Source organism: Streptomyces sp. NPDC000941 (genome assembly GCF_053599555.1).
Window position 1 is genome coordinate 1 of record NZ_JBSFMM010000053.1, and the last position, 55,525, is coordinate 55,525.

Below are 55,525 nucleotides of genomic sequence, written 5' to 3' on the forward strand. Positions count from 1 at the left end.
ACCTCACCCGCGAGCTCTACCACACCCTCACCACCCGACACACCACACAAAACAACCTCACCCAAACAGCTTGACACCAATAGAAGCATCGGCATTCCCGGTCGCCGGGTGCGCGCGCCTTTGGCGCAAAGCGGCGGGCTACGGGTGAGGAGGGGGGCGGCTCCGGTGCGTTGCCGGGTGGCGCGCCGCGGGTGGCGGGCGGTCTGGAGCCCGGACACCCCTGGTGTTTTGAAAGTGCTTGATCTCGAGCAAGTACTCCATCAAGCAGTTTTTTTACCGGGGGTGAGGAAGAGCCGTCCCGGTCCATGGGGTGGGCCGGGACAGCCCGCGTCAGGCCGCGCCGCAGCGCACTGCCGCCGCCCCCCAATCCGCATGGTCGTGGGCGTTCCCGTCGCCTCCGTCGGTGACCCGCAGGCGTAGCACCTGGGCGCCCTCGACCTTGGCCTCGATCGGCACGGCGGCGTCCGCGCCGGTGACGACGTCGCCGCGGTGGACCCGCTCGCCGTCGGCGTAGACCTCGAACGCGACGCTGCCGTCGCCCGCCACCTCGTCGTCCACCCCCGCCTCGGCGGTGAACGTCGAGCAGTTGCCGCCCAGGAAGACCTCCACTGTCGAGTCGGCGTGCACGCCGAGGCCGTGCTCGTAGGTTTTGCCGCCGATGGTGAGCGCCTTGCCGTCGCCGGGGGCGGACTCGCCGTTGCTGCGGTTCCGTTCGATGGGGCCCCAGCCGTTGTCCGCGGTGATGAAGTCGAGCGTGGACACGGAGACCTCGCCGCGCGGCGGGGGAGGGGTGCCGTCGAGGTCGACCGACGCCGAGGCGCTCACGCGCGCCCCGCCGGCCGAGGTCGCGCGGAGCGCGGCGACGGCGGGCCGCAGCCCGTCGGGGGTGTTCTCGCCGCGGGTGATCTTGGCTTGTACGGTCGCGGTCCTGCCCGGAGCGAGGTCGTCGAGCTCGGCGGAACCGGGCTCGGCCGTCCAGCCGTCGGCCGGGTCGAAGGCCGCGGTGACATCGTGCAGCGGGGTGTCGCAGGGGTTGGTGACGGTCAGTTCGGCCGAGGTGGAGCCGCCGGCCGGCACGGTCGTGTCGGTGGCGGTGAGCTCGGCCTCGGGGGCGCAGACGACTGGTCCGCGCGGAGATCCGGTGCCGGCCTCGGCGCGGGTCAGCGGGCGCAGCCGGAGTGTGTAGGCGTACTCCCGTGCCGGCCGCACCTGGTACTGGGGCAGCACGGTGTGGAAGGTCTCGCTCACGCCGCTCACCGCGTGATCCAGGTGCAGGGTGTTGCCGCCGGGGTCCTTCTGGAGGGCGAACGGGTATGCGGCGCGGTCGATGCCGGTGTACGGCGTGACCCCGGCCGAGAAGCCCCCGGAGCCCGAGCCCGAGCCGGAAACCAGCAGACCGCTCTTGCCGTCGGACAGCGACGCCCAGCGGACGTCCTCGTGGTTCCCGTAGTCCTGCGGCCTGGTGTACCCCGCGAACTGCTCGTCCACGTCCGTCGAGTACACCCCCACCGGGGCGCCGTCCTCGCGGTCGTTGTAGTTCTCCTGCGGCCCGCGCCCGTACCAGGTGAACGTGTCGTACCGCTCGGGCAGCCGCAGCGAGAGCCCGATGCGGGGCAGGTAGGGCACCGTGCGCGCCTTGCCCCGCGCCTCGACGCGGTGGTCCAGGCGCAGCTCCCCGGTGCCGCTGACCGTGTACCGGAGGGTCTGCGCGAAGGAGGAGTCCTCGGTGCCGGGCGCTGCGGCCGAGGAAGGCACGGTGACGGTGACCTCGCCGCCCCGCTCGGCGACCGTGACCTTGCCCGGCTCGGTCCGGAGCCGGTCCAGGCCCGCCTCGCGCCACGGTCCTTCCTCGGAGCCGATCTCATTGCTGACCGGGGCGCGCCAGGCGTCGAGTTCGGGGCCGGAGGTGAGCAGTTCCCGGCCGTCGGCCCGCATCGAGACCAGCTCACCGCTCGCGTGGTCGAACCCGTACGAGAAGTCCTTCCCGGTGACGGTGATCCGGCCGTCGGCCGTGCTGGTGGTCAGTCTGCCGGGCACCGTGGCGGGTGTGGTGCCCGCGAGCTGCGCGCCGCCGATGTCGAACTGCTCGACCGCGACGCGGTGCCCGGCCTTCGCCCAGGCGGTGTCCTCGGCCAGCACCGCCTCCACGGTGAGCTGCCGGTCGGCGTCCTTGGGGTTGGCGGGCGGCTTCGGGAGCCGGATGCGCTGTCGCTCGGCGGGGTCGAGGTCGATGGAGCGGGTCCCGTGGGCCAGGGTCCTGGCCCCCTCGGTGATTCGCCAGCGCAGCCGCAGGTCGTCGGTGCCGGTGAAGGAGCGCTCGTTCAGCACGTCGATCCGCCCCGCGGCGGCCTCGGGGCCGGAGATCCGGACCGGGGCGTGGACCGCGGCCATGGTGCGGGCCTCGGGCTGTACGGTGCGGTCGGAGGAGACCACGCCGTCGACCCCGCCGGTTCCGGATCCGTAGGACAGGAACTCCCCCTTGTGGTCGAGCCGGTCGAAGTCGAGCGCGAGCACTGCTTCCGAGCTGGGGTCGGCGGCGAGCCGGTCGGGGCTCAGCGCCTTGTGGTAGACGCGGACCTGGTCGACCGTGCCGTGTGCCATGCGGCTGCGGATGTTCTCCTGGTCGGTCTCCGGGTTGCGGCCGATGTTCACCGGCTGGGCGGAGTAGGTGACCTTTCCGCTCCAGTCGGCGGCGGCGGCCCGTTCGCCGTCGATGTAGAGCGTCAGCGCCGAGCCGTCGAAGGTGCCGGATACGCGGTGCCAGGAGCCGTACCAGTCCTCGGGGACATCGGCCGCGACGGTGTGCCACTCCCCGTCCCCGTAGACGAAGAACTCCAGGGTGTCCTTGTCGCGCATCTTGAGGGCGTAGCTGTGGTCGCCCTTCGCGATCACGGTGAAGGCACCGGTCCAGCCGGCGGGTTTCACCCGGGCGTCCAGGGTGAGCCCGTCCGACACCGCGTCCAGCTTCGGATCGCGGTAGACCTCGACGAAGTCGTCGAGCCCGGACAGCTTCAGCGCCTTGCCCCGGTACCCCGCCACCAGGTCCGGCTTTCCGGAGACGTAGGACAGGATGTCGTTGCCGGAGGAGTCGGGGGTGGTGAGCAGCGGCTGGGCGATGTTCTGTTCCGCCCAGTCCCAGATGTAGCCGCCCTGGACCTGGGGGTATTTGCGGACGACGTCCCAGAACTCCCGGAAGTTGCCGAGCGAGTTGCCCATGGCGTGGGCGTACTCGCCCATGATGATGGGCTTGGTGGTGGCCTTGGCCTTCTCCTCCAGACCCGCGGGGGAGGGGTAGCGCGGCCCCCAGACATCGGCGAACGGGGCGTCGCCGTCAGGGTTGTTGGGCTGGTGGTAGACCGGGCGGGCGGGGTCCTCACGGTCCAGGAACTCGGCCATCGCGTAGTGGGCCTTGCCCAGGCCCGCCTCGTTGCCGGTGTCCCACATCAGGACGCTGGGGTGGTTCTTGTCCCGCTCGTACATCGCGGTCAGCCGGTCCAGGAACGCCTTCTGCCACTCGGGCCGGTCGGCCAGGCAGTCGTCGGGGCAGCCGTCGTGGTGGTGGGTCTCGATGTCGACCTCGTCGTCGATCCACAGTCCGCGCGCGTCGGCCAGCTCGTACAGATACGGATCGGACGGGTAGTGCGAGGTGCGGATGGAGTTGATGTTGAGCTGTTTCATCAGGGAGACGTCGGAGGCGGTGCGCTCCCTGGTGGCGTGACGGCCGGTCTTCGGATCGGTCTCGGCGCGGTTGACGCCCTTGATGAGGATGCGTTGGCCGTTGACGAGAAGCTGCTTGTCCTTGATCTCTGTCTCGCGGAAGCCGACCGGCTGGGCGGTGGTGTGGGTGACCCGGCCGTCGGCGCCGTGGAGTTGGACGACGAGGGTGTAGAGGTTCGGCGTCTCGTCGGTCCACTTGTCCGGGTCGGACACCTGGGCGCTGAGGGTTGCTGATGCGGTGCCGCCGCCGGGATCGACCGTTCCCGACATCGTTGTCACCTTGCGTCCGAGTCGGTCGTACAGCGTCCCGGTGACCTTCTGCTCACCCACGCCGTCCGCTTGGCCGTCCGCGCTCTTGGCGGCGACGTCGACCCGGGCGGTCAGCCGGGCGTCTCGGTAGGCGGCGTCCAGGTCGGTCTTGATGGTGACGTCACGCAGATGGGTCGCCGGGGTGGAGTACAAGCCGACCGAGCGGAAGATGCCGGCGAAGCGCCACTGGTCGTAGTCCTCCATATGGGCTCCCGAGCCCCAGCGGTGCACCTGCACCGCGACCGTGTTCCGGCCCGGGTGAAGCCGCTCGCTGATGTCGAACTCGGCAGGTGTGTAGCCGCCCTGGTCGTACCCGGCGTACGAGCCGTTGACCCAGACCAGATAGCCGCTGGTGACGCCCTCGAACCGGAGGAATGTGCGCCGTTTCTCCCAGCTCTTGGGCAGCTCGAAGGTCTTGACGTAGGCGCCGGTGGGGTTGACGTCGTGCGGCACCTTCGGAGGGTCGTCCGGGTACATCTCGGTGGGGATGTTGCGGAACACGGGGTGGTCCAGGCCGTCCGTCTGCCAGGTGTGCGGCACGCTCACGCTGCGCCAGCCCGCCCCCGAGGTGTCGTGGCCCTCGGCGAAGAAGTCCTTCGGGACATCTTCGGGGCGATCGGACATATGGATCTTCCAGGAGCCGTCGAGCGACTTGGTCCAGGGGGTGTCCTGGTCGCCCTTGAGTGCGCCCGCGGTGTTGTCGTACGGCGTCAGCGGCGCGTGGGCCGGCTCCTGCCCGACCGCGGTGACCTCGGGGTCCTCAAGGAGCTTGTACACGTCCGCGGGCGGCGCCGAGGGGCTTGCCGTCGCGGCGGGGGCGGGGGCCACCAGCGTTCCGGCCAGGGCCAGCGGGATCAGTCGGGAGAGAAGGCGGAAGCTGCGTAGGAATCTGGGCAGGGGCATCGGCGGCCCACCCTTCTTTGATGCCGATGTTCAGCCGGTATACGGGGCTTGCCGAACCAATCCGAAATCAACAGGGCCGAACATTAGCCAACGCGCCCTTTCGCGCCAAGACTCCGGACAGCATTCACTGCCCGCGGTGCGCGGCTACGGTAAGGAGAGGGAGGCACCGGTGGGCATGGGCAGCGCGAAGAGCGCCAGGAATCTGCCTCGGCTGCAGCTCGACGAGTTGCTGGACGAGCTGCAGCTGCGCATCGACGCGGTGCGGGGGACACCGGACCGGGTGCACAGCCTGCTGGAGGCCGTGCTCTCGGTCGGCCGGGAGCTGGATCTGCCGCACGTGCTGCGGCGGATCGTCGAGGCGGCCGTGGTGCTGGTGGACGCCGAGTTCGGCGCCCTGGGCGTGATTGGCGAGGACCGGCGGCTCGCGGAGTTTCTGACCGTGGGCGTCGACGAGGAGCAGACCGCGGCGATCGGGGCGCTGCCGTGCGGCCACGGCATTCTGGGCGAGCTCATCCGCCACCCCGAGCCGCTGCGGCTGGCCGAGCTGTCCGAGCACCCGGCCTCGTACGGCTTTCCGGCGGGGCATCCGCCCATGCACTCGTTCCTGGGGGTGCCCATCCGGGTGCGGGACGAGGTCTTCGGCAATCTGTATCTGACGGAGAAGCGCAGCGGTGCGGAGTTCGACGGCGAGGACGAGACGGTGCTTTCCACCCTCGCCGTGGCGGCCGGCGTGGCCATCGAGAACGCCCGGCTGTACGAGGAGGCCAGGCACCGTCAGCGCTGGCTGGAGGCGAACGCGGAGGTCATGCAGGGCCTGCTGTCCGGGGTGGACGAGACCCGGGTGCTCGGGCTGATCGTCGGACATGCCCGGCACCTCCTCGCGGCCGACCTGGGGGTGCTCGCGCTGCCGGTCGAGGGGACCGCCGACCTCCAGATGGCGCTCGCGGACGGCACCGACGCCGAGGCGCACCGCGGTCTGGTGCTGCCCTGCCGTGGCTCGTTCGCCGGCGCCGCCTTCCTCGCGTCCGAGGCCGTCACCAGCGTCGATGTCGAGAACGACCCACGGATCACGCTGGGCCCCACGCGCTGGACGGGCCTCGGCCCGGCGGTGGCGGTCCCGATGCGGACCGGCGAGGGGGTCCAGGGGGTGCTGTCGCTGGCCCGGGCGGCGGGCAGTGCGCCCTTCACCCCGGTGGAGACGGATATGCTGCTCGGCTTCGCCGGTCAGGCGGCGATCGCCATGAAGCTGGCCGAGCGGCGGCGCGACGCCGAGCAGTTGGCGCTGTTGGAGGACCGCGACCGGATCGCCCGCGATCTGCACGACCTGGCCATCCAGCGGCTGTTCGCCGCGGGGATGTCGCTGCAGTCCACCATGCGCTTCGTGCACCACCCGGAGGGCTCCGAGCGGCTGTTGCGGGTGGTGGACGACCTGGACGACACCATCAAGATCATTCGATCGACGATCTTCGGTCTCCGCTCGCACGAGGCGGGCCCGGCCGCCCAGGGGCTTCGGGTGCGTACGGCCAGGACGGTCGAGGAGGCCGTGCCCGCGCTGGGGTTCACGCCCTCGCTGCGTACGGAGGGGCTGGTCGACACCGATGTGCCGTACGAGATCGCGGACGACGTGGTCGCGGTCCTGGCCGAGGCGCTGTCCAATATCGCCCGCCATGCGCGCGCCGATGGCGCGGAGATCTCCCTGGTCGTCGGGTCCGGCCGGCTGAGCCTCACGATCACCGACGACGGGGTGGGCATTCCGGCGGGCGGGCGGCGGAGCGGGCTGCGGAACCTCGGCGAGCGCGCCGCACAGCGCGGCGGTGAACTGGCGCTTGAGGTGCCGCGGGGCGGCGGCACGCGGCTGGTGTGGAGCGTTCCGCTGCGGCAGGAAGCCTGACGGCGTTCAGAGGGCGGCTGCGGACGGCGTCAGGGGGCGGAGTCCGGCCGGGGGGAGTGGCCGCCGGGGTGCCGCGGTTCCGCATGGGTGGCGATCACCGCCGCCTGGACGCGGCGTTCGACGCCGAGCTTGGACAACAGACGGGAGATGTGGTTCTTCACCGTCTTCTCGGACAGATAGAGCCGCTTGCCGATCTCCCGGTTCGTCATCCCCTCGCCGATCAGGGTCAGGATCTCCCGCTCCCGGGTGGAGAGCCCGGCCAGCGACTCGTCACGCGGCTGCGGCCCGGCGCTCTCCCCGCGCAGGGCGCTCATCAGCCGGGTGGTGGTCGCCGGGTCGAGCATCGACTGGCCGGACGCGACCGTGCGTACGGCGGAGACCAGGTCGGAGCCCTTGATCTGCTTGAGGACATACCCCGCGGCCCCCGCCATGATCGCGTCCAGCAGCGCATCGTCGTCGTCGAACGACGTCAGCATCAGACAGGCCAGCTCGGGCATGGTGGACCGCAGTTCGCGGCAGACGGCGACCCCGTTCCCGTCCGGCAGCCGCACGTCCAGGATCGCGACATCGGGCCGCAGCGCGGGGCCCCGGGCGAGCGCCTGGGCGACGGTTCCGGCGTCGCCGACCACCTCGATGTCCGGCTCGGCGTCGAGGAGGTCGTGCAGCCCGCGCCGTACGACCTCGTGGTCGTCCAGCAGGAACACCCTGATCGGGCTGCTTGCGCTGCTCGGGGTGGTGGCGCTGCTCGGACTGCTCGGAGTCGACGGGGTGTGGTGTGGTGAGTCGGTCATGGCGGCCTTCCGTCCGCACGGCTGTCGTGGCCCGGCCCTCTGATACCGATCATGGCGCGCCCCGGGAGTCCGCGCCAGGGCCGAACGGGTCCCGCGGTCCCCGCGGTCGGGCGGCGGGGCCGATGGTCCCCACCGCCGGGTCTGCCCGGCCCTCGCCCTTGCGGCCCGCGCGTGGCAAGGTCGACACAGGGAGCCCTTGCGCTGCCGGGCGGGTTTCCGCCGAGCAGCACGCGACAGCACCGACAGGGGGTGCGGCGATGAGCGCGAAGGCGCGGGGGCGGCTGTGGTGGAGATGGCGGCGCAACCCGCTCAAGCGGCGTTCGGACGTCGTGGAGGCGTGGGTCGCGCTGGTGGCCGGCCTGGTGATGGCGGTCGGCGGCACGACAGCCGGTGTGGTCACCGCCGCCGCCGTGGAGCAGCCCCTGCAGGCGCAGCGCGCCGAGCGGCACAGCGTCCCGGCGCGGCTGCTGGAGGACGCCCCCGCCGCGACGCCCCGCGCCGACGGCAGCAGGGCCGACCGCGTCCCCGCCAAGGTGCGCTGGAAGGCGCCCGACGGCACGGTCCACACCGGTGTCGCTCAGGTACGCGAGGGGCGCGCGGCGGGCGCGTCGACCGTGGTGTGGATCGACGCGCGCGGCCGACTGGTCCACGAGCCGCTGACCCAGCAGGAGGCCGAGAGCCGGGCGGCGCTGACCGGCGCCACGGCGGCCACCGGCGTATGCCTGGTGACCCTGGCCGGCCGGCGCGTCGTACGGTGGCGGCTGGACCGCGGCCGTGCCGCGCAGTGGGAGCGGGCCTGGGCCGAGGTCGAGCCGCGCTGGAGCAGCCGCGGCGGCTGAGCCGCCGCGGCCACCGGCTACCGGCGGGCAGGCCACGACGGTACGTCGGCGGCCGGGGCCGTGGCGGTCACGACGGCCGGGTGACGTGGTGGACGGCGGTCAGCCGGTTGTCGAAGTCGACCACGCCCTCGACCGAGCGGATCAGCCGCGCCGCCGCGGGGATCAGGGCGGCGTCTCTGACCTGGCCGGTGAGGGTGACCACGCCCTCCCGCACGCTCACCAGCACCGGCTGCCCCGCCGAGGCCGGGAAGAGATACGACACGACCTCGCGCCGCACTTCCTCCTCGATGTCCTCGTCCGCGCGCAGAAACACCTTCAGCAGATCGGCACGGCTGACGATGCCCTCCAGCCGACCCTCGTCGTCGACCACGGGCAGCCGCTTGACGCGCCGGTGGGTCATGATCCGGGCGGTCTCGGCCAAGGTCGCGTTCGCGTGCACCGTAATGGCGGGTGCGGTCATCAGCTCCTCGGCGGTCACCGCGCCCGCCTTCACGATGTCCGGCAGGTCGCGCAGTTGGCCGAGCCGGGTCGGATCGCTGTCCCGGAACTCCTCCTTGGGCAGCAGATCGGCCTCCGAGACCACACCGATCACCCGCCCCTCGCCCTCCAGGACCGGCAGGGCGCTCACCTTCCACTGCTCCAGCGTCTTCACGATCTCCTTGAACGGGGCCTCGCGGCCGACGGCGACGACGGTATGAGTCATCACATCACTCACGATGTGCGAGGTCCGATGCACCGGGACCTCCTTCCTTGCCTCGGCGGCGGGCTGCGCCGCAATGGCAGGCGGCGGCTCCGCCGCGGTGTCCAGCCCCGTGCTCAGCGCACGCGGATCCGGCGCCCCGTGACGCGGGTGGGGTCGATGCGCAGCCACAGGTCGCGGCTGCCACCCGGCCAGGGTTTGCCGTACGCGCGGCCGGCCAGGTGCTGTACCGCCTTCAGGTCGGTGACCCGCCGCGCCCGCCCCACCACGAGCACGCTCCAGCCCTCCCTGAGCGCCTCGTCGATATGGTCCACCTCGAAGGCGACCTCGGACCCCGCGGCGGCGGCCGGGGAGGCTTCCGGAGCGGTGCGGAAGATCACCGCGTCGTCCACGACGCTGTAGTTGACCGGGAGGATGGTCGGCCCCCGGGAGGTGGACACCGAGATCCTGCCCACGCCATGGGCCGAGAGCCGGTCGTAGCACTCCCGGGGGCTCAGCTCCACCAGGTCCGGGTGCTCGGGTTCCCGGCCGGGGCCCGGGCCGGGCGGCCCGGCCGCACCTCGGCCCTGGAGTTCGACAGCGGTGGTGTCCAGGGCCGCGGCCAGCCGCAGCAGGAAGCCCGGGTCGGGGGTGGTGGGAGATTCCTCCAGATGCTTCACATAGTCCGGCGCCGTGCCCGCCCGCGCGGCCACCTCCTCCCGGCTCAACCCCAGCCGCTCGCGCCGCTGGGCCACGCGCCGTCCGACGTCACCGCCGCTGCCGCCGCCGACGGCCGGCCGTGAGGTGGCCGGGTCCCGTCCTGCTGGTTCGGACATGTCCGATCACTTCTCTCCGTTCGTCCCGGTGGGCACCAGCGGCCTGGTGGGCACCCCGAGCGCGACCTTGAGCGCACCGGTGTCGGCCGCCCGCGAGAAGACGTCGTACGCCTCCTCCATCTGGTCGAGTTCGAAGGTGTGGGTGATGAGCGACGCCGCGGCGGGCAGCCGTCCGGTGGTCAGCATGGACAGCAGCGTGGGCGTGGTGCGGGTGTCGACGAGACCGGTGGTGATCGTCAGATTCCGCATCCACAGGTCCTCCAGATGCAGTGTCACGGGCCGTCCGTGCACGCCGATGTTGGCGATCCGCCCGCCGGGCCGCGCCATGCGCGTGCACGCCTCGAAGCTCTCGGGGGTGCCCACCGCCTCGATCACCACATCGGCGCCGAGGCCTCCGGTGAGGTCGTCGACCAGCGGCTCGGGTCCCTCCGTGGTCTGCACCACCGCATCGGCGCCCAGCCGCTTGGCCGCCTCGAGCCGGCTGGACAGCAGATCGACGGCGATGATCCGGGCGGGGGAGAAGAGCTCCGCGGTGGCGATCGCGGCGAGCCCGACCGGCCCGGTGCCGACGACCGCGACCGTGTCCCCGGGCCGCACCCCCGCGTTCAACACCCCCACCTCGTAGGCGGTGGGGAAGACATCGGCCAGCAGCACGGCTTCGAGGGTGTCGGCCGCGCCGGTCAGCGGGTGCAGGGACAGATCGGCGAAGGGCACCCGGACGTACTCGGCCTGGGCGCCGTCGATCAGCCGCCCCAGGACCCAGCCCCCGCCGCCGTGGCACTGACCGTATGCCTGCTCCCGGCAGAACCGGCAGCGGCCGCACGGCGAGATGCAGGAGACCAGCACCCGGTCCCCGGGGCGTACGGTGCGTACGTCGTCGCCGGTCTCGACGACCTCGCCGACGGCCTCGTGGCCGAGGACCGTACCGGGCCGGACGTCCGGCACATTGCCGCTGAGAATATGCAGATCGGTGCCGCAGATGGTGGTGGTGTCGACACGGACGATCGCGTCGGCGGGCTCCTGGAGGCCGGGGTCGGGAACGTCCTCCCAGGAGGGACGCCCGGGTCCGTGGAAGACGAGTGCTTTCATAACCGCTTCCCCTCGGATATGCCCCCTAAGTCTTGATATACCCAATTGTCCCCGCTGGGCACGTACCGTGCATGGGCTCTCCCGCCCCGGTCGGCCTCACTCGGGCCGGTCGATCGGGACGAGCACCACCGGGCAGTGGGAGTGGTGCAGCACCGCATGGGTGACCGGGCCGAGCTGCATGCCAAGACGGGCCGGGCGGCGGTGGACGGGCAGGACCACGACGTCCGCCGCGCGCGAGGCCTCCACCAGGGCGGGCGCCGGGGCGCCGTGGGTCGTGTGCTCCCGCACCCGCACCTGCTCGAACTCCTCGCCCAGCGCCGCGACCACCTGGTGCGCGCCCGTCTGCTCCCGCTCGGCCCGCGCCGCCGGATCCTCCTGCGAGGGCAGCGGATGATCGCCGCCGAACAGCTGCGAGCGCGCCCCCGCGTACAGCACACGCAGCCGCGCGCTGCGGCGCACCGCCTCCTCGAACGCGTACCGCGCCGCGGCCTCGTCGGTGTCCGTCTCGACCCCGACCAGGACCTTGCCGTGGCCCTCGGGCCCGTACGCGGCCGGGATGTCGCCCCGCACCACCAGCAGCGGGCGCGAGGTGTGCGCGGCCAGCCGCAGCCCGACCGAGCCGAGCAACAGCCCGGTGAAGCCCCCCAGGCCGCGGGTGCCGATGACGGTCAGCGCCGCGTCCTTGCCGATGCGCAGCAGCTCCGGCACCGCGTCCTGTGCCGTGAGGGTGGGCACCACCCGCAGCTCCGGGGCCTGCTCGGCGACCCGCGCCACCGCCAGCCGCAGCACCGTTCTGGCGATCTCCACCGGGGTCTGCGCCTCGGAGACCACGCCGAAGGCGACCGGGTCGGTCTGCGCCCACGGCCAGGCGTGCACGATCTCCAGCGTCGACTGGCGGCGCCGGGCCTCGCCGATCGCTCGGTCCAGCGCGACCCACGCGCTGTCGGAGCCGTCCAAGCCCACGACGACCCGGCCGTTGAGCGGTGAGGTGCCGGAACGCATCATGGGTCGCGACCTCCCGTCCTCACCCGGGCCCGGCCTGGGGCGGCGGGGTCCGCCCGCGCAGAACGGCCAGCCGGGTCCGGTACTCGTCCTCGTCGATCTCGCCGCGGGCGAACCGCTCGGAGAGCACCCGTTCCGCCGGGGACCAGGGGATGCGCAGACCGTGCAGGCCGTGCTCCGCCTGCCGGAACAGGGCCACCGCCACCAGGGCCACCAGGGCCCACAGCGCGAGCGTGATCAGGGCCAGCAGGGTGTAGCCCCAGCCGCTCGCCGCGTGGTCGTACCACCAGTACATGCCGGACCTCCTTCACCTGCTCGAGCCCGGCCCGCCGTTCCGCCCCCGCCCCCGGTCCGTCGCCTGGCTCTGGTCCGCCGCGGGTGCGCCGCTGAGCGGTGCCGCGTCGTCGACGCGGTAGGTGAGGCGGTCGACGACGGCCACCACCCCGTCCACCTGGCCGGTCATCCGCACCGCGATGGGCACCTCGCTGTGCCGCTCCAGCTGCCCCTCCAGCCGCACCACCCCGTCGGTCACCGTGACGTCGACGGCGTGCGGCAGCAGCCACAGGGAGCGGACCAGCACCTCGTCGATCACCTCGGCGCGGATCTCGTGGTCCGGGCGGAGGAAGACCCCCAGCAGATCGCGCCGGGTGACGATGCCGATCAGCCGGTCCTCCTCGTCGATCACCGGCAGCCGCTCCACACCGTGCCGCGCCATGGTCCGCGCGGCGTCGACCACGCTGTCCTGCGGGCGCACGGTGATCGCGGGCCGCGACATCAGCTGCCCGGCGGTTCGGGCGGCCGACCCGGCTCGTAGATCGGCCCCCGAGACCACGCCGACGACCTTCTCGTCCTCGTCCACCACGGGCAGCCCGCCGATGCGATACCGCGCGAGCAGTTCCGTGACCTCGTGGGGCGAGGCACCGGAGCCGACCCGTACGACCTCGTCGGTCATCACATTGCCGATCTTGCGGTGCTTCATCGCGGGCTCCTTCTCCGCCCTGTACGACCAGCCTCCCGCGGCGGGACCCCGGGCCACATGGGCTGCCCGGGGTCCCGCGAAGGACCTTCGGCCCAGTACCGACAGGCCCTCGTCACCCGGTCTCTCGTCACCCGGGCCCCTCGTCACCCGACCGGGAAGAGCCGGTCCAGGTACGGATTGCGGAACTTCCCCGCCGGGTCGTACTCGCGCAGCAACCGCCCGAAGTCCGCGGCCCGTTCATAGCCTGCCACCACGTCCCCGGGCGCGGCCGCGGTCAGCTTGCCCCAGTGCGGGCGCGCCCCCAGCGGCAGCAGCTCCTCCTCCATCGCGGCGACGACCTCCAGCACCGCCGCGCGGTCCGGCGCCCAGGTGAAGTGGAGGGCGACGCTGTCACGGCCGTACGCCGGGCTCAGCCACAGGTCGTCGGCGGCGATCGTACGGACCTCGGACACCAGCACCACCGGTGCGATCCGGGAGCCCAGCCGGCGCAGCGCCGCGAAGGCCTCGGGCGCCGCGTCGCGCGGGAGGATGAGCTCCGACTGCAGCTCCTCGCCGCTGCTGGGCGTGAAGTCCGGCCGGAAGTGCGGCAGCCGCTCATGCCACGGTCCGGGCACGCCCGCCTGTCGGGTGCAGTGCGCGGGCGGCATACCGGGCACCGGGTGGCGTGGGCCGTCGGCCGGGCGGGCGCCCAGCCAGGGCTGGTCCGGCCGGGGCGGACCGGGCCGGTCGGCGCGGCACTTGAGCCACACCACCCCGTCCCCGGAGTGCCAGTCGGTGAACACGCTCACGCTGTACGCGGCGCCGGACACCTCGTCGAACCGGTCGGCCAGCCGGTCCAGGGGCAGCCCGTCGTAGACCCACTGCGCCACCTCGTACGTCGGCTCGATGTCCAGGGTGACGCCGGTGACGATGCCAAGGCCGCCCAGCGAGACCACCGCCCCGGCCAGCCGGTCCCCGTCCGCCTCCTGGCTCAGCCGCGTCAGGTCCCCCTCCGGGCCGACGATCTCAAGCCCCGCCACCGCCGCCGCGAGGCTGCGCTGTGCGTTGCCGGAGCCGTGGGTGCCGGTCGCGCAGGCCCCCGCGACCGTGATGTGCGGCAGCGAGGCGAGGTTGGCCAGCGCGTACCCGGCCGACTGCAGGGCCTCGGCGACCTGCGCGTACCGCATGCCCGCGGCGACGGTCACCCGCGAGCCGTCGGGGTCGATCTCGACCCGGTGCGGCAGCCGGTCGAGGCGGATCAGATCGCCGCTGGTGTCGGCTATGTGATTGAAGGAGTGGCCGGTGCCGAGCGCGCGGACGCGTTCGGCGGAGCCGACGATCCGTCGCAGCTCGGCGACCGAGGCCGGGTGGTGCACCCGCGCCGCGCCGAAGGTGATGTTGCCGGCCCAGTTCGTGGGGGCTGCGCTTGTCGGCATCCGCGTTCCTGATCCTGTCTCACGAAAGTGTTCGGAGTGTTCAGCTCCGGTGAAAGTGATCGGCCGCAGAGGCGGCCACGACCGTAGTACAGGGCCGCCCACCTCCCCGTACAGCCCTGAGTGCCGTGACGTTGCCCCGATCGGCCCAGCTGCGCGAGCCGACGGGACCCGGCCCGTCCACGATGGTCGTCAAAGCGCCGGAGACGGGTGGCCCCATGAGCGAGCAGAAGCGTGTTGCGCACAGGACGGGGCTGATCGGCGAGCTGTCCGCGGAGTTCGTCGGCACCATGGTGCTCATCCTCTTCGGCTGCGGTGTTGTCGCACAGGTCGTCGCGGGCGGGCTCGGCGACCACGACAGCATCGCCTGGGCCTGGGGGCTCGGCGTCACGTTCGGCGTGTATGTCGCGGCCCGGCTCAGCGGCGGCCACCTCAACCCCGCCGTCACCCTCTCCCTGGCGGCGTTCAAGGGCTTCCCGTGGAACAAGGTCCTGCCGTACGCGGTCGCGCAGACCGCCGGGGCGTTCGTGGCGGCCCTGCTGGTGCGCTGGAACTACACCGAAGTGCTGGCCAAGGCCGATCCGGGGCACACCCTGAAAACCCAGTTCGTCTTCTCCACCCTGCCCGGCAACGGTGTGCTTCCGGTCAGCGAGTGGGGTGCGCTGCGCGACCAGGTCATCGGCACCGCGATCCTGATGCTGCTCGTCTTCGCGGTCACCGATCTGCTGAACACGCCCCCGGGCGCCAACCTCGCCGCCGTCGTCATCGGGCTCATCGTGGTCGCCATCGGCATGGCCTGGGGCACCGACGCGGGTTACGCCATCAACCCGGCCCGTGACTTCGGCCCGCGCCTCGCCAGCTTCATCACCGGCTATGGCACCGCCTGGCGGGATCAGTACGGAAACTTCTACTTCTGGGTGCCCATCATCGGCCCTCTTGTCGGCGGTCTGGTCGGCGCGGCGCTCTACCGGATCCTGGTCAGCCCCTTCCTCCCGGTGCTGGGGCCCGGGCCGCAGGAGGTGGGCCAGACCCCGTCCCCCGAGACCTGAGCCGAACCACGATTCACGAGAGGCGGCAGGATGCCGGAATTCGTCGGTGCGGTGGACCAGGGAACCACCAGCACCCGTTTTATGATCTTCGACCACGACGGTGCGGAAGTGGCGAAGTACCAGCTGGAACACCGCCAGATCCTGCCGCGCTCCGGATGGGTCGAACACGACCCGGTGGAGATCTGGGAGCGCACCAACTCGGTCATCCAGAACGCGATCCGGGCCAGCGGATTGGCCCCCACCGACCTGGCCGCGATCGGCATCACCAATCAGCGGGAGACCACCGTCGTCTGGGATCCGCGCAACGGGATGCCGTACTACAACGCCATCGTCTGGCAGGACACCCGCACCGACACCATCGCCGCCGCCCTGGAGCGCGACGGCCGCGGCGAGGTCATCCGCCGCAAGGCCGGTCTGCCGCCGGCCACCTACTTCTCCGGCGCGAAGATCCAATGGATCCTCGAGAACGTCGACGGTGTCCGCGAGGCCGCCGAGCGCGGCCACGCCCTCTTCGGGAACACCGACAGCTGGGTGCTGTGGAACCTCACCGGCGGCCCCGGCGGCGGCGTCCACGCCACCGATGTGACCAATGCCAGCCGCACCATGCTGATGAACCTGGAGACCCTGGACTGGGACGACGAGCTGCTGGAGATCTTCGGCGTACCCCGGGCGATGCTGCCGACGATCAACCCCTCGGCCCACCCCGAGGCGTTCGGCCACACCCGCACCACCCGCCCGCTGAGCACCGCCATCCCCGTCACCGGTGTGCTCGGCGACCAGCAGGCGGCCACCGTGGGCCAGGTCTGCTTCGCGCCCGGTGAGGCGAAGAACACCTACGGCACCGGAAACTTCCTGCTGCTCAACACGGGCACCGAAGTCGTCCGTTCCCACAACGGGCTGCTCACCACCGTGGCGTACCGGTTCGGCGACGGCCCCACCGTCTACGCCCTGGAGGGCTCCATCGCGGTGACCGGCTCGGCCGTGCAGTGGCTGCGCGACCAGCTGAAGGTCATCGACGACGCGGCCGCGAGCGAGCGACTGGCCCGCACGGTCGAGGACAGCGGCGGGATCTACTTCGTCCCGGCCTTCTCCGGGCTGTTCGCCCCGTACTGGCGCTCCGACGCGCGCGGCGCGATCGTCGGCCTGTCCCGCTACCACAGCGGCGGCCATCTGGCGCGGGCCACGCTGGAGGCCATCTGCTACCAGAGCCGGGACGTGGTGGAGGCCATGGACCAGGATTCCGGTGTCCACCTCGATGTGCTCAAGGTGGACGGCGGGGTCACCGCGAACGACCTGTGCATGCAGATCCAGGCCGATGTCCTCGGCGTCCCGGTCAGCCGCCCCCGAATCGCCGAGACCACCGCGCTGGGCGCCGCCTACGCCGCGGGCCTGGCCACCGGGTTCTGGCGTGACACCGACGAGCTGCGCTCGCATTGGCAGGAGTCCAGGCGGTGGGAACCGCAGTGGAGCCGGGAGCGGCGGGAAGAGGGCTACGCGGGCTGGAAACGGGCCGTGGAACGCACGCTTGACTGGGTGAAGGTTCAATAACCCACCTTGCTCCGGAGTGTCCCCACGCCGCGATCCGCTGGGTCGGATGCACCATACTGGGTCATATGACCATATAGTGCGCTCACCCGACAGGGGAGGTATGAGCGGATGACGAACAACGGCCAGGTGGCGCTCGCCTTCACCAGCGGCTATCTCCTCGGGCGCGGCCACCGGATGCGGTCGGCGCTCGCCCTCGCCGGCCTGACCGCCGGCAGGCGGTTTGTATCGGGCGGCGGCGTGCCGGGTCCGGCCCAGGGGACACCCTCCGAGCTCGGCAAACTCGGCCACGAGGTCCGCGACCAACTGGTGGCCGCGGGGCGCTCGGCGGCCATGTCGGCGGCCAGCCACCGCATCGACGCGCTGAGTGACCGGCTGGAGCACCGCGCCGAGGCGCTGCGCTCCGGCGACGGCCACAAGGGAACCAAGGAGTCCAAGGAGTCCGAGGAGGCCGAGGAGGCCGAGGAGCCCAAGGCCAAGGAGTCCAGGGAAACGGGCGAGTCCAAGGAAACGGACGAGGCCAAGGGGACCAGGGAAACCGGTGAGGCCAGGCGCAAGAGGACGACCGACCGTCCGGAGCGGCCCAGGAAGAAGGTCGGTGCCGGAGGGTCCGAGCGGCGAAGCCGAGGGTGAGGAACCATGGCTGAACGAGCGGATGGGCAGCGGCATCTGGGCGCGCTCTCCACGCTGGCCGAGGAACTGCCCACCGAGCGGCTGATGAAGGAGACGCAGAACCTGCTCACCGCGCTCGGTGAGCGGGCCCTGAGCACGGTCAGCCACCTCGGGGACGGCGGTGGCATCGGGCTCAAGTCACCGGTGAAGCCGCTGCTCAAGATGGGTGCGCAGCAGGTCCTGGAGAAGGTCAAGGACACGGTCAAGGACAAGGTCAAGGACGCCGTGCCGCTCCTCGGAGGCGGAGGAGGTGATGGTGGCGGCAAGGGCAAGAAGCTCAAGGTCACCAATATCGTCGAGCAGATCGACGTCGGCGTCCCCGTCTCGGTCGCCTACGACCAGTGGACGCGGTTCGAGGACTTCCCCGGCTTCATGAAGAAGGTGGAGGACGTCGAGCAGACGAGCGACGAGGAGATCGACTGGAAGGCGCAGATCTTCCTCTCGCACCGCGAGTGGCACGCCGAGATCATCGACCAGGTGCCCGACCAGCACATCGTATGGCGGTCCCGGGGCCAGAAGGGCCACGTGGACGGCGCGGTCACCTTCCATGAGATCGCCCCCGACCTCACCCGGATCCTGCTGGTCCTCCAGTACCACCCGCAGGGCTTCTTCGAGCACACCGGCAACCTCTGGCGCGCCCAGGGGCGCCGTGCGCGGCTGGAGCTCAAGCACTACCGCCGGCATGTCATGTCCGAGGTGATCCTGCACCCCGACGATGTCCAGGGCTGGCGCGGTGAGATCCACGACGGCGAGGTCGCCCCCGCGCAGGACGAGGACCACGAGGACGAGGAGCCCAGGGACGAGTACGACGAGGGGGACGAGTACGACGACGAGGAGCGCGGCGCCCGGGGCGGTGAGGACGAATACGACCAAGAGGCGGAAGCGGAAGGCGAGTACGAGGAGGACGCGGACGAGGAGGGGGTCGAGGAGCCCCGGCGGCGCGCACGCCGCTGACGGACCCCCGCCCCGGAACGGGTGAGCGTGGTGACCGTAGCAAGCCAGCAGGGCAGTTATCTGGACCGGCCCTCATCCAGCGGTCTCGCCGACGTGGTCGGCGTGATCCTGGACAAGGGACTGGTCATCGACGTCTATGTCCGGGTGTCACTGGTCGGTATCGAGCTGCTGACGGTGGATGCCCGCATCGTTATCGCCAGCGTCGATACGTATCTCAAGTTCGCCGAGGCGACGAGCCGGCTCGACATCGCCCGCAGCGGGACCGAGACCCGAGGGCTGCCGGGGCTGATGGACGAGATGCGTGAGGGTGGCGCACGCCATAAGACGAAGGGCGCGATCGAGGGCGTCAAGGAGAAGGTCAGCGACCTTCTCCAGCCCGAGGACGACGAGGAAGGCGAAGAGGAGAGAGAAGAGGCGCCGCGTCGGCGCGACGACGAGGACAGGCCCCGGCGCAGAACGAGCCGGCCGAGTGACAGGGAGCGCGAGCGGTGACGGCCGAGGACGGACACGCCTGCTACGTGTACGGCGTGGTTCCGGACGAGAAGGGCGCACAGGATGAACGCGCCGGTCAGGCGGTCAAGGACCTGCCTGCCGTCGGCACGGTCGGCGACCAGGGGTCTGCGATCACTTTCATCAGGCACGGCGGACTGGCCGCGGTGGTGAGCGAGGTGGCGACGGGCAAGCCGCTCGGCACCCCCGACGATCTGCGCGCCCACGCCGGGGTGCTGGACACGCTGGCCGCCACGGGCATGCCCGTGCTGCCGCTGCGGTTCGGCATGGTGGTGCGGGATCCGCAGGCGGTGACCGAAGAACTGCTGACCGAGGGCCACGACGACTTCGGCTGGGCCCTCGACCGGCTCCGGGGCAGCGCGCAGTTCACCCTCAGGGCGCGCTACGTCCAGGACGAGGTGTTGCGCGAGGTGCTGGAGGAACACGTCGAGGCCAGGCGGCTGCGCGAGGAGCTGGAAGGGCTGCCTGAGGCCGCCGGGCGCGACCTGCGCATCCAGCTGGGACAGCTGGTCGTGGAGGCCGTCGGCGTCAAGCGGGAGGCGGACGCCCGGGAGATCGAGCACCGGCTGGCGCCGTTCGCGCTCGCGGTGGCGACCTCGGAGCCGGCCTCCGCCGAAGGGGTCGTGAACGCCGCCTTCCTGATCGAGGACAAGCGGCGCGAGGCGTTCGAGCAGGCCGCGGAGGAGTTGGCCCGGCAGTGGCACGGCCGGGTCCGGCTGCGGCTGCTGGGGCCGCTGGCCCCGTACGACTTCGTGGCCGACGCGCTGCGCCAAGGGGACGAGGGAGGCTAGCCATGGGCCTGATCACCGGACTGCTGACCCTGCCGCTCGCACCGGTGCGCGGTGTGGCGTGGATTTCCGAACAGCTGCGGCAGGAGGCGCTGCGGGAGCTGTACGACCCCACGGTGATCCACCAGCGCCTGGAGGAGGTCGCGGAGGCCCGCGAGTCCGGCGAGCTGTCTGAAGAGGAGGCGGCGGAGCTGGAGAGCGAACTGGTCGACCGGCTGATGCGGGGCCCGCAGTCGGCCGGGGGCCTGGAGGTGTGAGCCGTGTCCCGTGCGGAAGGGGACGACCGCGATCACGGTCGGGGCCGCCGCGAGAACCGTGTGCGGGACCGCCGCGACGAGCGCGAGCCGGACCGTCGCGAGGACGAGCGGGACCGCCGCGATGACCGCGACCCGGACCGCCACGAGGACCGCCGGGCACGCCCCCGGCGGCGGACCATGGACGCCCGCGGGGCCGCGGTGAGCGCCGTGCGTCAGGTGTGCGAGCTGACCGGGGAGGAACCCGAGGGCGTGGTCTCGCTGGAGCGCGGCGAGGAGGGCTGGACCGTGGGCGTCGAGGTGGTGGAGACCCACCGGGTGCCGGACACCGCGGACATCCTCGCACTCTACCGGATCACGGTGGACGACCACGGCGATCTCGTCTCCTACCGGCGCGGTAAGCGCTACTCCCGGGGCGGGGCCGAGGAGGGCTGATGAGCGAGAACTTCGGCTCGGATCGTGGGTTCGTGCCGAGCCGGCGCATGGGCGCCGCCCCTGAGCCGGCCCGCCACGAACCCGCCAACCTGGCGGACATCCTCGAGCGCGTGCTCGACAAGGGGATTGTCATCGCGGGGGACATCCGGATCAATCTGCTGGACATCGAACTGCTCACGATCAAGATCCGGCTGCTGGTGGCCTCCGTCGACCGGGCCCGTGAGATGGGCATCGACTGGTGGGAGCACGACCCCACGCTCTCCTCCGGCGCCCGGGACGTCCTGGAGGAGAACGAACAGCTGCGGCGGCGGATCGGCGAGCTGGAGAGCGGCCGCGGCGCGCGCCGAGAGGAACGTGAAGAACGGCAAGAAGGCAGTGAAGGAGAGGGGCAAGGGTGACCGGGCCCGAGGCCACGTGGCTGTACGCGGTGGCATCCGCCGACGTGGCCGACGCCGGTGCGCCCGCGGGCCTCACCGGCGTGGCGGACGAGCCGGTGCGCGTGGTCGAGGGCGGGGGACTGGCGGCCGTGGTCGGCTCCGTACCGCGGAGCGACTTCGACGAGCGGGCGCTGCGCGAGCACTTGGAGGATCTGCGCTGGCTGGAGCGGGCGGCCCGCGCCCACCACCGGGTCATCGACGCCGCCGCCGGCCGGCGCCATGTCGTTCCGCTGCGCTTCGCGACGCTCTACCACGACGACGAACGGGTCCGCGCCATGCTGGCGGAACGGCAAGCGGACTTCGCGTCCGCGCTGCGGCGGGTGGCCGGGCGGACCGAGTGGGGCGTAAAGGCCTATGTCGATCCCCGGGCCTTCCTCCCGGACCCCGCCGAGGGCGCGGCCGAGGGCGGCGGGCGGCCCGGCGCGGCCTATCTCGCGCGCCGCCGCACCCAGCGCCAGGAGCAGGAGACGGCCCATCTGCGCGCCACCGAGCGGGCGGAGGAGGTCCACGCGACCCTGGCCGAACTGGCGGTCGCCACCGCCGAACACCCGCCGCAGGACGCGGCGCTCGCCGCGTACGAGGGCTGGATGGTCCTCAACAACTCCTATCTGGTGCCGGATGACCGCACCGACGCGTTCGCCGCCGCCGTGACCGCGCTCGGGGAGCGCTTCCCCGAGGTCGGCCTGGAGCTCAGCGGCCCATGGCCGCCGTACTCGTTCACGGCCCTGCCGCGGCCGGAGGCGGAGGAGCCGTGACGGGCGCGGTCGAACGGCGTGAGGTGGCCCTGGTGGACCTGCTCGACCGGGTGCTGGCGGGAGGGGTCGTGATCAGCGGGGAGATCACTTTGTGCATCGCCGACATCGATCTCGTGCGCATCTCCCTTCGGGCACTGATCGCTTCCGTACGAGTGGAAGCCGGAGTGGAAGCCGAAGATGACCACCGACCGCACCCCTGACGACCGGCGCCCCGATCACCGCCTCCACGACGAGCGCCGTCCCGGCGACCCGCGGCGCATCACCGTGGACCCCGAGTCGGTGCGGCACAGCCTGGCCGGCCTGGTGCTGACCATCGTGGAGCTGCTGCGCCAGCTGATGGAGCGTCAAGCGCTGCGCCGGGTCGACCAGGGCGACCTCAGCGACGAGCAGATCGAGGAGCTGGGGCTGACCCTGATGGCCCTGGAGAAGAACATGGCCGAGCTGCGCGAGCACTTCGGCCTGACCCAGGACGACCTGAACATCGACCTCGGCCCGCTGGGCCCGCTGCTCCCCCGCGACTAGCCCGGCACGACACCCCGACCCCTTCTCGCTCTCTCATATCTGGGATACATTCCCGGTTGTGAGAGAGAAGGTGTTGGTGGACGAGGAGGCGTCGCCCGGCCCCGAGCCCCTGGAGGCCCGGCTCGCGGTTCGCCTCGCCGAACTGCGGGTGGAGCGCGGCTGGTCCTTGGACGAACTGGCGCGGCGTACGGGCGTCAGCCGCTCCACGCTGTCCCGGCTGGAGCGGGCGGAGATCAGCCCGACCGCGGCGCTGCTGGGCAAGTTGTGCGCGGCGTACGAACGGACCATGTCCCGGCTGCTCGCCGAGGTGGAGGAGGAGCCGCCCCGGGTGGTCCGGGCCGACCGGCAGGCGGTGTGGCGGGACGAGAAGTCGGGCTTCACCCGGCGGTCGGTGTCCCCGCCCCACCCCGGGCTGCGCGGCGAGCTCGTCGAGGGGAATCTGCGGCCGGGCGCCGACATCTCGTACGACACCCCGCCCGTGCCCGGCCTGGAGCAGCACATCTGGGTGCTGGACGGGGTCCTCGAGGTCACCGTGGGCGGCGCGACGCATGAGCTGCGGGCGGGGGACTGTCTGCGCTTCCGGCTGTGGGACCGGTCGCGGTTCCGCTGCCCGGGGCCCGATCCGGTGCGCTACGCCGTGGTGGTCGTCCCGCCGTGAGCGCGCGCCACTGTCTGTCTTTCTGCCCAGCGCCCAGCGAAGGAAGCACGTCTTGCACACCATCACCCGGCTGTCCGCCGACACGTTCCACGACAGCGTCAAAAGCCTGGCCGACCTGCTGGTCGACGCCGTTCGCGGCGGCTTCTCCCTCGGCTTCCTCGCCTCCTTCGACCAGAGCGCGGCGGTGGACTGGTGGCGCGCCCGGCAGTCCGCGGTGGCCGATGGCAGCCTCGCCGTCTGGGTCACCCAGGGCCCCGACGGCATCTCGGGTACCGTCAGCCTGGCCCTGGAGGGCAAGCCCAACGGCCGCCACCGCGCCGAGGTTCTGAAGCTCATCGTGCACCGCGAGGCCCGTGGCCAGGGCCTGGGCCGCGCGCTCCTCGCCACCGCGGAACGGGCCGCCGCCGAGACCGGGGCCACCCTCCTGATGCTGGACACCGAGACCGACAGCGTCGCGGACCACCTCTACGGCGCGGCCGGCTGGACCCGCTATGGCATCGTCCCCGGGTACGCCGCGGATCCGGCCGGCACCCTCCAGGACTGCAGTTTCTATTACAAGGAGCTTGCATAACAGGCCCGTTGAACGCCTACTGAACATGCACGCGTCATCTTCTGGACGGTTGCCGTTAAGGGTCCGTCCCAGGTGGCCCTGAAAACGTCACGTCCGGTCGCCATGACCCATCGCTTGACGGACGAGAGGGACCGCCATGCCTGGACAGGCCGAAGCACAGCCATCCGACAGACGCCCATCCGACAGACGTCGATTCCTCGCCGCCGCCGCCGGCGCCGCGGCCGTCGGCGCGGCAACCGCAGGCCAGTTGGCCCTCGCGGGCACCGCGCGCGCCGCGGATCCCGCGCTCCCCAGCGGTGTTTTCACCCTGGGCGTGGCCTCGGGTGACCCGCTGCCCGACGGGGTGGTGCTGTGGACCCGCCTCGCCCCCGACCCGCTGAACGGCGGCGGCATGCCCGACCGGGCCGTCGACGTCGCCTGGCAGGTGGCCGAGGACCCGCGCTTCCGGCGCATCGTCAGGCAGGGGAACGCACAGGCCCTGCCCGCCCTCGGGCACAGCGTCCACGTGGACGTACGCGGTCTGCGGCCGCACCGCGAGTACTGGTACCGGTTCCGCGCCGCGGACCAGATATCCCCGGCCGGCCGCACCCGCACCGCCCCCTCGCCGCACGTCGCCACCCCGCTGCGGCTGGCCCTGGCCTCCTGCCAGAACTGGCAGCACGGCTACTTCACGCCGTACGCCGACATGGCCGAACAGGACCCGGACGCCGTGCTGTTCATCGGCGACTACATCTACGAGAGCACGCCCGCCGCCACCGGCGCACGCCGCCACGAGGGCACGGGCGAGCCGTACTCGCTCGTCCAGTACCGCAACCGTTACGCCCAGTACCACACCGACCCCGACCTCGCCCGGATGCACGCCCAGGCGCCCTGGATCGTCACCTTCGACGACCACGAGGTGGACAACGACTGGGCGGGCGAGATCCCCCAGGACCCGGACAAGCAGTCGCACGACGCGTTCGTCGCCCGGCTGACCGCCGCCTACCAGGCGTACTACGAGCACATGCCGGTGCGCGCCACCGCGGTGCCCAACGGCCCGCACATCAAGATGTACCGCAGCCTGGACTTCGGCAGCCTGGTCCGGCTGCAGGTGCTGGACACCCGGCAGTACCGCAGCGACCAGGTCACCACGCAGGAGGCCGCGCAGAACCCGCTGCTGACGATGCTCGGCGCCGAGCAGAAGCAGTGGCTGCTGGACGGGCTGCGCCGCTCGCCCGCCCGCTGGAACCTGATCGGTTCACAGATCATGATGGCCGAGACCGACCGGCTCGCGGGCCCCGGCAAGCTCTGGTTCTACGACGCCTGGGACGGCTACCAGGCGGAGCGCAATGAGCTGATGGCCGAGTTCGCCCAGGTCCGCAACCCGGTGGTGCTCTCCGGGGACCGCCATCTGACGATGATCAGCGACCTCAAGCGGGACTTCGCCGATCCCGCCTCGCCGGTGGTGGGGGCCGAGTTCGTGGGCACGTCCATCTCCTCGAACGGGGACCAGGACCAGGCGGCCTTCCACGCCGAGTTCGACCCGCTGGTGCCCGACAACCCGCACTGGAAGCTCCTCGACGCCCACCGGGGATACCACTTCTTCGACATCGACCGCGGCGGTATCGACGCCCAGGTGCGGATCGTGGACACCGTGGTCCAGCCACAGTCGGCGGCGCGGACCCTGGCGCGGCTGCGGGTGGAGAACGGACGGCCCGGGGTCGAGCTCGCCTGACCCCAGGCCCTCACCACCGCCACTGCCACCAGGGCCCTGACGTCACTGCCGCCAGGGCCCTGAACGGGGCTCAGCCCTGGCGTACCGGCTGCGGTCCGGCCGGTACGCCGGCGGCGGTGCCCTCCGAGGACCGTTCCGCGCCCTTCCCCGGTATCAGCGCGGCGATCAGCAGCGCCACCACCGCACCGCCGGCGCCCATGGCGAAGGCGGTGCGGAAACCGTCCTCGGAAGGCACCGCCAACGGGCCGAGACGGGTGGTCATATGGGCCAGGACCACGCCGACCACCGCGCTGGAGGTCGAGGTGCCGATGGCCCGCATCAGGGTGTTCAGGCCGTTGGCCGCACCCGTTTCGGACACCGGCACCGCCGACATGATCAGCGCCGGCATGGCGGCGTACGCGAAGCCGATCCCGGCGCCGATGACACAGGAGACCAGGACGATCTGCCAGACCTCGGCCATGAGGACGATGGCCAGCAGATAGCCGACGGCGATCACCGCGGAGCCGAGCAGCAGCGAGACCTTGGGCCCCTTGGTGGCGGTGATCCGCGCGGAGACCGGCGACACGGCCATCATCACCAGCCCGGAGGGGCCCAGGCACAGACCCGCCGTCATCATCGACTGGCCCAGGCCGTAGCCGGTGACCTCCGGCAGTTGGAGCAGCTGCGGCAGCGCCAGCGACATGCCGTACATCGCGAAGCCGATCACGATCGAGGCGAGATTGGTCAGCAGCACCTGACGGCGCGCCGTGGTGCGCAGATCCACCAGCGGCTGGCCGGTGCGCAGCTCCCACCGCCCCCACAGCAGCAGGATCACCACCGCCGCGCTGAACAGCCCGTCGGTGAGCGCGCTGGTCCAGCCCCAGTCCGCGCCCTTGGAGACCGCCAGCAGCAGACACAGCAGTCCGGCCGAAAGACCGATCGCCCCCACCACGTCGAATCTGCCGCCGCCTTGGACCGGGGACTCCGGCACCACCGCCAGCACCAGTGCGATCACCACCACGCCGGCGGCCGCCGACACCCAGAACAGCACATGCCAGTCGGCGTGTTCGGCCAGGGCCGCGGCGCCGGGCAGCCCCAGCGCGCCGCCCACGCCCAGCGATGAACTCATCAGCGCCATGGCCGAGCCCAGCCGCTCGGCCGGGAGTTCGTCGCGCATGATGCTGATGCCCAGCGGGATGACACCCGACGAGAAGCCCTGCAGCGTACGGCCGACGACCATGGGCGCGAGCGAGTCGCTGAGCGCGCACACCACCGACCCGGCCACCAGCATCCCCAGGCTGATCAGCAGCATCCGGCGCTTGCCGTACATGTCCCCGAGCCGCCCCAGTACGGGGGTGGCCACCGCGCCCGCCAGCAGCGTGGCGGTGATCGCCCACGAGGCGTCCGAGGCCGAGGTGTGCAGCAGCCCCGGGAGGTCCGGGACCAGCGGCACCACGAGCGTCTGCATCAGGGCGACCACGATCCCGCCGAAGGCGAGCACCGCGACCACCGGTCCGGTGCGTGGCGCGTGGGTGTCCGCCGTCGTCTCGGCGGTATGGGGCGCTTGGGCCACGGGTGTCCTCCGGAGTGCCGACGCCACGGAACGCGCCGTGCCGCCGCTGCTGTATGACGTCCCCTCAGGGGAGCGGCGGCAAGTGTCGCATATTTTTGTGTAACGCGTACGTCAAATCTGGGCGGGGTCGGTGGCCTCGCCCAAGTAGGCGTATTTCGCCCGGAGTTCACGCTTGAGGATCTTGCCGCTCGGGTTCTTCGGCAGCGACTCGGCGAAGACCACGTACTTGGGCACCTTGAAGCCCGCAAGCCCCTTCCGGCAGTGCGCGATCAGCTCCTCGGCCGAGGGCCGCCGGCCGGTCCCGGTCACCACCACCGCCGTCACCGCCTCGATCCAGTACGGGTGCGGCACACCGAACACCGCGGCCTCCGTGACCGCCGGATGGGCGTGGACGACCTCCTCCACCTCGCGCCCCGAGACGTTCTCCCCACCGCTGTTGACCATGTCCTTCTTGCGGTCGACGATCGTCAGATACCCCTCCTCGTCGAAGACGCCGAGGTCGCCGCTGTGGAACCAGCCGCCCCGGAACGCCTCCGCCGTCCGCTCCGGGTCCCGCCAGTAGCCCGGTGTGACATGCGGGCCGCGGTGCACGATCTCGCCGACCGTCCCCGGTGCCACCGGGCGGTCCCGCTCGTCGACGAGCCGGGTCTCCACATGCAGACCGGGTCGCCCCGCCGAACCCGCCTTGCGTTCCTGGTCGGCCGGGCCCAGCACGGTCGCGATCGGCGACATCTCGGTCTGCCCGTAGAAGTTGTACAGCGCCAGGCCCGGCAGCCGCCGGCGCAGCTCGGCCAGCACGGGCACCGGCATGGCCGCGGCGCCGTAGTACCCCTTGCGCAGCGAGGACAGGTCGTGGCGGTCGAACTCCGGGTGGCGCAGTAGCGAGATCCATACGGTCGGCGGCGCGAACAGCTTGGTCGCCCGCTCGGCCGCCACCGCCGCGAGCAGCGCCGCCGGATCGGGGCCGGGGAGGACGACCGAGGTGGCGCCGAGGTAGACGTCCGGGGTGAGAAAGGCGTGCAACTGGGCGCAGTGGTACAGCGGCAGCGCGTGGACCTCCACATCGTCGCCGGACATGCCGCCGTCGACGATCGCCGTCTGGTACTGGGAGATGAGACCGCGGCTGGTCATGATGGCGCCCTTGGGCCGCGACTCGGTGCCCGAGGTGTACATCAGCTGCACGGGCTCGTCGTCGGCCACCACCGGGTCGGGCACCGGATGGCCCTCCTCCGCGCCCAGCGCCGCCAGGTCCTCCCAGCCGGCCCGCCCCTCCGACCCGCCGATCGCGGCCCGCAGCGCGACCCGCGGCGGCGCGGCCTCGGCCAAGGCGGCGTCTGCGGCGCCGATCAGGTCGGCGCCCGCGATGACGCCGACGGCGCCGGAGTGGCGCAGCACGTACGCGACTTCCGGCGGCGTCAGCATGAAGTTGACCGGCACCGACACCGCCCCCAGCCGGGCGAGCGCGAAGTAGGCCGCCACGAAACCGTGCGAGTTGCGGGCGTACAACACGACCCGGTCGCCCTGGGCGACCCCCCGGGCCGCGAGCGCCCCCGCGGTCCGGCTCACCAGCGCGTCCAGCTCCGCATACGTCTGGCGGAGCGCGCCGAAGACGACCGCCGTCCTGGCGGGCACCCGCGCCGCGGTCCGCGACAGCAGGTCGGCGATGCCATGGCGGCGGGCGCGCGCGACGTCCGCGGGCAGGGAAGGTGCGGTCACCGGAGATCTCCCGAGGTGAGGGGGCGGGACATAACGCTCGCCACGCTGACACGGCCCGCGGGGCCCGGCAAGGGACGCGACACGGGGCCCGTGCCCGGGCCGTAGCCTTGACCCCCGGTGCCCGCGTCGGCGGGCCGGGGGGACGGACGGAAGAGGGATGCACCGGATGGCGCAGCAGGCGGACGGGACGGCCCGTAGGGGAAGGGGGCGTCCGCCACGCCTGTCGCGCGATCAGATCGTCCGCGCCGCCGCGGAACTGGCGGCGCGTGAGCCCGGGGTCGTGCTGACGATCAAACGCGTCGCCGAGGCCGTGGACTCCGCCCCCATGGCCCTCTACCGCTACTTCCCGGACCGCGACGATCTGCTGCAGGCCGTCGCCGACCGGATCATCGCGGACGCGGAGCACACCGAACCGCCCGGCGACACCTGGCAGGACCAACTGCGCGCCTGGATGCACACCAGCCGCGAGCGTCTGCGGCCCTACCGGCAGCTGCTCTCTTATATGGCCGCGACCGAACAGCCCGCGTGGGTGCCCGCGCTGGTCACCCTCACCCGTGTGCTGCGCCCGCTGCGGCTGGGCGAGGACGAGCTCGCCCTGGCCGTCACCCTCATCTGCTCCACCGTGATCGGCCACGCCGTGTACGAGACCCACCGGCGCCCCGCCGAGCAGAAGATGGCCGGGCTGCGGGAGGCCTTGGCGCTGCGCCCCCAGGAGGAGCAGGAGGCCGTGGCCCCGCTGCTGCCCGGGCTGCCGGACGCCCAGCGCCGGCTGTACGACGTGGTCGTCGACCGCACCATCGCCGCCGTGGAGGCCCTGGCCACGGGGTGAGTCGCGGGCTCGGCGCCCAGCGGGACTCAGCGCCTCGTAGGACTCAGCGCTCCGCGGGGTTCATCCCTCGGGCGGGGTCCAGTCCGCGATCAGGTCGAGCAGTCCGGGAAACCGCGCCTGAAGATCGTCGATGCGCACATGGCTGCGGCGCTCCAGGCCGTACTGGCGCTGCCGGATCAGCCCCGCGTCGCGCAGGGCGCGGAAGTGGTGGGTGAGCGAGGACTTCGGGCGGTCGATGCCGAACCAGCCGCACGGGTGGTCGTACGCCTCCGACTCCAGCAGCAGCGTGCGGACCACGCCCATGCGCAGCGGGTCGCTCAGCGCGCCCATCACCACCTCGAGGCGCAGCTCGTCACGGGCTGGCTCGGGCAGGGGTTCCGGCAGGTCGGCGGGGGCGGGGTAGGGGGCGGCGAACCTGTGGGCCGTGGCGGTCTGCGGCATCCACGTCACCTCCATCGAGACAGCGCGACCATCAGTACGAGTTGAATCGTACAGGAGATTATGTTCGACTCTCCTCGTACTAATGGTTCGACTTTTCTCGTACAGCTTGCTGTGCGGTTTGGAGGGGACCCCATGGGGATCGCAACGAGCGCCCGGCACACCGAAACCCCGGTGACGCCGCGCCGGGAAGTCTGGCTCGCGGCATGGCCGGTGACCGCCGTGTTCATCCTGTCCAACACGGCGACCCCGCTCTATGTCCTGTGGCGGCAGGAGCTCGGGTTCTCCTCCGGGATGCTGACCGTCGTCTTCGCCTGCTACATCGTGGGTCTGATCGCGGCCCTGCTGGTGGCCGGGGTGGTGTCGGACCGGGTCGGCCGCAAGCCGGTGCTGCTCCCGGCGCTCGCGCTGGGGATCGTGGCCAGTGTGCTGTTCGCGACGGCCGGTTCGATCGTGGCGCTCGCGCTCGCGCGGCTGCTGAGCGGGGTGGCGGTCGGCTCCATCGTCTCGGCGGGCATGGCGGCCGTGACCGATGTCGCGGGACCGGATCGCAAGCGGCTAGCCGCGCTGCTGGCCTCCACGGCCATGGTCCTGGGCGCGGGGCTCGGCCCGCTGCTGGCCGGGATCCTGTCGGAGACCCTGCCCGGCCCCACGGTCACGGTGTTCCTGGTGGAGATCGCGCTGCTGGCCCTGGCGGTGCTGGCCGTGCTGCGTATGCCGCTGCGCCGCCCCGCCACCGGGTCCCGGTCGGGCTCCGCGCCCCGGCCCGGCGCCTGGGTCCGGGTGCCGTCCGTACCGCGCGCCAACCGTGTCCATCTCCTGCTGGGCATCGTGGTGTTCGCCCCCGGTATCACCTCCACCTCCTTCGTCCTCTCGCTCGGCCCCTCACTGCTGGCGGAGCTGCTCGGCACCACCAGCCGGGTGGTGGCCGGAGCCACCGCCTTCGTGATGTTCACGGCGGCGACCGCCGTCCAGTTCGCCGTACGGCGGCTGAGGGTGGGCGCCATCCTGACGGCCGGGGCCGTGTCGACCGCCCTGGCCATGGCCTCGCTGGCGCTGGCCGTCCAGCTGTCCGCCACCCCGCTGCTGGCCCTCGCTGCGGTCCTGGCCGGCGCGGGGCAGGGGATGGGGCAGCTGGGCGGGCTCACGCTGATCAGCGCCCAAGTGCCGGCCGCCCGGCTGGCCGAGGCCAACGCGGCGCTGAACGTCGGCGGTTACGTGCCCGCCGGGCTGCTGCCGGTCGCGGTCGGATACCTCAGCGACGCGGTCGGGCTGTCCCGTGGCACCACCGTCTTCAGCGCCGTCGTCGCGGCCGCCGCGCTCGCCGGAGGCGCCGTCGTGCTGGCCAACCGCCGTACCATCCCCTGAACACCCTCTGAACTAGCCGACCAGCATCTGGACGATGGCCACCGTGCCGACCGTGACGATGAGGGTCCGCAGGACCACGGGGCGCAGCCGACGGCCGGCCTTGGCGCCGAGTTGGCCGCCGAGCGCGGAACCGACCGCGATGAGCGCCACGGCCGTCCAGTCGAACTCCGCGACGAAGAGGAAGAAGAGCGCGGCGACCGAGTTGACGATGGCGGCGAGGACGTTCTTGGTGGCGTTGAGGCGTTGCAGGGGCTCGTCGAGCAGGATGCCCATCAGAGACATGTAGATGATCCCCTGCGCGGCGGCGAAGTAGCCGCCGTAGACGCTGGCCAGCATCAGGCCGATGAACAGCAGCGGGCCGCCGTCGCGGCGCGCGGTCCGCCCGGCCTTCTCACGGCGGCTGCGCACCTTCGCGCTGATCACGGGCTGGAGCGCCACCATCAGGAGGGCGAGCCCGACCAGCACGGGGACGATCGTCTCGAACGCCGACGCGGGCAGGGCCAGGAGCAGTGTGGCGCCGGTCAGGCTGCCCAGCACGGCGCCGACACCGAACTTCAGGATGCGCCGGCGCTGGCCGCTGAGTTCGCTCCGATAACCGATGGCTCCGCTGACGGAGCCGGGGATCAGTCCCAGTGCGTTGGACACCGTGGCCGTGACGGGTGGCAGGCCCGTCGCGAGCAGCACCGGGAAGGTGATCAGGGTGCCCGAACCGACGACCGTGTTGATGGCGCCGGCGCTGGTGCCCGCCACGAAGACGGCGACCATCTCGCCCGGCGTCATTCGGTGTCCCCTTGTGGAATGTGCATGGCACAAACACTAAAGGGCCGATGTTTCGGTGTTCACCGAACCCCGCCCCTGCGCCGAACCCTGCCCCGGCATCTCGGACAGGCCGTCGAGCAGGGTGCCGAGCGCCACCATGACCAGCGCGCACACCTCGTCCGGATCGGCGTCGGCCAGCGGCTCCTTGCCGACGACCACCCGCATCATGCCGATGCCGAGCATCCAGGACAACGCCAGATCCGCCCGCAGCGCATGGTTGTCGGCGCTGCTCAGGGACGCCAGCACCCGCGCGTAGTCGTCGCTGATCGAACGTACCGCCGTACCGATCTCGTCACCGCTGCCGACGGAGCGCAGCAGGGTGGCCAGCGCGCGGCTGCCCGGCTCTCTTCCGCGGTGCGCGAGCATCCCGCGCAGCACGGCCTCGAGCAGTTCATCGGGCGGGGTGCTGCGCATCTGCTCCAGCCCGTCGTGTGCCACCACCTTGCCGAACAGCGCTCGTTTCGAGCCGAAGTAGCGGAAGAGCAGCGCCTGGTTCGCCCCGGCCCGGTCCGCGATATCGCGGACCGTCGTCCGCTCGTAACCCCGCTCGGCGAACAGCGCGGACGCGGCCTCGAGCAACCGCCGCCGAGTGCCCTGCGCATCCCGTCGCCGCCCCTCTGACGTGGACGTACCCACCGCGACACTCCTCTCGTCCGCTCTCCGCGATCCCCGCGGCCCTATGGGGGGATCGCCGGATCAACGGCGCAATCGGGCCGTTGACCGTACCAAGGCACGGCTCCTACGTTTGTAAGCACGTGCTTACGCAAGGGAGGTCACGGTGACCACAGCGGAGACGACCGTGCAGTCGGAAACGATCGCCTATCCCTTCAACTCCTCCGAGGGCCTGGGGCTCAGCCAGGCGTACCAGGAAGCCAGGAACCGCACGGGGTTAGTGCGGGTGCGCATGGCGTACGGCGAACCCGCCTGGCTCGTCACGCGCTATGCCGAGGCCCGGCTGGTGCTCGGCGACCGGCGCTTCAGCCGCGCCGCGGCGCTCCACCACGACGAGCCCCGGCAGTCCGAGGGCCGGCGCAACAGCGGCATCCTGACCATGGACCCGCCCGATCACACCCGGCTGCGCACCCTCGTCGCCAAGGCGTTCACCGTCCACCAGGTGGAGAAACTACGTCCGTCGGTGCGGCAGTTGACCCATGAACTCCTCGACGAACTGGAGGCCGCCGGGCCGCCCGCCGACCTGGTCGACCGCTACGCCCTGCCCATCCCGGTCGGGGTCATCTGCCGGCTGCTCGGTGTGCCGGAGGAGGACCGGCCCAAGTTCCGGGCCTGGAGCGACGCGGCGCTGTCCACCAGCTCCCTGAGCGCCGAGGAGTTCGACCGCAACCGCGACGAACTGCGCGCCTATATGGCCGGGCTGATCGAGATCCACCGCGCCGCGCCCCAGGACGACCTCATGACCTCGCTGATCGAGGCCCGGGACGCCGGCGACCGGCTGTCCGAGCTCGAACTCGTGGATCTGTGCGTGGGCATTCTGGTGGCCGGACACGAGACCACCGCCACCCAGATCCCCAACTTCGTGCTGACACTCCTGGACCACCCCGGCGAACTGCGTCGTCTGCGCGAGGAACCCGCCCTGCTGAACGGCGCGGTCGAGGAGCTGCTGCGCTTCGTACCGCTGGGCAAGGGCGCCTCCCAGCCCCGCTACGCGACCGAGGACATCGAGGTGGGCGGCCAACTGGTGCGCGCCGGAGAGCCCGTCCTCGTCGCCGTCGGCTCCGCCAACCGAGACGCGCTGCGCTTCGACGAGCCCGGCAAACTCAACGTGGCCCGGCCCGCCACCCAGCACCTGGGCTTCGGCCACGGTGTGCACCACTGCCTCGGGGCGCCGCTGGCCCGGCTCGAGCTCCAGGAAGCGCTCGGCGCGCTGATCACCCGCTTCCCGGGGCTGTGCCTGACCGGGGACGTGGTGTGGAAGGACCAGATGATCGTCCGCGGACCGCGCGTCATGCCGGTCGGGTGGTGAGCGGCATGACCTGGAAGGCCGAGATCGACGGGGGCCGGTGCATGGCGTCCGGCATGTGTGCCGGAATCGCTCCCGATCTGTTCGCCCTCGACGCGGAACACGCCCGTCCGCTGGCCGACGAGGTCCCGGAGGAGGAGCGGGTACTGGACGCGGCCGACTCCTGTCCCGCGGCGGCGATCACCGTACGGGACGGGGCCACGACGGTCGGACCACGCCCCTGACCTCCGGGCCTGCGCGAAGGGCACTACAGTGTGTACGACCGGGCGCTACGGTCCGTACGTCGGGCGCTACAGACGGCATGTCGAGCGCTACAAGGCCGACGGATCACCCTGGCCGACCAGGCTGTCCCCGAGCCCCAGCGCGCCATCGTCGAGCGTCCCCGTGCCGCTCAGGGCCTGCTCGGCCCAGATGACCTTGCCGTCGGCGGTGTAGCGGGTGCCCCAGGCTCGCGCGAACTGGGAGACCAGGAACAGGCCGCGCCCGCCTTCGTCGGTGGTCCTGGCCCGCCGCAGATGGGGGGAGGTGCTGCTGCCGTCCGAGACCTCGAAGGTCAGATCGCGGCCGCGGAGCAGCCGTAGCCGCACGGGCGGGGCACCGTAGCGCAGGGCATTCGTGATCAGTTCGCTGATGATCAACTCGGCGGCGAAGTCGGCCTCCTCCAGACCCCACGACCGTATCTGCTGGGCGGCCGCGGCGCGGATCGGGGCCACCGCCGCCGGGTCCAGCGGCACCTCCCACTCGGCCACGTCCTTGGCGTCGAGCACGCGGGTGCGGGCCACCAGCAGCGCGATGTCATCGCTCTGGCGGGCCGGGCGCACGGTGTCGAGCAGGGTCTGGCAGGTCTCCTCGGGGCCGAGGTCCGGGCTGTCGGCGAGGGCGCGGCGCAGCGGGTCGAGGCCGGTGTCGGGGGCGCCGTCGTGGCTGTCGAGGAGCCCGTTGGTGTACAGCACCAGACGAGTCCCCTCGGCCAGCGGGAGCTCGGCCACCTCGAAGGGCTCCCCGCCGAAACCCAGGGGCGGGGAGGCCGGCACGGCGGGGGTGTGCGCGGTGCCGTCCGGGCCGATCAGCACGGGCGCCGGGTGGCCTGCCCTGGCCACGGTGCACAGGCCGCGCACCGAGTCGTAGATCGCGTACAGACAGGTGGCTCCGGTGATCCGCGCGCCGTCCGGGTCGGTGTCCTGCTCCAGGTCGAGCCGGGTGACCAGCTCGTCCAGCAGGGAGAGAAGTTCATCGGGGGGCAGGTCCAGGGCCGAGAAGTTCTGCACCGCGATGCGCAGCCGGCCCATCGTGGCCGCGGCGTGCAGCCCCTGCCCGGCCACCTTCCCGACCACCAGGGCGACCCGGTGTCCGGGCAGCGGGATGACATCGAACCAGCTGCCGCTCGTCCCGCCCTGCGCGGGCAGGTAGCGCGTGGCCACCTCCGTGGCGTCCTGCTCGGGCAGGCTGCCGGGCAGCAGGTTTCGCTGCAGGGTGGTGACCATGGCGTGCTCGCGGGCGTACCGGCGTGCGTTGTCGACACAGATGGCGGTGCGCCCGGACAGCTCCCCGGCGATCGCCAGGTCCTCTTCCTCGAACGGCTCGCTCCGCCGCGTCCGCCAGAAGTTGGCCAGCCCCAGAGTGACGCCGCGATAGCGCAGCGGAACCGTGATCAGCGACTGGATCCCGTGATCGGGGAGGTGCTCGGCGGGGGCGCCGAGTCCGGTGGTGCCGCCGCCCGCGGTCTGGTCGCTCACCGCGGTCTGGTCGCTCACCGCGGCCTGAAGGACGGCGTGGCCGGTCCGCAGGGCCTGGCTCTGGGGTGCGGTGGGACGGTAGACGGCCCGCTCTCCCGGGCGGAAGAGGGGGTGTGCGGTGGTGTCGCCGTCCTCGCCGTCCTCGCCGCCCACCGCCGTGCGGTGCAGCACCTCGTACGGTGGCTCCGGCTCCTCGCCCTGGAGTACGGGGTCCAGCAGCTCGACGGTGACGATATCGGCGAACCGGGGGACGGCCACCTCCACCAGCTTCTCGGTGGTTTCGGTCAGCTCCAGGGTCGAGCCGATCCGCACCCCGGCGTCGTACAGCAGCTCCAGCCGCTCGCGGGCCGCCGAGGCCCGGCCGGACAGCGCCTGCAGCTCGGTGGTGTCCCTGAGTGTGGCCACGCTTCCGGCGGGGCCGCCCCTACGGTCCGTGGGCCGGAGATTGACCGCCAGTAGCCGGTTGCCGCTCGGGTACACCTCGTCCGTGACGGGGCGCCCCGACATCAGCAGCTCCGTGAGCCGCGGCTCGAGGCCGAGCTCGGCGATGTGCCGCCCCTCGGCGTCCGGGGCGAGGTCCAGCAGCGCCCGAGCCTCGCTGTTGACCAGCAGCAGCCGCCCGTCCGCGGCCAGGACCAGCACCCCTTCCCGGACCGAGTGCAACACCGCGTCGTGGTGTTCGTACATCCGCGTCATCTCGGTGGCGCCCAGGCCGTGGGTCTGCCGCCGCACCCGCCTGCTGATCAGCGCGGTGCCGCCGGTGGTCAGGGCCAGCGCCCCGGTGGCGCTGCCGAGCAGCAGCGGCAGCCGCTGCGTCATCACGCTGTTGACGCTCTCGACCTTGACCCCGACCGACACCCCGCCGAGGACGCTGCCGTCGGGCTTGAGGACGGGGACCGCCGAGACCACGGACAGGCCCTGGCTCGCATGAAATGTCTCCGAGATCGTCTTTCCGGCCAGCTCCTCCCGCACCAGCTTGGCGGGGCCGATGATCCGCTTGCCGATCAACGTCGTATCGGGGTGGGTGAGGCGCAGGCCACGACGGTCGAACACCACGACGCTGTCGACGCCGGAGCCCTTCCGCGCCGCTTCGGCGGAGTCCCGGAGCAGCGCGGTCGGGTGGTTGCCGGCCATGGCCTGGGCCACCCCGGGGGCGTTCGCCATCGTCCCGGCGACCGCGAGAGAGCGCCGTCGGGCGTCCGTCATGCCCTGGCTCCGCGCCTGGAGCGCCAGGCCCACGACCGCGCCGGCGACCAGGAGCAGGACCAGCAGCAGCTGCAGGATGAACACCTGCCCGGCGACGCTCCGGGTACGCGAGAGGGCCCCCAGCCGTCTCCAGCGGGACGTGAGGGGAGCTTCGGACCCGGATCGGGGCCGATGCCGCCGCCAGGACATACGAGCATGTGTGCTCATGTCCGCATTTATAACATTCCACTCGGTGCGATCGACAGGGCTCGGGTGGCTCCGTTTGAAAGATCAAAATGGCGGGGGGTTAGCATATGAGCGCCGCCTAGCTCGAAAGATAAATTTGTGACTGTCAACGAGGACTCGTTCACCAACTGGAAACAGCGCGAGGAGATCGCGGAGTCGATGATTCCGATCATCGGGAAGCTGCAGCGCGAGCGGGACGTCACGGTCCTCCTCCACAGCCGCTCCTTGGTGAACAAGTCAGTGGTCAGCATCCTCAAGACCCACCGATTCGCCCGGCAGATCGCCGGTTCGGAACTCTCCGTCACCGACACCATGCCGTTCCTGCGGGCCCTCACCGCGCTGGACCTCGGCCCCTCCCAGATCGACATCGGCATGCTGGCCGCGATGTACAAGACCGACGACCGCGGTCTTCCGGTGGAGAAGTTCACCGCCGAGGCCGTCGCCGGCGCCACGGGTGCCAACAAGATCGAGTGCCGTGAGCCGCGTGACGTCGTCCTCTACGGATTCGGCCGCATCGGCCGCCTCGTCGCCCGCCTCCTCATCGAGAAGGCCGGCTCCGGCAACGGTCTGCGGTTGCGCGCCATCGTCGTCCGCAAGGGCGCCGGCCAGGACCTCGTCAAGCGCGCCTCGCTGCTGCGCCGTGACTCCATCCACGGCCAGTTCCACGGCACCATCACCGTCGACGAGGCCAACAGCACGATCGTCGCCAACGGCAATGAGATCAAGGTCATCTACTCCGACGACCCGACGTCGGTGGACTACGCGGCGTACGGCATCAAGAACGCCATCCTCATCGACAACACCGGCAAGTGGCGCGACCGCGAGGGCCTGTCCCAGCACCTCCAGCCGGGAATCGACAAGGTCGTCCTGACCGCCCCGGGCAAGGGCGACGTCCCCAACGTCGTCCACGGCGTCAACCACGACATGATCAAGCCGGATGAGCAGATCCTGTCCTGCGCCTCCTGCACCACCAACGCGATCGTCCCGCCGCTGAAGGCGATGGCGGACGAGTACGGCGTGCTGCGCGGCCATGTGGAGACCGTCCACTCGTTCACGAACGACCAGAACCTGCTGGACAACTACCACAAGTCGGACCGCCGCGGCCGCTCGGCCCCGCTCAACATGGTCATCACCGAGACCGGCGCGGCCTCCGCCGTCGCCAAGGCGCTGCCCGACCTCGAGGCGACCATCACCGGCAGCTCGATCCGGGTCCCGGTCCCGGACGTGTCGATCGCGATCCTCAGCCTGCGGCTCGGCCGCGAGACCAACCGCGAGGAAGTCCTCGACTACCTCCGCGAGGTGTCGCTGACCTCGCCGCTCAAGCGCCAGATCGACTTCACCAGCGCCCCGGACGCGGTCTCCAGCGACTTCATCGGCTCGCGCCACGCCTCGATCGTCGACGCCGGCGCCACCAAGGTCGACGGGGACAACGCGATCCTCTACCTCTGGTACGACAACGAGTTCGGCTACTCCTGCCAGGTCATCCGCGTCGTCCAGCATGTCTCCGGGGTGGAGTACCCGACCTACCCGGCCCCGCTGGTCTGAGCCCGGCGCCGGAACCCTGGGCAGCGCCCCCGCGTTGGGTGTGACATGGGCGAACTGGTTCCCGGCGGAAACACCTTGCTCCCGGACGGCATGCTGTTCATCCGGGTGCAGGGCCCCTTCGACCTGTCCGTGCTGATCACCGGAGACGACGGAAAGGTCTCGTGGGACGGCGACTTCGTCTTCTTCAACCAGCCCACCGCCCCCGGCGTCCTGCTGCAGGGCGACACCGTCACCCTCCGGCCGGGGCAGCTGCGGCGGGGCGCGAGCCGCGTCACGGTGGTGATCAGCCCCGCCGAACCCGGCACACCGCTCGGTAGGCTGCCCGCCCCCACCATGAGGGTCAGGGGGGCGGGTGGGGGGCAGGAGATCCTGTTCACCCCGCCGCGCCCGACCGAGGAGACGGTGCTGCTGCTTGCCGAGATCTACCGGCGCGGCGTCCGGTGGAAGATACGGGCCCTGGGGCAGGGGTACGCGGAGGGGCTGGCCGGGGTGGCGCGGGACTTCGGCGTCGACGTCGCGGACGACGGCGAGCAGTCGCCACCTCCGCCGCCGGCCCCGCCGTTTCCGCCACCTGCACCGCCGTATCCGCCGTCGGCTCCGTCGTTTCCGGCGTCCGCTCCGTCGTTCGCCACGTCCCCGGCCGGGGCCGCCCATGACCCCGACGGTTTCCTCGGCCTGGTCAACGGCGTACGGTCGCGGACCGGGGCCCCGGCCGTCGCCCTCGACGCCCGGCTGAGCACGGCCGCCCGGGCCCACGCCGAAGCCATGGCCGCACAGGGCAGCCTCGGCCTGGAGAGCCCCGACGGGACATCGGTCTTCCACCGGATCGCCACTACTGGTTACTCCTGTCTGACCATCGCCGAGCACATCGTCTCCGGGCCCCGTACGGCGGCCGAGTTCGTGGACTACTGCCTCGAGGACGGTGAGCGCGGCGCGCCGTTCCGGGATGGCTCGGTCGCCCATGTCGGAATGGGCCGGGCCGTCGGCGGCCGCTCAGGCGAGGTTTTTTGGACCGTGCTGTGGGCCCAGCCGTTCACGGCCGCGGGCCTGGCCCGTACGGCGGAGGAAGTCCGCGCGCTCACCAACGCGGAGCGGGCCGCGGCCGGACTGCCGCCGCTGGCCCCCGACCCGGACCTGACCGTGGCCGCGCAGCGGCACAGTGAGGACATGGTCGCCCGCGACTTCTACTCCCACACCGCCCCCGAGGGCAGCCAGCCATGGGACCGGGCGGCGGCCGCCGGATGCCGCCACCGCGGCATCGGCGAGAACATCGCATGCGGCCAGCGGACCCCCTCGGAGGTGGTCCGCGGCTGGATGGACAGCCCAGGACACCGCGCGAACATCCTGAAGCCGGAGTTCAGCCACATCGGGATCGGCTACGCGACGGGGAGCCGGGCGGGCACCTACTGGACGCAGCTGTTCGGCAGCGTATGACCCGCCGGGGCGGATGAGCAGTTGTGCGTGCGCCGGCGTACTGAAGGGGAGAGGCACCCACTCGCGACCCCTTCGACGCCGGAGGTACCCACCGTGGCCACCGTCAAAGCCGCCCCGCCCCCGGCCGACCGCCGTGCCGCGGCCGACCGTCAGGGCGGGCGGCTGGATTCGTCGCTCGTCCTGACCATGCTGCTGGTCCTGGCGGTGGCGGCGCAGGGGCCGGTGCGCCGGGCGCTGTCCGCGCCGGTGATGCAGAGCTGGATGACCGTGTTCGTCGCGGTGGTCGTACAGGCCCTGCCCTTCCTCGTCCTCGGTGTGCTGCTGTCGGCGCTCATCGCGGTGTTCGTTCCGCCGTCGTTCTTCGCCCGCGCGCTGCCGCGCCGCCCCGCCCTGGCGGTGCCGGTCGCCGGGGCCGCCGGGGCGGTGCTGCCCGGTTGCGAATGTGCCTCGGTGCCGGTGGCCGGGGCGCTGGTGCGCCGGGGTGTCGCGCCCGCGGCGGCGCTGGCGTTTCTGCTGTCGGCCCCGGCGATCAACCCGATCGTGCTGACCGCCACCGCCGTCGCGTTCCCCGGCCAACCGCGGATGGTCCTCGCCCGGTTCGTCGCGAGTCTGCTCGTGGCCTGTGTGATGGGCTGGCTGTGGCAGCGGGTGGGCCGCGCCGAGTGGCTGCGCCCACCGGCCCGTCCGGCGCTCGACGGCCAGGGCAAGGGGGCCGCGTTCTGGGGGTCCGTACGCCACGATGTCATGCACGCCGGCGGGTTCCTCGTCGTCGGCGCGATGGCCGCCGCCACGCTCAAGGCCATGGTGCCGGCGCGTTGGCTGCACACCGCGGCCGACGACCCCGTGGGGTCGATCCTCGCGCTCGCGGTCCTCGCGGTGCTGCTGTCGATCTGCTCGGAGGCCGACGCGTTCGTGGCCGCGTCCCTGTCGCAGTTCTCGCTCACCGCCCGGCTGACGTTCCTCGTCGTCGGACCGATGATCGACCTGAAACTCTTCGCGATGCAGGCCGGCACGTTCGGCCGCACCTTCGCGCTGCGCTTCGCCCCCGCCACCTTCGCCCTGGCGGTTCTGGTGTCGGCCCTGGTCGGGGCGGTCCTGCTGTGAACCGGAAAGCACAGGCGGTGGTGCTGTTCCTCGTCGGAGTGGCGATGCTGCGGGCGGGCTGCACCGATCTCTACCTCCGTTACGTCAAGGCCGGGTTGCGCCCGCTGCTGCTGGCCTCCGGGGGTGTGCTGATCGTGGCGGCCGTCGCCACCGTCTGGTACGAACTGCGCGGCCCGAAGACACCCCCCGGCCACGACCCGGAGGGCGGAAGCCACGAGGAGGGCGGCCACGCCCACCGCGAACCACGTGTGTCCTGGCTGCTCGTCCTGCCCCTCTTCGCGCTCATCCTCGTTGCCCCGCCTGCGCTCGGCTCCTACAGCGCCATGCACACTGGTACGGCCCTGCAACGCCCCTGGGGCTTCCCCGACCTCCCGGCCAAGGACCCGCTCCCGCTCAGCGTGGCCGACTACGCCGGTCGCGCGGTCTACGACCACGGACACTCCCTGCGGCATCGGCGGATCAAAATCACCGGCTTCCTCGCGCTCGACCGCGACGGCGCGCCCTATCTCGTCCGCATGGCCCTCAACTGCTGCGCCGCCGACGCTCAGCCGGTCAAGATCGGGCTGACCGGGCGGATCCCTCCCGTCGTGCAACCCGACACCTGGCTGGAGGTCACCGGCACCTACACCGGTAAACGGACCAAGGATCCGCTCAACGGCGGTCCCATCCCGTTTATCGAGGTCAGCCGCGCCAGGCCGGTCGCGACCCCGCGCGACCCGTACGACGAGAGCTGGAACGGCTGACCCCCTTGGGGCCGCCGCGGCCCCGTACGGGATCCGCGGCGACCCCGGTGGTCGGTCAGCAGGAGGAGTTGGTCTGGGTGAGCAGGCCGAGTCGCCACGGCAGGGTGTTGTAGTCGCCGCTGGCGTTGGGGTTCATGCCCTGGTAGAGGTACTGCATCTTGCAGGGGTTGATGGTGAGGGTCTGGTCGTAGCCGGCGCGGATCAGCTCGCCGTGGCTGATGTCCTTGGTCCAGGCTCCTGCGGGGAAGGCGGTGTTGCTGGCGCGGGCGAACGGGTTGTTCTCGGAGGCGGCCAGCTGGGTCCAGGAGCCGCCGAGGCTGTTGGAGGTCCAGGAGCGGAAGTACCGTTTTCCGTCGGATCCGATGGCCTCGACGATCAGCAGATATTGGTTGCTGTCCTGCACCTTGTACACATTGCTCGCCTCGAACAGGGCGTACTTGTTGGAGTCCTGGGCGGCGATGACGGTGTTGGTGAACCCGTTCGGGAACTGGGCGAGGGTGGTCTGGGAGCGGTACAGGTGTCCGTTGTCGTCGGAGGAGAACAGGTAGCAGTTGGCGCTGTCGCAGATCACCCACATGTCGACCCAGTAGCCGTTGCCGATGTTCTGCTTGATGATGTCCGGCATCGAGGAGTAGAAGTTGCGCGGAGCGCTCCACCCGTTCGGGTTGCTGATGTCGGTGTTGGTGGAGAACGAGGCGTTGCCGGTCTGATACACCAGGTACCAGGTGCGCTGGGGCGCGAAGTAGAACACCTGGGGTGCGGCCCGGTATCCGGTGCCGATCCCGCTGCGGTCCAGGTAGTAGTGCGGGGCCGAGGCCGCCTGGGACCAGTCGGTGAAGCTCAGGTACACCAGGCTGTATCCGGAGGCGCTGGCGACGCTGGCGAACACGTGGTACTTGCCGTTGTAGTAGACCACGGTCGGGTCCTTGAGCCCGGCGATGTTGTGGGTGGAGTCCGGCTTCGGGGACATCAGGATTCCGCTGGAGCTCCAGCTGAAGCTGCCGGGCAGAGCGGCGGCCGAGCTGGGGGAGGCGGTGTTCTTCGCCGTGCCCTTCACCGCGGTCTTCGGCACGGAACTTGCCGCGGCCGCGGGGGTGCCGCCCATCGCGGACAGCGTCGCGTTGTATGCGGCCTTCTTGTTGCCGTTGCCGTCGAAGAGCAGCGGCTTGTCCCCGGCGCGCCAGGAGTCGGTGTCCCGGATGCCCCATGTGGTGAGGCCGTTGCACCGCGCCACGTTCATGCAGGCCTTGACCGTGTTCGCGTACGCGGTCGTCGGTGCCTGCGCGATGTCGAGCTCGGTGATCTGCACGTCCACGCCGAGGGCGGCGAAGTTCGACAGGGTGGTCTGGAAACTGGCCGGCGGGCCGCCGGTGCCGAAGTGGGCCTGGAAGCCGACGCAGTCGATGGGCACACCGCGCGCCTTGAAGTCGCGCACCATGCGGTAGACGCCCTGGGTTTTGGCGTCGCTCCAGTTCTCGATGTTGTAGTCGTTGTAGCAGAGCTTGGCCGACGAGTCGGCCGCCCGCGCGGTGCGGAATGCCTCCTCGATGAAGCCGTCGCCCAGCAGGTTCTGGAAGACCGACGGGCGGTGCGCTCCGCTGCCGCCGTCGGCGAACGCCTCGTTGACCACGTCCCAGGCGTAGACCTTGCCCTTGTAGTGGGCCACCTGGGTGGTGATGTGGTTGTTCATCACGCTGCGCAGCGTGTTCGCGTCGCCGATGGAGCTGACCCAGCTGGGCAGTTGGGAGTGCCAGACCAGGGTGTGGCCGCGTATGCGCTGGCCGTGTGAGGTGGCGTGGTTCACGATCTGGTCGGCCGGGCCGAAGTTGAACGAGCCGCGGGAGCGCTCGGTGGTGTCCCACTTCATCTCGTTCTCGGGGGTGACCATGTTGAACTCGCGGTTCAGGATGGTCGAGTACGTACCGTCGCCGAGCTTGCCGGCGGCCACCGCGGCCCCGAAGTACCGCCCGGACTGGGCCGCCTGAGCGCCCAGGGTGGACGCCTGAATGGAGTCAGCGGCAGCGCCGGAGCCGGTAGGCGTCGCGGTGGCGGGTGCGGCCGTCGCGGTCCCGGCCACCGCCATCACGCCGGCGGCCAGCAGCCCTAACGCCGAGGCTCGGCGTCGGCCGGATCTGATCAGAGGGGTCATGTCTCTCCTTGAGGGTCAGGGCGTGCTCAGTTCGAAGCGTGCGATTCGCACCGAGCCGCCGAGCGCCTGGGTGGCGTGGTTGAAGATGGCGTACCGGTAGCCCATGAAGAACCGCCAGTCGTTGCCCATCGTGAAAGCGGGGCCGAGGCGGGTGAAGGTGGTGCCGTCGGTGCTGTAGGAGAAGGTGCCGGGCCGGGTGGCGCCGGGGCGGATGTCGGCGGTGGCGCGTAGCCAGATGCGGCCGCCGGAGACGGCCGCGCTCGCGGCCTCGGTGCCGGTGCCGGTGGTGTTCCAGTTGGTGTCCATGGTCAGGCCGTTCACCATCACCACCCTGGTCGTGCCGCCGTCGCGTTTGACGCCGATCCATGCGGAGGAGTCGCGCAGGAGCGCGAGGCCCGCCCGGTCTCCGTCCCTCATCGCGGAGTAGTCGAGCTGGACGGTGGCGGTGGAGGTGGGCCCCTGGATCCGGTGGGTGAGGGTGTTGCGCGCCCAGTACAGATCGCCGGTGACCGTCGCGGTCTGGAGCGTCAGGCCGTTGTTGACGGACCACTTGCTGTTGTCGGGGTTGTGGTTCCACTCCCACTTGGGCTTGAGGGTGGTGCCGTCGAAGGTGTCGACGCCGGTGAGCGGGGTGACCGGGCGGGGCGGGGTGGGGACGGCGGGGCTGGGGTACGAGGCGCCCCAGGCGCCGCCCACGAGCTGGATGGTGGGCCAGCCGTCCGAGGTCCAGGTGACCGGGGCCAACACAGGGATCCGCCCGCCGGGATACGCGTCCACGAAGGCCATGTAGTGCCAGGCGCCGTTCTGTGTCTGCACCAGTCCGCCCTGGTGCGGCACCCCGCCGCCGGAGACCGGGCCGCGCAGGTCGAGGAGGACCTGGCGCAGCGTGTAGGGCCCGAAGGGGCCGCTGGTCGACTTGAGGATGTACTGGCCGTTGGCGGGGCGGGTGAGGAAGATGTAGTAGTTCCCGTTGATCTTGTAGAAGCGGGAGCCTTCCAGGGTGCCGATGCTGGAGGGCGTGGAGAACACCTGCTGTGTGCGCACCTGGGTGCGTCCGTCGGCGGAGAGCTGGGCCACGCTGATGGTGGTGTTCCCGTACGCCACGTACAGGGTGTCGTCGCTGTCGACGAGCAGACCCGCGTCGTAGTACGCGTTGTCGATCGTGGTGAGCCTGGACCAGGGCCCTTCGACGGCGGTGGCGGTGTAGATGTACGTCTTGGCGAAGTCGATCTGGCCGAGCCAGTAAAATGTCCGGTTGCTCGGGCGGTAGGCCAGCGACGAGGCCCAGATCCCCTTGACGTAGCCACGCGCCCCGTTGAGGTCGTACTTGGCGCCGAAGTCCAGGACCGGCACCGAGTGTCCGGCGAACTCCCAGTTGACCAGGTCGTACGAGCGCAGGATGGGCGCTCCCGGCGAATAGTGCATCGTGGAGGCCGAGTAGTAGTAGGTGTCACCGACGCGGATGATGTCGATATCGGCGAAGTCCTGCCAGATCACCGGGTTGGTGTACGACGCGGCAGCGGCGGACGGGCCCTGCGCCTCGGCCGTGCGGGCCGACGCCGTGGCGCGCGGGGCGGTGGTCATGGGGACTGCGGTCGCGGTGATCAGGCCGGTGGCCGTCGTCAGCGCTCTCCGGCGGCTGTGTGGGTGATGGGTCCATGACATATGACGCACTCCCTTGCGCTGTGGGACCGCTCCCACGGAAGGGTGCGGGACGGCGGGAAGGCCTTGCCGGTATGGGGGGTGTGGGTGCTGCCGTACTCGGTTCGCGCTGTGTGCCCCGGTCTGGCGGCGCGTCGTTCGGCATGCCGAATAGCGGCCGGTTATCCGGACGTTGAGGATGATAGGTGACTCGCCGGAGGCGTCAATACCTCTCGCACCATCTGGCACTGCGGCGCCATGCCGCGCCGACGGAACCAGCGGTGTTCCGAGGGAACACCGCTGGGGGAGGAGCCGACTGCCCGGGCGTGGTCAGACGTTGACGCCGTAGTCCTTGGCGATCCCGGCGAGACCCGTCGCATAGCCCTGGCCGATGGCGCGGAACTTCCACTCGCCCTCGCGCCGGTAGAGCTGGCCGAACACCATCGCGGTCTGGTCGTATGCGTCCTCGGTCAGCTCGTAGCGGCACATCTCCACGCCCGTCGCCTGGTGGACCACGCGAATGTACGCGTCCCGGATCCGGCCGAAGGTGATGGCCGCCCCGCCCTCGTTGTGGACCGACACCATGAACACCACGGACTCGGCATGCGCCGGAAGCAGGTTGAAGTCCACGGCGATCTGCTCGTCGTCGCCCTCGCCCGCACCGGTCTTGTTGTCGCCGGTGTGGCGGACCGAACCCTCCGGTGTGGCCCGGTTGTTGAAGAAGACGAAGTGCTGATCCGACAGAACCCGGCCATCGCCGCCCAGAACCAGCGCGCTCGCGTCCAGGTCGACATCGCCCGGGCCGGTGTTCACCTTCCAGCCCAGGCCGATGACCACGCTCGCGAGACCGGGCTCGGTGCGGGTGAGGGAGTAGTTGCTGCCCTTGGTCAGGCTCACGGCCATGAGGTGTTCCCCTTTGGATGTGCGGTGCGTCGGTCAATAATCTACAGCCATGTAGAAGTTGATGGAGTGTCGAGGGTTCGTTCTCGGCCATGTGAGGCGCCCCGGCGCATGCTCATGTGGTCGCACTGCGGGTGTGCAGGCTCAGCACGGCACCCGCCATCAGCAGCAGCGCCCCCGCGCCCTGCACCCCGTCGAACGACTCGCCCATGAAGACCGTGGCGCACACGGTGTTGACGACCGGGACCAGGAACATCATGAGAGAAGCCGACGCGGGCCCCACGGCCGCGATGCCCCGGTAGTACAGCAGGTTGGCGACGGCGGCGGCGCACACGGCGAGATACGCGGCGTTCAGCCACACCCCGGTCGGCAACTCGCCCCAGCGCACCTCCGGCAGATCGGGCACGGCGATCACCCCCAGGAGGACGGCGCCCGCACATGTGGCGTAGGTCGTGGCCCGCAGCGGCTCGATACCGGCCAGCACCCGCGGCCCGGCCAGGGTGTACGCGGCCCAGCACACCGCGCTGAGGAGGAACAGCGCGTCCCCCGCGAGCCGTGTCGAGTCACCGTCCCCGGACGAGGTGCCGCCCGCCCCCAGAAAGAAGACCGCGGCCCCGGCCAGTCCCGTGCCGAGCCCGGCGATACGCGCCGCCGAGGCCCGCTCACGCCGTACCGCCAGCAGAAAGGCGCTGGTGAGCACCGGGCTCATGACCGGGATGAGAATGCCGGCGTCCAAGGAGGGCGCCAGCGACAGCCCCCAGAAGAAGAATGCGTTGTACGCGAACACGCCCAGCACTCCGGCCAGCGCCGCGCGCCACCCGTGGCGCGCCGCCACCTCCGCCCGCCGTCGGCCCGCGGACACCCGTCGGCCCCCGGACACCCGTAGGGCCAGCAGCAGTGCGAGGGCCCCACCGCCGAAACGCATCAGCGCGGCGACGGTGTGCGGCATATGGTCCACCACCGACTTGGAGCTGGAGAAGGCGCTGCCCCACAACACCATGGTGACGCCGAGGAGCGCATAAGGACCGCTCAGGCCCTGTTTCGATGCCATGCCCCCACCCTGGCCACCCGCCCCGCGCCTGTCTTGAACGCTTGTGCGCCCACCAGGTGCAGCACAATGAGGGCCATGGGAACGGAACAGAGCTGGGTGCGCTACTGGCGGGACGGCTCGTATCCGCTGGAGGCGATGCAGGCCCACTTCTTCGACCATGTGTACGCGCCGCACAGCCACGACACGTACTCCTTCGGCATCACTGACGTCGGCGCCCAGCGATTCCACTGCCGCGGTGCGGCTCACACCAGTGGCGCCGGGATGGTGATGGCCTTCAACCCGGACGATGTGCACGACGGCCGGGCCGCCGCGGAACTGGGCTACCAGTACCGCATCGTGCACATCGGCCCCGCGCTGGTGCGCGACGTGCTCACCGACGCGACCGGCAAAGGCGCCGCGGCCATGCCCCTGTTCGGGCAGCCCGTCCTTCACGACACCACGCTCACCGGCGCGCTCACCCGCCTCCACGCCGTGCTCAGCGGACCCGCGGACCCCGGCGTACGGGACGAATGCCTGACCGCGGCCGTGCTCGCGGCGGCCCGCCGCGGCGCCACCCGCGCCCCCCGCCTCCGCGCGGAGTCGGCGAGCGCCCAGCGTCAGATCGCCCGCCGGGCCCTCGCCCTCCTCCGCGAGTCCTGCCTCGAACCATCCCTCACGCCACTGCCCGCCGCCGCCCTGGCCGAGGCGATCGGCTGTAGCCGCTACACCCTCTACCGCTCCTTCCGCGCCGAATACGGCCTGGCCCCCAGCGCCTACCAGCGCCAGCTCCGGCTGCGCCGCGCCCGCGACCTGATGGCCACGGGGATCAGCCCCGCCGCCACGGCGGCCGCCACCGGCTTCGCCGACCAGGCCCACTTCACCCGCTGGTTCCACCGCGCCTACGGCCTGACTCCGGGCACCTTCCACCGTGCGCTGGGGGTTGGCTAGCCCGGGCCGGCCGGGCCGTCAGGCGGGGGTGAGGCGGTACGTCACGCCGGGCTCGGTGTCGAACGAGGTGAGATCCGGCTCGGGGTGGTCCGTCTGTACGGGCTTCCCCTGCGCCGTGACCTTCAGGCGGGTCGTCGCCCGGACCACGGCGCGGGCGCCGATACGGGAGTGCAGCCGGCAGTCGGCCAGGGTGGCGTCGCTCCAGGTGAGATCCACCTCGAAGCCACCGCGGGCCATAAGCCCGTGAATTCGCCCGTTGGGGAGCGAGGGAGGCAGGGCGGGCAGGAGGTGGAGTTCACCGGCGTGGGACTGCAGCAGCCACTCGGTGATCCCCGATGTGGCGCCGAAGTTGCCGTCGATCTGGAACGGGGGGTGCAGATCGAAGAGGTTGGGCGCGGTGCGCTCGGGTGTGAGCAGGTCGCCCAGCAGTTTGAAGGAGCGGTCGCCTTCGAGAAGACGCGCCCAGAAGTTGATTTTCCACGCCAGTGACCAGCCGGTTCCCGCGTCGCCGCGCAGCTCCATGGTCCTACGGGCCGCCGCGAACAGCTCGGGCGTCCCGCGCTTGGTGATCTGGTTGCTGGGATGCAGACCGTACAGATGTGAGATGTGGCGGTGGTTCTGCTCCGGGGCGATGGCGTCCCAGTCCTCCTGCCACTCCTGCAGCTGGCCCTGGGCACCGATCTTCATGGGCGGCAACTTCCCGCGCACGGTCTTCGCCTCGGCCCGCATGTCCGTGTCCTCGCCGAGCAGTTCGGCGGCGTTGACGAAGCCGTCGAACAGATCACGCAGAATCTGGTTGTCCATCGTCGGCCCCGCGCAGACGGACGCATCCGGGTGATGGGCGTGTTCGGGGGACATCGACGGACAGGTGACGAGGTGGCCGCTGGAGGGATCGGTGACCAGGGTGTCCAGGAAGAACAACACCGCGCCCCTGAGCACCGGGTAGCGCTTGCGCAGCGCTTCCTTGTCGCCCGTGAACAGATAGTGGTCCCAGATACCGGTGGTCAGCCAGGCCCCTCCGGTGGGCCAGGTGCCGTAGAAGGCCTGGTCGCAGGGGGCGGTGCCACGCCAGCCGTCGACATTGTGGTGGGCTACCCAGCCGCGTGCCCCGTACTGCGTCCGGGCGGTCCTCGCGCCCGACACCGACAGGTCGGCGAGCATGTCGAAAACCGGCTCCCAGCACTCCAGAAGGTTGGTGACGGGGGCCGGCCAGTAGTTCATCTCGGTGTTGATGTTGATGGTGTACCGGCATGACCAGGGCGGGCTGAGCAGATCGTTCCAGATGCCCTGAAGGGTGGCCGGCTGGGTGCCCGGCCGCGAGCAGGAGATCAGCAGATACCGCCCGAACTGGTAGTGCAGGGAGACCAGTTGTGGATCGAAGGCGGAGGAGAAGTTCTTCACCCGCTCATCGGTGGGCAGCTTCGCCGCATCGGTCGACCCCAGATCGAGTGCCACCCGGCGGAACAGCCGCCGGTAGTCGTCGATGTGGCGCTTGCGCAGCGTCGTGAACGGCACGTCGGAGGCGGCGTTGAGCGGGGCGGCGGCGCGGGCGGTGTGGTCGCCGGTCGGGTTGCCGAAGTCCGTATAGCTGGTCCCGATGGACACCAGCAGGGTGACGGAGTCGGCACCGGCCACCGTGAGCTTTCCGCCCTCGCTGCCGACCGTGCCCCCCTCCGCACCGGCGCGGGCCAGCGCCCGGAACCGTACCTGACCGGTGATACCGCTCCGGGTCTGCCCCGTGCCCTCGAGCGCGACCGTGATCCGGTCCGGCGAGGAGCCGGTCACGCTCTGAGGGCTGTCGAAGGCGGCGGTGAAGGAGATGGAGCCGGGAGTGTCCGCGGTCAGCCGTAAGGCGATGACCTGGTCGGGGTGGCTGGCGATGACCTCGCGACGGTAGGTGACGCCGCCCTGCGTGTAGCGGACCGAGGTGATGGCGGAGTCGATGTCGAGCTCACGGCGGTAGTCGCTGACCTCGCCCTGGGCGGAGAAGGCCAGCCGCAGATCGCCGACCGTCTGATAGGGCAGCTCGGAGAGGGGGTTGCCCATGAAAGTGCTGTCGATCAGGGCCTGGGCGTCGGCCCATTCACCGGCGAAGACCCTTCTGCGGATCTCGGGAAGGTTGCTCAGCCCCTGAGGATTGGCCGGGTCGTACGGGCCGCCGGCCCATACCGTGTCCTCGTTGAGCTGGAGCCTTTCGGTGTCGGTGCCGCCGAACACCATGGCGCCGAGCCGTCCGTTGCCGATGGGCAGCGCCTCCAGCCACTCGGAAGCGGGCCGTGGATACCAGAGGGCGAGCTCGCCGGCGAGCGTCGTGGCGCCGCCGTCGGCCGCGTCGTCCGGCGCGGCGTCGGTCGGGGTGTCCGATGTGGCGCCGGTCTGCTCGGCGGCGTGGGCACCGCCGGACGGGAGACCCGCCGCGCCGGCCGCGGTCGCTGTGGACAGGGCGAAGAAATGTCTGCGGTCCATGGACACAAGACTCAATTCATCGGATGTCTACTGTCAACACACCCAAAGCGGGATGAGCTGCGAGCGACACGCGATAACGGCGGCCGGGTCAGGACTTCGGCTGCTCGAGTCCGCCCGCACCGGCCGTCGTGGTCGTCATCTCCTGCGTGCCGATGACGGAGAGCAGTTCCAGCTGGGCCGCGCCCTCGGTGCCGGGCTGGGCGCTGAACCACAGCAGGCGCTGGCGGCCGTCCTCGCTGAACAGGCTGTGGCAGTCCAGCTCGATGAGGCCGAGCGCGGGGTGGACGATGCGCTTGTGGTCGGCCCGCCGCAGGGCGACGTCATGCGTGTCCCAGAGGGCGGCGAACTCCTCGCTGCGCCGGCGCAGCGCGGTCACCAGCTGGGCCACCTCCGTGTCGCTGCCGCGCCGCGCGGCGACCGCCTGGAGGTCGGCGACGAAGACCCGGGAGTGGCGGGGGTGGTCCTCGGGCGGGTAGAGCGTACGGGTCTCGGGGTCGGTGAACCAGCGGTAGACGAGGCTTGTCGCGTGGCCGCGTACCGCCGGGGGCCGGCCGATGAGCGCGGCGGCCAGGGGGTTCTGCACGAGGGTCTGGTGCAGATCGGTGATCACCTGGGCGGGGGTGGTGGCGAGCCGGTCGAGCAGACCGAGCAGACCGGGCTGGACATGCGCGTTCGGGCCGTGTGTCGCGGGCGGGACCGGCCGGTCGGCGAGGTGGAACAGATGGTCGCGCTCATCGCCGTCCAGCCGTAGCGCCCGGGCGAGCGCGGCCAGCACCTGGGCCGAGGGCTGCGCGCCGCGCCCGCGCTCCAGCTCGGTGTAGTAGTCCGCGGACAGCCCGGCCAGCTGGGCGACCTCCTCGCGCCGCAGCCCCGGCACCCGGCGCCGGGGTCCGGCGGGCAGCCCGACGTCGGACGGGCGGATCCGGTCGCGCCTGGATTTGAGGAACGCGGCGAGTTCGGCATGCTTCACGCCCCCATCGTCGCGCGTACCGGCGGGCTGAGCCAGGGGTTGAGAACCCCAGGGTGGAGACAGCCCTGGCTGACCCCGGAATGCCGGGCCACGCTGAGCACACCGGCAGGGCGCCGTCGGCTCGTCGGCCCGCTGACACGGGACACCGGCAGCGGCACCGACACCGACGCCCCTACGCCTTGCGCCATGAACCATCCGACGTTCCATCCCCCGTTCCATCCCCCGTTCCATCTCCCGTCATCACCTTGCAGGAGTCTGCATGTCCACCCTAGAAACCCCGACGAACCGCGTCGCCATCGTCACGGGCGGTTCCCGTGGCATCGGCCGCGGAACGGTGACCCGGCTGGCCGCCGACGGATACGCCGTCGTGGTCGGCTACGCGGGCAACCGCGATCAGGCCGAGGCCGCCGTCAAGGAGGTCACCGCAGCCGGAGGCAGGGCGGTCGCCGTCCAGGCCGATGTCGCCGACGAGCGGCAGGTGGCCGAGCTCTTCGACACCGCGGAGGCCGAGTACGGCGGCATCGACGTCGTCGTCCACTCGGCAGGCCGCACGTATCTGGCCCCGATCGCCGAGCTGGACCTGGCGGAGCTGGACGTGCTGCACCGCACCAACGTCCGCGGCACCTTCGTCGTCGCCCAGCAGTCCGCGCGGAGGCTCCGCGGCGGCGGTGCGCTCATCACCTTCTCCACCTCCGTGGTGGGCCTGGCCTTCCCCCGCTACGGCGCCTACAGCGCCAGCAAGGGCGCGGTCGAGGCACTGACCATGGTCCTGGCGCGCGAGCTGCGCGGCCGGGACATCACGGTCAACACCGTCGCCCCCGGCCCCACCGCCACCGAGATGTTCTTCGACGGCAAGGACGAGGAGACCGTCGCCCGGCTGGCCGCCCAGCCCCCGCTGGAACGCCTCGGCACCACCGCCGACATCGCCGAAGTCGTCGCCTTCCTCGCCTCACCGGCCGGCCACTGGGTCAACGGCCAGGTCGTCCGCGCCAACGGCGGCATCATCTGACGGCCACGCCGCCCCGTACGAACGTTTCACCCCCGTACGCCATCTACGTCATCTACGTCATCGCAACCCGAACAACCCGAAAGAGAGCCACCGTGCCGTTCGCGAACTTCAAGGTCCCCGCCGGATCCCTCGACGAGAAGCAGAAGGCGACCATCGTCACCCGCGCCACCGAGCTGTACGTCGAGATCTACGGGGAACGTGCCCGCGCCACCACCCTGGTCCTGGTCGAGGAGGTTACCGACGGCGGCTGGGGCATCGGCGGCAACGTCCTGACCCTCGCCATGCTCCAGCAGGACCCCGAGCAGCAGGACCCGCAACACTAAGACTTATCCCGTATGTGTGTACGGGGGCGGCCGGTGTGCGGTCGTGTCGTTCCGGCGTGGGCCTTGGGCCGCTTGGGTGCGGGTCGGGTCTCATCCGGGGTTGCCACGGTGCAGGGTCCGGCATTTCGCCGAGCAGAGGCCGTCCGCTGCCGGGGAAGGGTCTTCCGGCGGGGTTCGGCTGCCGCGCGGGTCCGGCCCGGAGGCGCGGACTTCGGTGCGGTTGACTCGGTCAGGGCTTCTTGCAGCCCTGGGGCGAAGAGGATCTGGGAGGCCCGGGCCCGATGGTGGTCGAGGCGGGCGGTGGTGGGGTCGTCGGGGTCGGTGAGGGTGGTGAAGGCGGCCAGGGCGGCGGAGACCAGGTCCCGGTCCCCGCGCAGCCCGCAGCCGCCTTCGGCCGGGTCGCAGTGGTGGGTGCGCCGGCGCAGGGATTTGGGTGTGCGTCGGCCGCACAGGCAGTGCTGGGACAGGGCGGTGGTGAAAGTCGAGGCGCGCAGGAGTCGTCCGCCGGTGGCGGTGCACTCGGCGGCGAGTGCGGCGATCAGCCGCCCGGGGGTGGTGGCCGAGCAGGCGCGGCCCCACAGGCGGAACCAGGTGCGGATGTCGCAGTCCTCGACGGTCAGGTTCGGGCCGTGGGCGGCGACCAGAGCGGCGGCGATCTTCTTCGCACGGTGGTGGGATGCCTCGGCCGCGCTCGCGGCCGCAGCGCTGTGGCGGGCCCGCAGATTCCGGTAGCCGGTGCTGAGCGTGTCACGGCGGTAGGCCTGTTGGGGTCTTCCGGTCGCGGTGGTGCGCCGGGGCCCGGCCGGGACGGTCACGGTCTTGGTGGGCAGGCATGCTGCCCCTCGGCGTTCGTCGCGGGCCTTTTGACGTCGGGAGCGCTGGTACTGCTGGGGGTTGGAGGCGCGCCGTGAGCGGTCGAGAGCGCGCTGGCGCCCTCGGGCCTTCCTGCGCCCTGCGGCCAGCACGTGTTGCTCCTGCTCGGTCAGGGTGATCCGGTCGGAGTACACGCCGCTGTCATCGGGGTCGAGCGTGGCGGGCAGGGAGACGACGGCGAGGTTGGAGACGTTGCCGTCCACTCCGCCGACGCGCTCCAGGGCGGCGGCCTGCCGGCGCCGGGTACGGGTGGCGGTGGAGGCGTAGCCGGGGGCCAGGAGCATCAGATGGGCCTCATAGGCCCAGCCGCCCGGGGCGGCCGGATCCCGCCGCCGCACCAGATCGACCTTGTGCCACCGGCCTGGGTCGTCCAGGTAGTGCAGCAGATAAGGCCAGCGCCCAGCGCCCTGCGCAAGCCGCACCGGCAGGACGATTTCCCCGCGCCCGGTGGGCCCACCGGCGAAGACGACGGTCAGCGGCCCGGTGTGGTCGAACCAGGTCGCCGCCCTGCCGCGGGGGCGGCCTGCGGCGTCGAGGGTGCTGGTGGGGATACGGCCGGTGGGCCGGGCGGGGGTGGGCATGCGGCGTGGCTGGGCCAGCACCCGCACGCCCGGCGGGAGCTGGGCGGCCTGGGCAGGGGTGGTGACCTGGGGCGGCAGTGCGGGGTGGCGGAAGGTGTCCAGGTGTCCGGCGAGGGTGCCGTGCAGGCGGAAGGTCTCCCACTTGCGGTCGGTGGTGTGCGAGCGGGCCCGGCCCGGAATGCGGGTGTACTCCCACCAAGTGCCGGCCTTGGGACGCCCGGCCCGCCGCCCCGACGCGTCCGGGTGCAGGTGCCGGGCCACACCGGCCCACACCTCGTCGGCCTGGTGCATCACCAACGCCTTCGACACATGATCGCTCAACCAGCATGAGCGCTCCAGATGCCGATACGCGCGGCGCTCCAGCCCGGTGCGGGACAGGCCCAGTTCGGCCCGCCACGCCTTCACGTCCCGCTCGCGCCGCACGTCACCGGCCCAGTAGGCATCCACCACATCCCGCGCATCACGCTGCAGGGCCCGTTTGACCTGCCACATCGCTGAGAACAACTGCTCCACCCGGCGGCGGACATCCACATCGGCGACCACCAGCGGCAGCCGGATCACCGACACCGGCGCATCCTTCGCCCGCCGCCACACCTCACCCCGGTTCGGCCCCCGAAACCGCCGCCCCTCC

Annotated in this window: 50 protein-coding genes; 28 read left to right on the forward strand and 22 right to left on the reverse strand. The window is 71.4% G+C overall.

Annotated features, from left to right (window positions below; all coding sequences use genetic code 11):
• Window positions 1-330: 330 nt before the first annotated feature.
• Window positions 331-4,929 carry a glycoside hydrolase family 2 TIM barrel-domain containing protein gene (locus ACWDSL_RS18970; RefSeq protein WP_450486746.1) on the reverse strand — a complete coding sequence of 1,533 codons (4,599 nt, stop codon included), beginning with the start codon at window positions 4,927-4,929 and terminating at the stop codon, window positions 331-333.
• Between the two features lie 175 nt (window positions 4,930-5,104).
• Here ACWDSL_RS18970 and ACWDSL_RS18975 point away from each other — a divergent pair, with 175 nt between their 5' ends.
• Window positions 5,105-6,820, forward strand: a complete 1,716-nt coding sequence (locus ACWDSL_RS18975) for a GAF domain-containing protein (protein WP_450486837.1) — start codon at window positions 5,105-5,107, stop codon at window positions 6,818-6,820.
• 29 nt (window positions 6,821-6,849) lie between these two features.
• On the opposite strand, the gene ACWDSL_RS18980 is transcribed toward ACWDSL_RS18975, so the two are convergent.
• Window positions 6,850-7,611, reverse strand: a complete 762-nt coding sequence (locus ACWDSL_RS18980; RefSeq protein ID WP_450486748.1) for a response regulator — start codon at window positions 7,609-7,611, stop codon at window positions 6,850-6,852.
• A 257-nt stretch (window positions 7,612-7,868) separates the two neighbouring features.
• Here ACWDSL_RS18980 and ACWDSL_RS18985 point away from each other — a divergent pair, with 257 nt between their 5' ends.
• Window positions 7,869-8,450, forward strand: a complete 582-nt coding sequence (locus ACWDSL_RS18985) for an Rv1733c family protein (RefSeq protein WP_450486750.1) — start codon at window positions 7,869-7,871, stop codon at window positions 8,448-8,450.
• A gap of 67 nt (window positions 8,451-8,517) precedes the next feature.
• On the opposite strand, the gene ACWDSL_RS18990 is transcribed toward ACWDSL_RS18985, so the two are convergent.
• The 7 genes from ACWDSL_RS18990 to ACWDSL_RS19020 all read right to left on the reverse strand — a co-directional run bounded on the left by ACWDSL_RS18990 (window position 8,518) and on the right by ACWDSL_RS19020 (window position 14,450).
• Window positions 8,518-9,186, reverse strand: a complete 669-nt coding sequence (locus tag ACWDSL_RS18990; protein ID WP_450486752.1) for a CBS domain-containing protein — start codon at window positions 9,184-9,186, stop codon at window positions 8,518-8,520.
• A gap of 80 nt (window positions 9,187-9,266) precedes the next feature.
• Window positions 9,267-9,965 (reverse strand): pyridoxamine 5'-phosphate oxidase family protein, encoded by a 699-nt coding sequence (locus ACWDSL_RS18995; protein WP_450486754.1) that lies wholly within the window; start codon window positions 9,963-9,965, stop codon window positions 9,267-9,269.
• A 6-nt stretch (window positions 9,966-9,971) separates the two neighbouring features.
• Window positions 9,972-11,054, reverse strand: a complete 1,083-nt coding sequence (locus tag ACWDSL_RS19000) for a zinc-dependent alcohol dehydrogenase family protein (RefSeq protein WP_450486755.1) — start codon at window positions 11,052-11,054, stop codon at window positions 9,972-9,974.
• A 96-nt stretch (window positions 11,055-11,150) separates the two neighbouring features.
• Complete coding sequence (locus ACWDSL_RS19005) at window positions 11,151-12,059, reverse strand: universal stress protein (RefSeq protein ID WP_450486757.1); 909 nt, start codon at window positions 12,057-12,059, stop codon at window positions 11,151-11,153.
• A gap of 19 nt (window positions 12,060-12,078) precedes the next feature.
• Entirely contained in the window at window positions 12,079-12,351 is a 273-nt protein-coding gene (locus ACWDSL_RS19010) for an SHOCT domain-containing protein (protein ID WP_450486759.1), read from the reverse strand.
• A 12-nt stretch (window positions 12,352-12,363) separates the two neighbouring features.
• On the reverse strand, window positions 12,364-13,035 hold the full coding sequence (locus ACWDSL_RS19015) for a CBS domain-containing protein (protein WP_450486761.1): 672 nt from the start codon (window positions 13,033-13,035) through the stop codon (window positions 12,364-12,366).
• Window positions 13,036-13,178: 143 nt separating this feature from the next.
• Complete coding sequence (locus ACWDSL_RS19020; protein ID WP_450486763.1) at window positions 13,179-14,450, reverse strand: FAD-binding protein; 1,272 nt, start codon at window positions 14,448-14,450, stop codon at window positions 13,179-13,181.
• 215 nt (window positions 14,451-14,665) lie between these two features.
• Between ACWDSL_RS19020 and ACWDSL_RS19025 the strand changes: the two genes are divergently transcribed.
• The 15 genes from ACWDSL_RS19025 (at window position 14,666) to ACWDSL_RS19095 (ending at window position 25,311) form a co-directional block, all read left to right on the forward strand.
• Window positions 14,666-15,496, forward strand: a complete 831-nt coding sequence (locus ACWDSL_RS19025) for an MIP/aquaporin family protein (protein ID WP_450486765.1) — start codon at window positions 14,666-14,668, stop codon at window positions 15,494-15,496.
• A gap of 30 nt (window positions 15,497-15,526) precedes the next feature.
• A complete protein-coding gene (gene glpK / locus ACWDSL_RS19030) occupies window positions 15,527-17,044 on the forward strand; it encodes a glycerol kinase GlpK (protein WP_450486767.1) in 1,518 nt (505 codons plus the stop codon).
• A gap of 108 nt (window positions 17,045-17,152) precedes the next feature.
• Window positions 17,153-17,674 (forward strand): hypothetical protein, encoded by a 522-nt coding sequence (locus tag ACWDSL_RS19035; protein ID WP_450486768.1) that lies wholly within the window; start codon window positions 17,153-17,155, stop codon window positions 17,672-17,674.
• A gap of 6 nt (window positions 17,675-17,680) precedes the next feature.
• Window positions 17,681-18,667, forward strand: coding sequence for an SRPBCC family protein (locus ACWDSL_RS19040; protein ID WP_450486770.1), 987 nt, complete (start codon window positions 17,681-17,683; stop codon window positions 18,665-18,667).
• Between the two features lie 30 nt (window positions 18,668-18,697).
• Window positions 18,698-19,159, forward strand: a complete 462-nt coding sequence (gene gvpJ, locus ACWDSL_RS19045) for a gas vesicle protein GvpJ (RefSeq protein WP_450486772.1) — start codon at window positions 18,698-18,700, stop codon at window positions 19,157-19,159.
• Window positions 19,156-19,968: a GvpL/GvpF family gas vesicle protein gene (locus ACWDSL_RS19050; protein ID WP_450486773.1), complete on the forward strand. Its 813-nt coding sequence runs from the start codon at window positions 19,156-19,158 to the stop codon at window positions 19,966-19,968. The genes gvpJ and ACWDSL_RS19050 overlap by 4 nt, the downstream gene beginning before the upstream one ends.
• Window positions 19,969-19,970: 2 nt before the next feature.
• Window positions 19,971-20,222 (forward strand): gas vesicle protein GvpG, encoded by a 252-nt coding sequence (locus ACWDSL_RS19055; protein WP_450486775.1) that lies wholly within the window; start codon window positions 19,971-19,973, stop codon window positions 20,220-20,222.
• A gap of 3 nt (window positions 20,223-20,225) precedes the next feature.
• A complete protein-coding gene (locus ACWDSL_RS19060; RefSeq protein WP_450486777.1) occupies window positions 20,226-20,654 on the forward strand; it encodes a gas vesicle protein GvpO in 429 nt (142 codons plus the stop codon).
• Window positions 20,654-21,052, forward strand: a complete 399-nt coding sequence (locus ACWDSL_RS19065) for a gas vesicle protein (RefSeq protein WP_450486779.1) — start codon at window positions 20,654-20,656, stop codon at window positions 21,050-21,052. Before ACWDSL_RS19060 ends, ACWDSL_RS19065 begins: the two co-directional genes overlap by 1 nt.
• Entirely contained in the window at window positions 21,049-21,846 is a 798-nt protein-coding gene (locus ACWDSL_RS19070) for a GvpL/GvpF family gas vesicle protein (protein ID WP_450486781.1), read from the forward strand. The genes ACWDSL_RS19065 and ACWDSL_RS19070 overlap by 4 nt, the downstream gene beginning before the upstream one ends.
• Entirely contained in the window at window positions 21,843-22,046 is a 204-nt protein-coding gene (locus ACWDSL_RS19075) for a gas vesicle protein (protein WP_450486783.1), read from the forward strand. Before ACWDSL_RS19070 ends, ACWDSL_RS19075 begins: the two co-directional genes overlap by 4 nt.
• Entirely contained in the window at window positions 22,024-22,368 is a 345-nt protein-coding gene (locus ACWDSL_RS19080) for a gas vesicle protein K (RefSeq protein ID WP_450486785.1), read from the forward strand. Before ACWDSL_RS19075 ends, ACWDSL_RS19080 begins: the two co-directional genes overlap by 23 nt.
• 58 nt (window positions 22,369-22,426) lie before the next feature.
• Complete coding sequence (locus ACWDSL_RS19085) at window positions 22,427-23,026, forward strand: helix-turn-helix domain-containing protein (RefSeq protein ID WP_450486787.1); 600 nt, start codon at window positions 22,427-22,429, stop codon at window positions 23,024-23,026.
• A 52-nt stretch (window positions 23,027-23,078) separates the two neighbouring features.
• Window positions 23,079-23,597, forward strand: a complete 519-nt coding sequence (locus tag ACWDSL_RS19090; protein ID WP_450486789.1) for a GNAT family N-acetyltransferase — start codon at window positions 23,079-23,081, stop codon at window positions 23,595-23,597.
• 136 nt (window positions 23,598-23,733) lie between these two features.
• Window positions 23,734-25,311: an alkaline phosphatase D family protein gene (locus ACWDSL_RS19095; protein ID WP_450486791.1), complete on the forward strand. Its 1,578-nt coding sequence runs from the start codon at window positions 23,734-23,736 to the stop codon at window positions 25,309-25,311.
• A gap of 70 nt (window positions 25,312-25,381) precedes the next feature.
• On the opposite strand, the gene ACWDSL_RS19100 is transcribed toward ACWDSL_RS19095, so the two are convergent.
• Both ACWDSL_RS19100 and ACWDSL_RS19105 read right to left on the reverse strand, forming a co-directional pair.
• Window positions 25,382-26,863, reverse strand: coding sequence for an MFS transporter (locus tag ACWDSL_RS19100; RefSeq protein ID WP_450486793.1), 1,482 nt, complete (start codon window positions 26,861-26,863; stop codon window positions 25,382-25,384).
• Between the two features lie 111 nt (window positions 26,864-26,974).
• Window positions 26,975-28,579, reverse strand: a complete 1,605-nt coding sequence (locus tag ACWDSL_RS19105; RefSeq protein WP_450486795.1) for a fatty acyl-CoA synthetase — start codon at window positions 28,577-28,579, stop codon at window positions 26,975-26,977.
• Between the two features lie 166 nt (window positions 28,580-28,745).
• Here ACWDSL_RS19105 and ACWDSL_RS19110 point away from each other — a divergent pair, with 166 nt between their 5' ends.
• Entirely contained in the window at window positions 28,746-29,408 is a 663-nt protein-coding gene (locus tag ACWDSL_RS19110; RefSeq protein ID WP_450486797.1) for a TetR/AcrR family transcriptional regulator, read from the forward strand.
• A 60-nt stretch (window positions 29,409-29,468) separates the two neighbouring features.
• Here ACWDSL_RS19110 and ACWDSL_RS19115 read toward each other — a convergent pair whose 3' ends face one another.
• Window positions 29,469-29,849, reverse strand: coding sequence for an ArsR/SmtB family transcription factor (locus tag ACWDSL_RS19115; RefSeq protein ID WP_450486799.1), 381 nt, complete (start codon window positions 29,847-29,849; stop codon window positions 29,469-29,471).
• 132 nt (window positions 29,850-29,981) lie between these two features.
• On the opposite strand from ACWDSL_RS19115, the gene ACWDSL_RS19120 reads away from it, so the two are divergent.
• Window positions 29,982-31,214, forward strand: coding sequence for an MFS transporter (locus ACWDSL_RS19120; protein ID WP_450486801.1), 1,233 nt, complete (start codon window positions 29,982-29,984; stop codon window positions 31,212-31,214).
• A gap of 12 nt (window positions 31,215-31,226) precedes the next feature.
• On the opposite strand, the gene ACWDSL_RS19125 is transcribed toward ACWDSL_RS19120, so the two are convergent.
• Both ACWDSL_RS19125 and ACWDSL_RS19130 read right to left on the reverse strand, forming a co-directional pair.
• Window positions 31,227-31,994 (reverse strand): sulfite exporter TauE/SafE family protein, encoded by a 768-nt coding sequence (locus ACWDSL_RS19125; RefSeq protein ID WP_450486803.1) that lies wholly within the window; start codon window positions 31,992-31,994, stop codon window positions 31,227-31,229.
• A 36-nt stretch (window positions 31,995-32,030) separates the two neighbouring features.
• Complete coding sequence (locus ACWDSL_RS19130; protein WP_450486805.1) at window positions 32,031-32,669, reverse strand: TetR/AcrR family transcriptional regulator; 639 nt, start codon at window positions 32,667-32,669, stop codon at window positions 32,031-32,033.
• A 142-nt stretch (window positions 32,670-32,811) separates the two neighbouring features.
• Between ACWDSL_RS19130 and ACWDSL_RS19135 the strand changes: the two genes are divergently transcribed.
• Window positions 32,812-34,014 carry a cytochrome P450 gene (locus ACWDSL_RS19135; protein WP_450486807.1) on the forward strand — a complete coding sequence of 401 codons (1,203 nt, stop codon included), beginning with the start codon at window positions 32,812-32,814 and terminating at the stop codon, window positions 34,012-34,014.
• Between the two features lie 5 nt (window positions 34,015-34,019).
• The gene (locus ACWDSL_RS19140) at window positions 34,020-34,235 is read left to right on the forward strand and encodes a ferredoxin (RefSeq protein WP_089514384.1); all 216 of its coding nucleotides are present in this window, start codon (window positions 34,020-34,022) and stop codon (window positions 34,233-34,235) included.
• A gap of 87 nt (window positions 34,236-34,322) precedes the next feature.
• Here the strand turns inward: ACWDSL_RS19140 and ACWDSL_RS19145 are convergent, their stop codons facing one another.
• Entirely contained in the window at window positions 34,323-37,037 is a 2,715-nt protein-coding gene (locus ACWDSL_RS19145) for a SpoIIE family protein phosphatase (protein WP_450486809.1), read from the reverse strand.
• Window positions 37,038-37,277: 240 nt separating this feature from the next.
• Between ACWDSL_RS19145 and ACWDSL_RS19150 the strand changes: the two genes are divergently transcribed.
• From ACWDSL_RS19150 to ACWDSL_RS19165, 4 genes are all read left to right on the forward strand, one after another.
• On the forward strand, window positions 37,278-38,723 hold the full coding sequence (locus ACWDSL_RS19150; RefSeq protein ID WP_450486811.1) for a glyceraldehyde-3-phosphate dehydrogenase: 1,446 nt from the start codon (window positions 37,278-37,280) through the stop codon (window positions 38,721-38,723).
• A gap of 45 nt (window positions 38,724-38,768) precedes the next feature.
• The gene (locus ACWDSL_RS19155; RefSeq protein ID WP_450486813.1) at window positions 38,769-40,157 is read left to right on the forward strand and encodes a CAP domain-containing protein; all 1,389 of its coding nucleotides are present in this window, start codon (window positions 38,769-38,771) and stop codon (window positions 40,155-40,157) included.
• A gap of 93 nt (window positions 40,158-40,250) precedes the next feature.
• Window positions 40,251-41,261, forward strand: coding sequence for a permease (locus ACWDSL_RS19160; protein ID WP_450486815.1), 1,011 nt, complete (start codon window positions 40,251-40,253; stop codon window positions 41,259-41,261).
• Window positions 41,258-42,004: a TIGR03943 family putative permease subunit gene (locus ACWDSL_RS19165; RefSeq protein ID WP_450486817.1), complete on the forward strand. Its 747-nt coding sequence runs from the start codon at window positions 41,258-41,260 to the stop codon at window positions 42,002-42,004. The genes ACWDSL_RS19160 and ACWDSL_RS19165 overlap by 4 nt, the downstream gene beginning before the upstream one ends.
• Window positions 42,005-42,059: 55 nt before the next feature.
• On the opposite strand, the gene ACWDSL_RS19170 is transcribed toward ACWDSL_RS19165, so the two are convergent.
• From ACWDSL_RS19170 to ACWDSL_RS19185, 4 genes are all read right to left on the reverse strand, one after another.
• Window positions 42,060-44,153 carry a non-reducing end alpha-L-arabinofuranosidase family hydrolase gene (locus tag ACWDSL_RS19170; RefSeq protein WP_450486819.1) on the reverse strand — a complete coding sequence of 698 codons (2,094 nt, stop codon included), beginning with the start codon at window positions 44,151-44,153 and terminating at the stop codon, window positions 42,060-42,062.
• A 15-nt stretch (window positions 44,154-44,168) separates the two neighbouring features.
• Window positions 44,169-45,818 (reverse strand): glycoside hydrolase family 43 protein, encoded by a 1,650-nt coding sequence (locus ACWDSL_RS19175; protein WP_450486821.1) that lies wholly within the window; start codon window positions 45,816-45,818, stop codon window positions 44,169-44,171.
• A gap of 306 nt (window positions 45,819-46,124) precedes the next feature.
• The gene (locus ACWDSL_RS19180; protein WP_089509949.1) at window positions 46,125-46,697 is read right to left on the reverse strand and encodes a TerD family protein; all 573 of its coding nucleotides are present in this window, start codon (window positions 46,695-46,697) and stop codon (window positions 46,125-46,127) included.
• A gap of 112 nt (window positions 46,698-46,809) precedes the next feature.
• Complete coding sequence (locus ACWDSL_RS19185; protein ID WP_450486823.1) at window positions 46,810-47,745, reverse strand: DMT family transporter; 936 nt, start codon at window positions 47,743-47,745, stop codon at window positions 46,810-46,812.
• A 75-nt stretch (window positions 47,746-47,820) separates the two neighbouring features.
• Here ACWDSL_RS19185 and ACWDSL_RS19190 point away from each other — a divergent pair, with 75 nt between their 5' ends.
• Window positions 47,821-48,672, forward strand: coding sequence for an AraC family transcriptional regulator (locus ACWDSL_RS19190; protein ID WP_450486825.1), 852 nt, complete (start codon window positions 47,821-47,823; stop codon window positions 48,670-48,672).
• An 18-nt stretch (window positions 48,673-48,690) separates the two neighbouring features.
• Here the strand turns inward: ACWDSL_RS19190 and ACWDSL_RS19195 are convergent, their stop codons facing one another.
• Together ACWDSL_RS19195 and ACWDSL_RS19200 are read right to left on the reverse strand one after the other, a co-directional pair.
• Window positions 48,691-51,138 carry a glycoside hydrolase family 95 protein gene (locus ACWDSL_RS19195; RefSeq protein WP_450486827.1) on the reverse strand — a complete coding sequence of 816 codons (2,448 nt, stop codon included), beginning with the start codon at window positions 51,136-51,138 and terminating at the stop codon, window positions 48,691-48,693.
• 88 nt (window positions 51,139-51,226) lie between these two features.
• The gene (locus ACWDSL_RS19200; RefSeq protein WP_450486829.1) at window positions 51,227-52,108 is read right to left on the reverse strand and encodes a helix-turn-helix transcriptional regulator; all 882 of its coding nucleotides are present in this window, start codon (window positions 52,106-52,108) and stop codon (window positions 51,227-51,229) included.
• Between the two features lie 259 nt (window positions 52,109-52,367).
• Between ACWDSL_RS19200 and ACWDSL_RS19205 the strand changes: the two genes are divergently transcribed.
• Together ACWDSL_RS19205 and ACWDSL_RS19210 are read left to right on the forward strand one after the other, a co-directional pair.
• The gene (locus tag ACWDSL_RS19205) at window positions 52,368-53,117 is read left to right on the forward strand and encodes an SDR family oxidoreductase (RefSeq protein ID WP_450486831.1); all 750 of its coding nucleotides are present in this window, start codon (window positions 52,368-52,370) and stop codon (window positions 53,115-53,117) included.
• 92 nt (window positions 53,118-53,209) lie between these two features.
• Window positions 53,210-53,440 carry a tautomerase family protein gene (locus tag ACWDSL_RS19210; protein WP_450486833.1) on the forward strand — a complete coding sequence of 77 codons (231 nt, stop codon included), beginning with the start codon at window positions 53,210-53,212 and terminating at the stop codon, window positions 53,438-53,440.
• On the opposite strand, the gene ACWDSL_RS19215 is transcribed toward ACWDSL_RS19210, so the two are convergent.
• A partial coding sequence (locus tag ACWDSL_RS19215; RefSeq protein WP_450486835.1) for a hypothetical protein occupies window positions 53,437-55,525 on the reverse strand: 2,089 nt, incomplete at its 5' end. The two genes, ACWDSL_RS19210 and ACWDSL_RS19215, sit on opposite strands and share 4 nt — an antisense overlap.

Coding starts and splice junctions, on each gene's coding strand:
- ACWDSL_RS19110 (WP_450486797.1), top strand. CDS start 28,746: ATGGCGCAGCAGGCGGACGGGACGGCCCGTAGGGGAAGGGGGCGTCCG.
- ACWDSL_RS19175 (WP_450486821.1), bottom strand. CDS start 45,818: ATGTCATGGACCCATCACCCACACAGCCGCCGGAGAGCGCTGACGACG.
- ACWDSL_RS19190 (WP_450486825.1), top strand. CDS start 47,821: ATGGGAACGGAACAGAGCTGGGTGCGCTACTGGCGGGACGGCTCGTAT.
- ACWDSL_RS19120 (WP_450486801.1), top strand. CDS start 29,982: ATGGGGATCGCAACGAGCGCCCGGCACACCGAAACCCCGGTGACGCCG.
- ACWDSL_RS19010 (WP_450486759.1), bottom strand. CDS start 12,351: ATGTACTGGTGGTACGACCACGCGGCGAGCGGCTGGGGCTACACCCTG.
- ACWDSL_RS18970 (WP_450486746.1), bottom strand. CDS start 4,929: ATGCCCCTGCCCAGATTCCTACGCAGCTTCCGCCTTCTCTCCCGACTG.
- ACWDSL_RS19170 (WP_450486819.1), bottom strand. CDS start 44,153: ATGACCCCTCTGATCAGATCCGGCCGACGCCGAGCCTCGGCGTTAGGG.
- ACWDSL_RS19125 (WP_450486803.1), bottom strand. CDS start 31,994: ATGACGCCGGGCGAGATGGTCGCCGTCTTCGTGGCGGGCACCAGCGCC.
- ACWDSL_RS18995 (WP_450486754.1), bottom strand. CDS start 9,965: ATGTCCGAACCAGCAGGACGGGACCCGGCCACCTCACGGCCGGCCGTC.
- ACWDSL_RS19035 (WP_450486768.1), top strand. CDS start 17,153: ATGACGAACAACGGCCAGGTGGCGCTCGCCTTCACCAGCGGCTATCTC.
- ACWDSL_RS19005 (WP_450486757.1), bottom strand. CDS start 12,059: ATGATGCGTTCCGGCACCTCACCGCTCAACGGCCGGGTCGTCGTGGGC.
- ACWDSL_RS19015 (WP_450486761.1), bottom strand. CDS start 13,035: ATGAAGCACCGCAAGATCGGCAATGTGATGACCGACGAGGTCGTACGG.
- ACWDSL_RS19020 (WP_450486763.1), bottom strand. CDS start 14,450: ATGCCGACAAGCGCAGCCCCCACGAACTGGGCCGGCAACATCACCTTC.
- ACWDSL_RS19140 (WP_089514384.1), top strand. CDS start 34,020: ATGACCTGGAAGGCCGAGATCGACGGGGGCCGGTGCATGGCGTCCGGC.
- ACWDSL_RS19025 (WP_450486765.1), top strand. CDS start 14,666: ATGAGCGAGCAGAAGCGTGTTGCGCACAGGACGGGGCTGATCGGCGAG.
- ACWDSL_RS19055 (WP_450486775.1), top strand. CDS start 19,971: ATGGGCCTGATCACCGGACTGCTGACCCTGCCGCTCGCACCGGTGCGC.
- ACWDSL_RS19000 (WP_450486755.1), bottom strand. CDS start 11,054: ATGAAAGCACTCGTCTTCCACGGACCCGGGCGTCCCTCCTGGGAGGAC.
- ACWDSL_RS19040 (WP_450486770.1), top strand. CDS start 17,681: ATGGCTGAACGAGCGGATGGGCAGCGGCATCTGGGCGCGCTCTCCACG.
- ACWDSL_RS19115 (WP_450486799.1), bottom strand. CDS start 29,849: ATGCCGCAGACCGCCACGGCCCACAGGTTCGCCGCCCCCTACCCCGCC.
- ACWDSL_RS19185 (WP_450486823.1), bottom strand. CDS start 47,745: ATGGCATCGAAACAGGGCCTGAGCGGTCCTTATGCGCTCCTCGGCGTC.
- ACWDSL_RS19195 (WP_450486827.1), bottom strand. CDS start 51,138: ATGGACCGCAGACATTTCTTCGCCCTGTCCACAGCGACCGCGGCCGGC.
- ACWDSL_RS19095 (WP_450486791.1), top strand. CDS start 23,734: ATGCCTGGACAGGCCGAAGCACAGCCATCCGACAGACGCCCATCCGAC.
- glpK (WP_450486767.1), top strand. CDS start 15,527: ATGCCGGAATTCGTCGGTGCGGTGGACCAGGGAACCACCAGCACCCGT.
- ACWDSL_RS19205 (WP_450486831.1), top strand. CDS start 52,368: ATGTCCACCCTAGAAACCCCGACGAACCGCGTCGCCATCGTCACGGGC.
- ACWDSL_RS18975 (WP_450486837.1), top strand. CDS start 5,105: ATGGGCAGCGCGAAGAGCGCCAGGAATCTGCCTCGGCTGCAGCTCGAC.
- ACWDSL_RS18985 (WP_450486750.1), top strand. CDS start 7,869: ATGAGCGCGAAGGCGCGGGGGCGGCTGTGGTGGAGATGGCGGCGCAAC.
- ACWDSL_RS19180 (WP_089509949.1), bottom strand. CDS start 46,697: ATGGCCGTGAGCCTGACCAAGGGCAGCAACTACTCCCTCACCCGCACC.
- ACWDSL_RS18980 (WP_450486748.1), bottom strand. CDS start 7,611: ATGACCGACTCACCACACCACACCCCGTCGACTCCGAGCAGTCCGAGC.
- ACWDSL_RS19155 (WP_450486813.1), top strand. CDS start 38,769: ATGGGCGAACTGGTTCCCGGCGGAAACACCTTGCTCCCGGACGGCATG.
- ACWDSL_RS19080 (WP_450486785.1), top strand. CDS start 22,024: ATGACCACCGACCGCACCCCTGACGACCGGCGCCCCGATCACCGCCTC.
- ACWDSL_RS19065 (WP_450486779.1), top strand. CDS start 20,654: ATGAGCGAGAACTTCGGCTCGGATCGTGGGTTCGTGCCGAGCCGGCGC.